The organism is Bradyrhizobium sp. Leo78 (assembly GCF_059512425.1).
In genome coordinates, this window is the sequence record NZ_JCAMOT010000041.1 from 1 (window position 1) to 57,671 (window position 57,671).

General features: G+C 60.1%; 48 protein-coding genes and 3 pseudogenes (1 of these 51 running past the window's edge). 16 read left to right on the top strand and 35 right to left on the bottom strand.

Translation table 11 applies throughout. The annotated features are described in order from the left end of the window. Both AC5ZG1_RS34930 and AC5ZG1_RS34935 read left to right on the top strand, forming a co-directional pair. A pseudogene (locus AC5ZG1_RS34930) lies at positions 1-339 on the top strand (hypothetical protein); the annotation flags it as partial. A 232-nt stretch (positions 340-571) separates the two neighbouring features. Next, complete coding sequence (locus AC5ZG1_RS34935; protein WP_496135561.1) at positions 572-1,588, top strand: AraC family transcriptional regulator; 1,017 nt, start codon at positions 572-574, stop codon at positions 1,586-1,588. A gap of 59 nt (positions 1,589-1,647) precedes the next feature. Here AC5ZG1_RS34935 and AC5ZG1_RS34940 read toward each other — a convergent pair whose 3' ends face one another. The 8 genes from AC5ZG1_RS34940 to AC5ZG1_RS34975 form a co-directional block, all read right to left on the bottom strand. After that, complete coding sequence (locus AC5ZG1_RS34940; protein WP_496135562.1) at positions 1,648-2,883, bottom strand: DUF3095 domain-containing protein; 1,236 nt, start codon at positions 2,881-2,883, stop codon at positions 1,648-1,650. Between the two features lie 171 nt (positions 2,884-3,054). Beyond that, positions 3,055-3,570: a Dps family protein gene (locus AC5ZG1_RS34945; RefSeq protein WP_496135563.1), complete on the bottom strand. Its 516-nt coding sequence runs from the start codon at positions 3,568-3,570 to the stop codon at positions 3,055-3,057. A gap of 13 nt (positions 3,571-3,583) precedes the next feature. Then, complete coding sequence (locus AC5ZG1_RS34950; RefSeq protein ID WP_496135564.1) at positions 3,584-5,221, bottom strand: GMC family oxidoreductase; 1,638 nt, start codon at positions 5,219-5,221, stop codon at positions 3,584-3,586. A gap of 348 nt (positions 5,222-5,569) precedes the next feature. Then, on the bottom strand, positions 5,570-6,559 hold the full coding sequence (locus AC5ZG1_RS34955) for a hypothetical protein (protein WP_496135565.1): 990 nt from the start codon (positions 6,557-6,559) through the stop codon (positions 5,570-5,572). A 204-nt stretch (positions 6,560-6,763) separates the two neighbouring features. Further along, the gene (locus AC5ZG1_RS34960; RefSeq protein ID WP_496135566.1) at positions 6,764-7,165 is read right to left on the bottom strand and encodes an SPW repeat domain-containing protein; all 402 of its coding nucleotides are present in this window, start codon (positions 7,163-7,165) and stop codon (positions 6,764-6,766) included. A gap of 392 nt (positions 7,166-7,557) precedes the next feature. Then, the gene (locus AC5ZG1_RS34965; RefSeq protein ID WP_456646107.1) at positions 7,558-8,448 is read right to left on the bottom strand and encodes a LysR family transcriptional regulator; all 891 of its coding nucleotides are present in this window, start codon (positions 8,446-8,448) and stop codon (positions 7,558-7,560) included. A 13-nt stretch (positions 8,449-8,461) separates the two neighbouring features. Further along, a complete protein-coding gene (locus AC5ZG1_RS34970) occupies positions 8,462-8,824 on the bottom strand; it encodes a winged helix-turn-helix domain-containing protein (protein WP_496135567.1) in 363 nt (120 codons plus the stop codon). Positions 8,825-9,105: 281 nt separating this feature from the next. Continuing rightward, positions 9,106-9,741, bottom strand: a complete 636-nt coding sequence (locus AC5ZG1_RS34975) for a response regulator transcription factor (RefSeq protein WP_496135568.1) — start codon at positions 9,739-9,741, stop codon at positions 9,106-9,108. A 234-nt stretch (positions 9,742-9,975) separates the two neighbouring features. On the opposite strand from AC5ZG1_RS34975, the gene AC5ZG1_RS34980 reads away from it, so the two are divergent. After that, entirely contained in the window at positions 9,976-10,368 is a 393-nt protein-coding gene (locus AC5ZG1_RS34980; protein ID WP_130228103.1) for a response regulator transcription factor, read from the top strand. Here AC5ZG1_RS34980 and AC5ZG1_RS34985 read toward each other — a convergent pair. From AC5ZG1_RS34985 to AC5ZG1_RS34995, 3 genes are all read right to left on the bottom strand, one after another. Next, a complete protein-coding gene (locus AC5ZG1_RS34985; protein WP_496135569.1) occupies positions 10,363-16,248 on the bottom strand; it encodes an AAA family ATPase in 5,886 nt (1,961 codons plus the stop codon). The two genes, AC5ZG1_RS34980 and AC5ZG1_RS34985, sit on opposite strands and share 6 nt — an antisense overlap. Positions 16,249-16,645: 397 nt before the next feature. After that, complete coding sequence (locus AC5ZG1_RS34990) at positions 16,646-19,819, bottom strand: efflux RND transporter permease subunit (RefSeq protein WP_496135570.1); 3,174 nt, start codon at positions 19,817-19,819, stop codon at positions 16,646-16,648. Further along, the gene (locus tag AC5ZG1_RS34995) at positions 19,816-20,991 is read right to left on the bottom strand and encodes an efflux RND transporter periplasmic adaptor subunit (RefSeq protein ID WP_496135614.1); all 1,176 of its coding nucleotides are present in this window, start codon (positions 20,989-20,991) and stop codon (positions 19,816-19,818) included. Before AC5ZG1_RS34995 ends, AC5ZG1_RS34990 begins: the two co-directional genes overlap by 4 nt. Before the next feature lie 977 nt (positions 20,992-21,968). Between AC5ZG1_RS34995 and AC5ZG1_RS35000 the strand changes: the two genes are divergently transcribed. The 4 genes from AC5ZG1_RS35000 to AC5ZG1_RS35015 all read left to right on the top strand — a co-directional run bounded on the left by AC5ZG1_RS35000 (position 21,969) and on the right by AC5ZG1_RS35015 (position 25,330). Then, on the top strand, positions 21,969-22,460 hold the full coding sequence (locus AC5ZG1_RS35000; RefSeq protein ID WP_496135571.1) for an OsmC family protein: 492 nt from the start codon (positions 21,969-21,971) through the stop codon (positions 22,458-22,460). Positions 22,461-23,015: 555 nt separating this feature from the next. Further along, a complete protein-coding gene (locus AC5ZG1_RS35005) occupies positions 23,016-23,933 on the top strand; it encodes an NADP-dependent oxidoreductase (RefSeq protein WP_496135572.1) in 918 nt (305 codons plus the stop codon). 199 nt (positions 23,934-24,132) lie between these two features. Continuing rightward, the gene (locus tag AC5ZG1_RS35010) at positions 24,133-24,750 is read left to right on the top strand and encodes a nitroreductase family protein (protein WP_496135573.1); all 618 of its coding nucleotides are present in this window, start codon (positions 24,133-24,135) and stop codon (positions 24,748-24,750) included. 34 nt (positions 24,751-24,784) lie between these two features. Then, on the top strand, positions 24,785-25,330 hold the full coding sequence (locus tag AC5ZG1_RS35015; protein ID WP_496135574.1) for a carboxymuconolactone decarboxylase family protein: 546 nt from the start codon (positions 24,785-24,787) through the stop codon (positions 25,328-25,330). Positions 25,331-25,858: 528 nt separating this feature from the next. Here the strand turns inward: AC5ZG1_RS35015 and AC5ZG1_RS35020 are convergent. From AC5ZG1_RS35020 to AC5ZG1_RS35035, 4 genes and pseudogenes are all read right to left on the bottom strand, one after another. Beyond that, positions 25,859-26,368: a hypothetical protein gene (locus AC5ZG1_RS35020; protein ID WP_496135617.1), complete on the bottom strand. Its 510-nt coding sequence runs from the start codon at positions 26,366-26,368 to the stop codon at positions 25,859-25,861. 55 nt (positions 26,369-26,423) lie between these two features. Further along, positions 26,424-26,666, bottom strand: a pseudogene (locus AC5ZG1_RS35025) (methyltransferase domain-containing protein); the annotation flags it as partial. 89 nt (positions 26,667-26,755) lie between these two features. Then, entirely contained in the window at positions 26,756-27,673 is a 918-nt protein-coding gene (locus AC5ZG1_RS35030) for an NADP-dependent oxidoreductase (RefSeq protein ID WP_496135575.1), read from the bottom strand. Positions 27,674-27,742: 69 nt separating this feature from the next. Beyond that, positions 27,743-28,408 carry a cytochrome P460 family protein gene (locus AC5ZG1_RS35035; protein WP_496135576.1) on the bottom strand — a complete coding sequence of 222 codons (666 nt, stop codon included), beginning with the start codon at positions 28,406-28,408 and terminating at the stop codon, positions 27,743-27,745. A 330-nt stretch (positions 28,409-28,738) separates the two neighbouring features. On the opposite strand from AC5ZG1_RS35035, the gene AC5ZG1_RS35040 reads away from it, so the two are divergent. The 3 genes from AC5ZG1_RS35040 to AC5ZG1_RS35050 are packed head-to-tail and all read left to right on the top strand — an operon-like array spanning position 28,739 to position 30,931. Further along, positions 28,739-30,244, top strand: coding sequence for an MFS transporter (locus AC5ZG1_RS35040; protein WP_496135577.1), 1,506 nt, complete (start codon positions 28,739-28,741; stop codon positions 30,242-30,244). A 2-nt stretch (positions 30,245-30,246) separates the two neighbouring features. Continuing rightward, a complete protein-coding gene (locus tag AC5ZG1_RS35045; RefSeq protein WP_496135578.1) occupies positions 30,247-30,375 on the top strand; it encodes an alpha/beta fold hydrolase in 129 nt (42 codons plus the stop codon). Beyond that, on the top strand, positions 30,362-30,931 hold the full coding sequence (locus AC5ZG1_RS35050; RefSeq protein WP_496135579.1) for an alpha/beta fold hydrolase: 570 nt from the start codon (positions 30,362-30,364) through the stop codon (positions 30,929-30,931). Before AC5ZG1_RS35045 ends, AC5ZG1_RS35050 begins: the two co-directional genes overlap by 14 nt. Positions 30,932-31,088: 157 nt before the next feature. Here AC5ZG1_RS35050 and AC5ZG1_RS35055 read toward each other — a convergent pair whose 3' ends face one another. The 12 genes from AC5ZG1_RS35055 to AC5ZG1_RS35110 all read right to left on the bottom strand — a co-directional run bounded on the left by AC5ZG1_RS35055 (position 31,089) and on the right by AC5ZG1_RS35110 (position 40,333). Further along, positions 31,089-32,429 (bottom strand): MFS transporter, encoded by a 1,341-nt coding sequence (locus tag AC5ZG1_RS35055; protein WP_496135580.1) that lies wholly within the window; start codon positions 32,427-32,429, stop codon positions 31,089-31,091. 51 nt (positions 32,430-32,480) lie between these two features. Further along, positions 32,481-32,921 carry a sensor histidine kinase gene (locus AC5ZG1_RS35060; RefSeq protein ID WP_496135581.1) on the bottom strand — a complete coding sequence of 147 codons (441 nt, stop codon included), beginning with the start codon at positions 32,919-32,921 and terminating at the stop codon, positions 32,481-32,483. A 434-nt stretch (positions 32,922-33,355) separates the two neighbouring features. Beyond that, positions 33,356-33,889: a DUF1993 domain-containing protein gene (locus AC5ZG1_RS35065; RefSeq protein ID WP_496135582.1), complete on the bottom strand. Its 534-nt coding sequence runs from the start codon at positions 33,887-33,889 to the stop codon at positions 33,356-33,358. A 167-nt stretch (positions 33,890-34,056) separates the two neighbouring features. Further along, positions 34,057-34,617 (bottom strand): cytochrome P460 family protein, encoded by a 561-nt coding sequence (locus AC5ZG1_RS35070; protein ID WP_496135583.1) that lies wholly within the window; start codon positions 34,615-34,617, stop codon positions 34,057-34,059. Positions 34,618-34,894: 277 nt separating this feature from the next. Next, positions 34,895-35,086, bottom strand: coding sequence for an N-acetyltransferase (locus AC5ZG1_RS35075; protein ID WP_496135615.1), 192 nt, complete (start codon positions 35,084-35,086; stop codon positions 34,895-34,897). Positions 35,087-35,131: 45 nt separating this feature from the next. Then, positions 35,132-35,794: a peroxiredoxin-like family protein gene (locus tag AC5ZG1_RS35080; RefSeq protein ID WP_496135584.1), complete on the bottom strand. Its 663-nt coding sequence runs from the start codon at positions 35,792-35,794 to the stop codon at positions 35,132-35,134. A 66-nt stretch (positions 35,795-35,860) separates the two neighbouring features. Next, positions 35,861-36,796 (bottom strand): LysR family transcriptional regulator, encoded by a 936-nt coding sequence (locus AC5ZG1_RS35085; protein WP_496135585.1) that lies wholly within the window; start codon positions 36,794-36,796, stop codon positions 35,861-35,863. 414 nt (positions 36,797-37,210) lie between these two features. After that, a complete protein-coding gene (locus tag AC5ZG1_RS35090; protein ID WP_496135586.1) occupies positions 37,211-37,897 on the bottom strand; it encodes an antibiotic biosynthesis monooxygenase family protein in 687 nt (228 codons plus the stop codon). 15 nt (positions 37,898-37,912) lie between these two features. Next, positions 37,913-38,122, bottom strand: a complete 210-nt coding sequence (locus tag AC5ZG1_RS35095; RefSeq protein ID WP_496135587.1) for a hypothetical protein — start codon at positions 38,120-38,122, stop codon at positions 37,913-37,915. A 28-nt stretch (positions 38,123-38,150) separates the two neighbouring features. Next, on the bottom strand, positions 38,151-38,897 hold the full coding sequence (locus tag AC5ZG1_RS35100; RefSeq protein ID WP_496135588.1) for a ferredoxin reductase: 747 nt from the start codon (positions 38,895-38,897) through the stop codon (positions 38,151-38,153). After that, complete coding sequence (locus AC5ZG1_RS35105) at positions 38,890-39,495, bottom strand: sulfite oxidase-like oxidoreductase (RefSeq protein WP_496135589.1); 606 nt, start codon at positions 39,493-39,495, stop codon at positions 38,890-38,892. The genes AC5ZG1_RS35100 and AC5ZG1_RS35105 overlap by 8 nt, the downstream gene beginning before the upstream one ends. A 424-nt stretch (positions 39,496-39,919) precedes the next feature. Beyond that, positions 39,920-40,333, bottom strand: coding sequence for a cupin domain-containing protein (locus AC5ZG1_RS35110; RefSeq protein WP_496135590.1), 414 nt, complete (start codon positions 40,331-40,333; stop codon positions 39,920-39,922). Positions 40,334-40,809: 476 nt separating this feature from the next. On the opposite strand from AC5ZG1_RS35110, the gene AC5ZG1_RS35115 reads away from it, so the two are divergent. Then, positions 40,810-41,214, top strand: a complete 405-nt coding sequence (locus AC5ZG1_RS35115) for a baeRF12 domain-containing protein (protein WP_496135591.1) — start codon at positions 40,810-40,812, stop codon at positions 41,212-41,214. Positions 41,215-41,728: 514 nt separating this feature from the next. On the opposite strand, the gene AC5ZG1_RS35120 is transcribed toward AC5ZG1_RS35115, so the two are convergent. The 7 genes from AC5ZG1_RS35120 to AC5ZG1_RS35150 form a co-directional block, all read right to left on the bottom strand. Then, positions 41,729-41,962, bottom strand: coding sequence for a hypothetical protein (locus AC5ZG1_RS35120; protein WP_496135592.1), 234 nt, complete (start codon positions 41,960-41,962; stop codon positions 41,729-41,731). 1,213 nt (positions 41,963-43,175) lie between these two features. Beyond that, positions 43,176-45,995: a putative bifunctional diguanylate cyclase/phosphodiesterase gene (locus tag AC5ZG1_RS35125; RefSeq protein WP_496135593.1), complete on the bottom strand. Its 2,820-nt coding sequence runs from the start codon at positions 45,993-45,995 to the stop codon at positions 43,176-43,178. Next, entirely contained in the window at positions 45,995-46,888 is an 894-nt protein-coding gene (locus AC5ZG1_RS35130; protein ID WP_496135594.1) for a transporter substrate-binding domain-containing protein, read from the bottom strand. Before AC5ZG1_RS35130 ends, AC5ZG1_RS35125 begins: the two co-directional genes overlap by 1 nt. 125 nt (positions 46,889-47,013) lie before the next feature. Beyond that, positions 47,014-47,712 carry a VTT domain-containing protein gene (locus AC5ZG1_RS35135; RefSeq protein WP_028165916.1) on the bottom strand — a complete coding sequence of 233 codons (699 nt, stop codon included), beginning with the start codon at positions 47,710-47,712 and terminating at the stop codon, positions 47,014-47,016. Between the two features lie 4 nt (positions 47,713-47,716). Next, complete coding sequence (locus AC5ZG1_RS35140; RefSeq protein ID WP_496135595.1) at positions 47,717-49,060, bottom strand: pyridoxal-phosphate dependent enzyme; 1,344 nt, start codon at positions 49,058-49,060, stop codon at positions 47,717-47,719. Positions 49,061-49,690: 630 nt separating this feature from the next. Continuing rightward, positions 49,691-49,954 (bottom strand): hypothetical protein, encoded by a 264-nt coding sequence (locus AC5ZG1_RS35145; RefSeq protein WP_496135618.1) that lies wholly within the window; start codon positions 49,952-49,954, stop codon positions 49,691-49,693. Between the two features lie 201 nt (positions 49,955-50,155). Continuing rightward, complete coding sequence (locus tag AC5ZG1_RS35150; protein WP_165435107.1) at positions 50,156-50,332, bottom strand: hypothetical protein; 177 nt, start codon at positions 50,330-50,332, stop codon at positions 50,156-50,158. Between the two features lie 867 nt (positions 50,333-51,199). Between AC5ZG1_RS35150 and AC5ZG1_RS35155 the strand changes: the two are divergent. Continuing rightward, positions 51,200-51,281, top strand: a pseudogene (locus AC5ZG1_RS35155) (IS66 family transposase); the annotation flags it as partial. 175 nt (positions 51,282-51,456) lie between these two features. Here the strand turns inward: AC5ZG1_RS35155 and AC5ZG1_RS35160 are convergent. Continuing rightward, the gene (locus AC5ZG1_RS35160; protein ID WP_496135596.1) at positions 51,457-53,040 is read right to left on the bottom strand and encodes a porin; all 1,584 of its coding nucleotides are present in this window, start codon (positions 53,038-53,040) and stop codon (positions 51,457-51,459) included. A gap of 640 nt (positions 53,041-53,680) precedes the next feature. Between AC5ZG1_RS35160 and AC5ZG1_RS35165 the strand changes: the two genes are divergently transcribed. The 4 genes from AC5ZG1_RS35165 to AC5ZG1_RS35180 form a co-directional block, all read left to right on the top strand. Next, positions 53,681-54,640 carry a LysR family transcriptional regulator gene (locus AC5ZG1_RS35165; protein ID WP_496135597.1) on the top strand — a complete coding sequence of 320 codons (960 nt, stop codon included), beginning with the start codon at positions 53,681-53,683 and terminating at the stop codon, positions 54,638-54,640. A gap of 226 nt (positions 54,641-54,866) precedes the next feature. Beyond that, entirely contained in the window at positions 54,867-56,060 is a 1,194-nt protein-coding gene (locus AC5ZG1_RS35170; protein ID WP_496135598.1) for a CaiB/BaiF CoA transferase family protein, read from the top strand. Next, positions 56,057-57,001, top strand: a complete 945-nt coding sequence (locus AC5ZG1_RS35175) for a hydroxymethylglutaryl-CoA lyase (RefSeq protein WP_496135599.1) — start codon at positions 56,057-56,059, stop codon at positions 56,999-57,001. Before AC5ZG1_RS35170 ends, AC5ZG1_RS35175 begins: the two co-directional genes overlap by 4 nt. A gap of 126 nt (positions 57,002-57,127) precedes the next feature. Next, on the top strand, positions 57,128-57,671 hold the start of the coding sequence (locus AC5ZG1_RS35180) for an MFS transporter (protein ID WP_496135600.1). Its footprint extends 719 nt past the window's final position; only the first 544 of its 1,263 coding nucleotides appear in the window; it begins with the start codon at positions 57,128-57,130; its stop codon lies beyond the right edge, outside the window.

Genomic DNA, 57,671 nt, shown 5'->3' on the forward strand with positions numbered 1-57,671 from the left:
ACGGCGTCGCAGAATCGACGACGCCAGCTAACCGCGCCGCCTGATCGGCCCCATCACCCAATTTCGGCCATAGCTCTGACCGCCGCGCTCCATGGGTCAATCACCTTCAAGGATGGAAGGGTCGAGCAGAGCAATTTCGACAGCTATCTGCCAATGCGTATCGACCAGGTACCGGTGGTGGAGACACACTTGATCAAGAACGCTGAGGCTCCGGGTGGCGTTGGTGAAGCTCCGACAGCCATTGTCAGTGCTGCAGTAACCAACGCGATCTTCGCCGCGACCGGCAAGCGTGTGCGTAGCCTGCCGATCGATACAAATTCCCTGAAGTCGTCGCCTTAGTCCATGCCCGTCATCCCGCGCGCGTTGTAGCGTACGGGATGAGAGTCGGGAACTAAGCCCCGGAGCATAAAGACTATTGGAACATTCGCGTTCTCCGCAGGTCCAAATTTCGTCTAATGGCACGAAACGAGGTTCAGTGGTACGAACAGCATGGCAACGCCCCGCTAATCCTTGGAGAACAGGTTTCGGAGCACTATCGGTAGCGGTAGCCGGCAGTAAAGGGCCACCAGTCATGCACACTTCGAAAGCGGTTCCAAAGCAGGCTCTCGTCGGGCAGAACGTTTCGCCGCCCGCAGCCGCCACTATCAAATTGTCTAAAACAGACCTCAACAACTTGATGCAGGCGCTCGACATCGATGTCATCGCGCTGACTGAGATTTTGGTGCCGCGCGGCCATCGAGTTGAATTTGGGACGATTGACGTACCCGGGATCCACTACAACTTAAGTGGCGTGGGCCGCATATCGATCAACCGCGGACCGATGATACCCTTGAGGCCTCATTTGCTCATCATCGTGCCGCCAAACACTCCGTTCATGATCGAGGTTGACGGTGGAAGTGGCCCACCGAAGCTCATTTCGAGAGACTGCTGGACTCGTCAAGACGGCATCCTCCGCGTCGCAGTGCCGAACGAGAAGCCCGAAATAGTCCAGATATGCGGCTTTTTTAACGCATCCTTTGGTCGGTCTGTGAGGCTGTTCGGAGAACTCCGCGAACCGGTCATCGAGCAATTCGAGCCGGCGGACAGGATCGATCTGAAGCTTCGCGAGGCTATGGACGAGTTGCTACAGCAAGAGGTCGGCGTTGGGGCCATGACAGCGTCTCTGCTCAAGCAGATCGTTGTCTCGTTGGTGCGACGGTCCCTCAAGTCATCCCAGCGGTGGACTAAACGATTCTCGATACTTGCCGACAGACAGGTCACTCGTGCTTTTGCGGATATGGTGGCGCGGCCGGGAGCCGCCCATTCAGTTCAAAGCTTGGCACACAGTGCAGGATTGAGTCGTTCGGCGTTCATGGCGCGTTTCTCTGACATCTTTGGACAATCCCCGATGGCCATCTTGCGAGACTTGAGAATGCGCCAGGCTGCGATCGATTTGACGACGACTACGATGTCGATCGACGTCGTTGCTCTTAATGCGGGGTACGAGAGCCGTTCAAGTTTTGTGCGAGCTTTTCGAAAGGCGTACAATCGGGATCCGAGCGACTATCGGCGGATAGCCAAGGAGGGTAAAGCCCAGAAGGATAACTGAGAACGGCGATCCCAAAGCAAGAAGGGGCTGCCGCCCGCGACGTCGCCCTCTGCTTTGCCTCACGCAGAGCGGCGCTCAGAATCAGGTGCTTCTCCGCTCGCAACATTTCGCTTCAAGTTGGCTGCGGCGAAGGCGTACCCCCCGGACGCGCCGTCAACGAAGTGCACGTGATTAGCTCGCATGGGTGATGGCACAAAGCACGTAAGATTTGCGGCCAACTGTCGATGCGTTCCAAAAAAGCATGCACCTCGTCGCTGAGCCTCTTCCAAGCGCGCGTCTACGACGTCAGCGAGTTCAGATGAGCAGTCCACTGTCATACGCAGGCCGTCATCGAATTTTCGGCAATCTGTGTTCTCCACAAGCTCTCGTCGGAACCCGGTTTCATCAAAGTTACCAACAGGAACTCCTAGCGGGGTGCCCACCCACGCAAGAATGGCGTGCAAGCGCTTCGCAGCCCGAGCCGCAAAGGGACTCTTTCGACTGCCTTTCTGGATGGCATGATCAAGATCGTCGCCGGCCCATGCGGGAATCGGGCCTTCGGCAGGCAATGGATGTAGGCCGGAGTCATTCGAACGGAGCGTCCGCAGGAGCTCCTGTATGAACTCTACAAACGAAGTAGGATCATCGCGCGGAACGACGATAAGAGAAAAGATGACGCCGTTCTTGGCGCTGATCGGCGCAAATCGGCACGAAAGACCTGTGCGGTCAGCTGTTACTCCCATGGGCGCGCGCGGAAAGGTGTAGCCGCCTTGCTTGAGTTTACGCTCTGCCCAGGCAAGTCCGCCACCGTCGAACATCGCGTAGGTGACGTTCGAGGATGGCGCGAAGCGAGCTACCAGGACGTCCAAGTGCTGAGCGCGAATGTCCGCGACAGGAATGACCGCAATGCGCAACGTGAGACCCAATGCGTCTTCAGCCCAGGCGGCGGTTTTTGCCAACGTATCCCTGATGATGGACGAATAGGCGCCGGGCGCGGCGAAGCTCGCGCCATCTCCTCCGAACGTGGACGGAAACTGTAGGTCGGGTAGTGCATTGCTGACGGCAGCAAGAACCGCCGCACCGGCCGTATTCACCTCACGGTACCGTCCTTGTTCAATAGCTTCGGTCGAATGGCTGACGTCCGTAACAGCGACGATCCAGTCATCAGGTAGAGGGCGATACCGATCTCGCCGCACGACGTCATCGAAAGAGCCGAAGGGCACAAGCGCCTGATAGAAGCGCTCGTCTTCGGCCTCTCGGTCAACCTTGATCTGGAAAAGACCCGCTTCCAAGGCTGGCTCTGATCTATCCACCATCGTTTGCACTCCCTTCGATCGTCGTCGGGGTTCAGAGTGGGGCCGCATTGAGAGTCAGCGATCGCCAAAATGGCCAAACCACGCGAACGAGCCTAACGTCAAAGCCCACGACGGGATTTTGCGGGAGCGTAGGCAGTCACCCGAGCTTCACGGGTGGCCATGCGCTCGGGGCTAAGCTCTCCTGGTCGCCTCGAACAGGAACCATGAGCGACTTTCCGCCTCGTCGATCCAGTTTTCGATCAGGCTGGCCGTGGAGACATCGCCATGCTCGTCGCAGACGTTGTGGGTCTGCCGCATGCGCCGGCTTAGCGCCAGATTATCTTCCTTCAGCTCGGCCAGCATGTCTTCGGGCGTGACGAAGCCAGCATCATTGTCCTCGATATGCTTCACTCTGGCGATGTGGCCGATCGAACGAATCGTTGTGCCGCCAATCTTGCGAATTCTTTCCGCGATGTCGTCCGTCATCGCAAAAATCTGCGCGGCCTGCACATCAAGGAGTAGGTGATAATCCCGGAAATGCAGGCCTGATATGTGCCAATGGAAGTTCCTGGTCTTGACGTAGAGCGCGAACACGTCTGCCAGAAGCACAGTGAGCGCCGCCGAAATATCCCTGGTGGCATTCGAGCCGAGATGGCTCGGCGTGCCGAGTGGCGCCTCGCGGCGCTTCCTCGCGTCTTCTATATCCATTTTGATCCCTCCTTCAGGGCTCTACCTGGGCCACGTTGGCCCGCGCCGGGGCTCCTGAGCTCCGCTTCAGGTCCGCGATCAGCATCGCCACGGCATGGCGCGCAAGCGCCTGGGTCGGGGCATTGGTGTTGCCGCTGGTGATGTTGGGCATGATCGAGGCATCGATTACCCGGAGGCCGTCGACCCCGTGAACCCTGAGCCTTGCGTCGACCACCGCTCGCGCGTCCTGGCCCATCCGGCAGGTGCCGACCGGGTGCCACATCGTCGTCACGACACGCTTCACCCATTCGCCGATCTCCGCATCCGACTGGATGTGTGGGCCGGGATCCATCTCTTCCTCGATCACCGGCGCCAACGACTCCTGGGCCATGACCTTGCGGATCGCGTGCACTGCCTCCACCGCAGCCCTTAAGTCTTCCTCTTCGCCGATGAAGTTCGGGTTGATGAGGGGCATCGATGTTGGGTCGCTGTCGGCCAACCGCACCCAGCCGCGGCTCTTGGGCTGAAGCACCACGAGTTCGAAGGTGATGCCCGAGCGGTCGCCCGCCGGGCCGAGTTGCTCGGACAAGACGATAGGAGCGTGATAACATTGGATCGTAGGCTCGGCGGTGAAATCGGACGGATTCCAGTGTGTCACCGTCTCGATGCCATTGCCCGACGCCGGGCCATCCTTGGTGACGAGATAACGCAAGCCCGCCTTCACGCTGCCGAGGCCCTGCGCGGCAGCCTGATAGCCGAGATCGCCCTTTACATAGACACGGACCGGTACCATCGGGTGGTCCTGGAGATTTTCGCCCACCTCCGGAGAATCGACGACCACCGCGATACCATGCTGTCGCAGCTGCTCGGCTGGCCCGATGCCAGAGTGCATGAGGATCGTCGGGCTACGGACGGCGCCGGCCGACAGCACAACTTCGCCGGCCGTGATCCTCTTCAGGCTCGTGTCCATGAACTCAACGCCGACAGCCCGATTGTTCTCGATCAGGATTTGAAGAACGGTCTTGCCGGTGAGAAGTGTTACGCGGCCCGAGGTGAGGTGCGGACGCAGATAAGCGTCGACCGCGCTGCATCGGCGCTGATCTCCGACCGTCGACTGCACCGGCGAGACGCCGATCTGGCTCTTACCGTTATAGTCGGGATTATAGGGAACCCCATATTCCTGGAATGCCTTGAGGCAATATTGGTTCAGCTTGTTGATGCCCTTGGGCAACTGGACCGCCAGACCACCATTTATGCCGTGATACTCGTCGTGGAAGGTGTCGTTGTCTTCCTGCGCCATGAAGACGGGAAGCAGATCTTGATACGACCATTTGCCGGTGTCGCCGACCGCGTCCTGCCACGCAGAGAAGTCGCGTATCTGACCACGGACGTAGCACATCGCATTGATCGAGGATCCGCCGCCGAGTACCTTGCCTGAGCGATATGCGCGCTTTCTACCGTGCTGGGGAACCGTCTCGTATTTCCAGACATGCCGGTCGTGGGCCAGCAGTTTGGCGAAGCCGGCCGGAATGTGGATAAACGGATCGCGGTCCATGTCGCCCGCTTCGATCAGCGCGATCGACGCATCGGTGTGTTCGGCGAGATAACTCGCGACAACGCAACCGGCCGCGCCCGCACCAACAATGACGATATCGTAGGCTTCCCGGGACATCAGTGTCGTTTTTCTTTCATAGTTATCCTTCAATCAACGCCCCGTCGCTGACGCAGCGCCATCGCGGCTCCTGACCCTGAGATTGATCGGACCACTCTTTTGGAGAGTGACGTTGCGACGCCGGCGAGGGAAATGACCTCTCGCCATAGAGTCGATAGACGATCGTTATTGTCGTTGCCCGAGGTCACCCTGGCGACCTTCGCCTCGCCGGCATCGGTGATTTAGCAGAGCAGCGTCGCAGCGTTTCGCGAGACGTGCTCTCGCGCTCAACGAAGCGAATAAACGGTGCGCGTGTCACACCGGCTCCTGCCACGTCGGATGACTCGGGACCGACGCTGCCGACGTCGCCTATCCGATCCGAACCCCGCACATACCCGCAATGATCGCGGCCGAGATAGCCGCGCTTATTGCGACGCCGCCGCCCCAAATACGATTTGCGGTGCATCGATTGACGCCATGCGCTATCAGCACCATTCGCAATCCCGACGTAAGATGGCTTAGGACAAAGAAGACGCCGAGCGCGTAATGAGGCAACAGCCGGATATTCCATGCGTCATGAATGAGCCCGGTCGGAGCTCCGATCGCGAAATTCCAGTCCGTCGGTATACCGAGGAAGCTACGAGCGTAGATGAAAACGGAGTTCATATGCCCGAGGATGTAGAGCGAGAGGTAGGCCCCCGAGCCCACCTGAAATGTCCGATGGAAGTCCTGCGGGGCGGCACTCCAACGCCATGCCAGAAACAGGCCGGTGCCGATCTGGAAAACCATGGCCGCGACCAACAGCGGTTCACCCACCTCAGAGCGGTAGAGAACGCGGCCGACCTTCATGAGGTCCGCATGTGCATCGGGGCCGATCAACCCAAACAAGTGATTGGCTAGATGGAACGCCACGTATAGGGACAGGACCGCCGCCGTCGTTCCGTGGACGATGCGCAAGCGCCCGACGGCCGGCGGCGTTGCAGCGACCGGATTGCCGGCGGTCTGTGACCAAATCGCGATTGCGAGCCAAAGCACGCACCACACGAGTTCGTCTGGGATGGGCCTATGAATCAGGGCCTGAACGACGCCAAGAAAGACAAAGAGCGTTGGGGTCGTCACGCCGGCATAGGCCAGCCGCCGCGCTCCTGGATTGGCGCCGGGCCGCCAAGCGAGCGCGAGCGCGAGAAACGGCACAACGAACGCCACGGCCAGGATCAAGGTCGCGGCGACAATTGCGAGAGGCGAAGGCATTGCGGCCTGCGTGCCAACAACGGCATGGAAGGCGCGGAGTAGAAAAGGATAGCAGATGGCCGCCGCCGCCGGAGCCAGCGCCGAATAGTCGAAGCGTGGCCCAATCACGGCGCTTCGGTCCCGCGGCCGCGCAAACGCGTTCATCTTAAACCCTTAAATATCAGCCGCCCGATCCGGCGAGTGCTCGCGCCGTATTAGCCCTCCACCATCGGCGCTATCAAGAATGATCCCGACCCCAGCCCAAGCGCGCCGGTTAGTGACCGACCGCTGCAGACGAACGTTGGCGACGTCACGACGACGCCTTCGCAGCTTTCAGCCAGCTGCGCGCCTGCTCAATTCCGGACGCATCGCAACCGGCTCCTCAGGCGCGTTCAGGACTGACGTCGTGAGCAGGACTGCCGCAGCGAGGACCCAGTAGTACCAGGCGTCGAGCCCAGCGAATTTGAAGGCAAACGGTGCGATGACAAAGACCACCCCGACGGCGCGATCGACCCAAAGGTGCAGCCAGTAGGGAATGATGCGGACAAGCCCGGTGGGATGGTCGGTCAGGGCGGCCAAGAGCAACGCCGCCACACCGACGACAACCGAAAGCTCCACTGCAAGTGGTCCGCTTTGGCCGAGCTTCAGCAGGAACGGAGCTGCGATCAAGACGATCGCGACAGGATAGTCGATCAGGTAGGCGTGGATAGACTTGGTGATGAAGCGAAACGACATCGGAGACTCCTCTGCTTGGTTACTCGAGCGGGTCCTTGCGACGTGGAAAGTGCATGCACCCAAGAGGGCGATTTCGCGTCCTGTGATGGCAGGCACTCCGTCACAGGCCAACCCGGTTAGACGAGCACTAAGGGTACGCCGGCACGCCAACCATTAGAAATGCCCGGTCGTTATCGTTTCCATTCCACTCGCCCGACGCCATGGAAGCGGGTTAGTTTGACGCGTCGACTGCGAGTGTCCGAGGGTGGTGCTTCAGTGTCCGGCTGTCGAGGTCAGGGAAGGCTTGGTAAGACAGCATTGTTCGCTTCATGCGTAGCGCATTTGGGCGGAACCGGCCGCAGTGAACGCGTGCGCCGCATGCTCTGCCCGGACGCTGGACGCATTCCACGATTTCACGCCGTCCGAGCGACGACCGACCAGTCGCGAAGCCGCGTGACCTTGACGAAAGCGTCCAGCGCCGGCGAGTAGCGACGCCCCTGGACAGCCAGGAGCCGCACCTCGCGCGAAAGTGGGTCGCCTTCGAGCGGAATGGTCTTGAGCGTCGGAAGGCGCGGCATGTGCTCGGGCGCGAGTATCACGCCGAAGCCAGCAGCGGCCATGTGCTGCAGGTGCAAGTCGTGACCGCTGCAGTGGCCGAGTTGGGGCGGCTTCTCGGGGAAATACGATTGCTGGATTTTCGGGGCGACGTCGCAGCCGGCGCGTTCCAGCAAGACGGTCTCACGGAGGTCGTCGATGCCGATTGAGGGACGATTTGCGAGCCGGTGTGTCGGCGCGAGAACCGCGACGTAGCGCTCCTCGAACAGCGACCAGTCGTCGATGCGGGCGGGCACGTCCCGCACGTCCCCGACCATTGCGGCGTTGATCTCCCCTTCAAGCAAGAGGTCAACGAGCTTCTCCGCCACGCCCTCGCGCAGCTCGACGTGAAGTCCAGGGACGAACTTTGCGATCTCCGCAATCGGATCGAGCACGAGCGACGCCGAGATGGAAGGGGCGAGGCCAATCTTCAGTGGCGCGACGTCCTTGCGTTGGAACTCCTGGGCTCGGCGACGCACCGCGTCTGCCGAGGCGAGTGTGCGCTCCAGCATCGGAAGGACTTCCTTGCCAAGATCGGTGAGTTGGGTCAGCTGGCGTTCGCGGTAGATCAACTGGCCGCCGAGTTCCTGCTCGAGCTTCTGCACCCCTTTGGTCAGGGCGGGCTGCGTGACATTGCACTGCTCGGCCGCGCGGGTGAAGTTGAGCGCGGATGCGACGGCGAGGAAGTAGCGAACCTGATGAAGCTCCATGGGTTGTTCTCCATCAAGTTGATGCGATCCCGGGGTTGACGATCAACCGATGGCCGGCGCAGTCGTCACGCGGCGCGGACATATGTACGGGCTCAACAAAGGCTTTGGGCCACAATCGAGCCATCAGGTCCTGCTCGCTGAGCAATTCACCGCGACGTTCAAGCAAAGCAAGTAGTATCTCCCAGGCTCGAAATCCGAATGGGAGGGGCTTCTCGCCTTTCAGAAAAAGGAGCTGCATTGGAAGCAGGCGAAACGGTCCGAATGACACTTTAGTTGGTGGAACAAAGAATCCGCGGTCCGTATCCGGAGTTTGAGAGGCGCAATTTGCGTCAAATCCCGGTTCGGGATGCGTCAAGCGACCAATAGCTGCGCGCATTATAATCTCGCATGCCTGGGAACGGCGGGTGGACAGTCTCGTTGGGCGCATTTTGATGGCTTGGAGCGTTGCGGTCGATTGCGCGGGGGTACTGTAAGGTTCGATTGTCGCTGTCTGTGCTAAGCGATCGCTTAGAAGTGAGGGCAGGCACTTCGCGCCTCGAATCCGTCAGCCGGATGGGGGCGCCTAAGGGAGGAACTCAGCGCTGCGACAGAATGCAGTGGACGCAAACTGCGAGTAGATGGCGCCCTCGGGGGAAAGACCCAGGTATGCCTTTAGGCTCAGAAATTCTGGGGCTGCTGTAGTCTTATGTTGAGGCGGTCCGCCATCCGGCTGAGTTCGGGAAGCGAACGTGCCTTCATCTTCCGCATCAGGTTCACGCGATGCACCTTCACCGTGGATTCGGCGATGCCGATATCGTTGGCAATCTGTTTGTTTAGGCGACCGGCCACGACGCCGAGCATAACTTCACGCTCACGGGAGCTGAGCATGTCTAATCGCTCCTTGAGCGCAGCCAATGCGCTATCACTCTCTCGACGGGCACGATCGCGAGCGAGGCCGGCCTCGATGGCGTCAAGCAGATCCTGATCGCGGAATGGCTTTGTAAGGAACTCTATTGCACCGCCCTTCATCGCCTGCACGGTCATCGGCACGTCGGCGTGCGCTGTGATGAAGATGATCGGCACTTGCCTGTTTGCGGCGACTAGGTCGCGCTGGAGCTCCAGACCGCTTCGCCCCGGCATTCTCACATCGAGCACCAGGCAAGTGGGACCGCCCGGCGGATCGGCGTTGAGAAAATCGGGAACAGAGGAAAACTGTCGGGCAGGCAAGCCGACTGTCCGCAACAGCCGCACGACCGAGTCGCGAAACTCGGGATCGTCATCGATAACCAAGACACAGGGATTTGCCTCACCCATTCTCGGTATCCTCCGTGGGGAAGCGCGGATTTTCCTCTATTCCGACGCCACTCTACGCACAATCAGCCGAGATGAACAGATATCTTTTGCCTAAGCGGATAGCCGGAAGCCTAAGCCATCGCTTACGGGCGCGGTCATTGCATTATTGGGGAATGTCCCGGACACTAGAGATTGCATGCAGGCGCAAGGTATGCCGCCAGTGTAGTGGAGCGAGGAAGGCGCCTGGAACCGGCAATGTTGAACCGAACACTGATAGCCATCGTCGACGATGATCAGCTCTATCGTGAGTCAATGCGAAAGCTCATAGTGTTAATGGGCTACACTGTCGAGGCGTTTCCGTCAGCAGCCGATTTCCTGGCCTCACGCTTTTTGCCGGAAACCACCTGCTTGATCGCCGACGTTCACATGCCCGGAATGACCGGAGTCGAACTGCACAGGCATTTGGTCGATGCAGGGTACGCAATCCCGACGATCCTCGTTACCGCCTACCCCGATGAGGTCGTCAGGGACCGGGCTCTAAAGGATGGGATTGTTTGCTACCTCAGCAAGCCAGTGGACGACGACTATCTCGAGCGGTGCCTGCGTTCGGCTCTGCAGCCGGGTACGCCGATTGAGGACAATTCATGAGTCGTTGTCCGCCGGCAGGGTGAACTGAAATACGGCGCCGCGAGGTTCGTTCGCTTCCGCCCACAACTTGCCCCCATGAGCATGGATGATGGAGCGGCATATCGACAACCCCATCCCTGTTCCACTGGACTTCGTGGTGTAAAAGGCGTCGAAGACTCGATCGAGATGCTGCGGATCAATGCCAGGCCCGGAATCGCGTACGGCTACGAGGGCGCCCGCCTGGTCTTGCTCGGTGCTGATCAACAGCTCTCTTGCCCCTTCCTCAACCGAGCCCATCGCTTCAGCCGCGTTCAGAATCAGGTTCAGCAAGACTTGTTGGAGCTGAATGCGATCTCCCAGAACCGGAACCACACCGTCCGCAAGCAGAGTCTGGACCGAGACGCCATTCCTGTGGATCACGCTTTGCGCCAGTACGATCACTTCGTTGGTAGCTGAATTGAGATCAAAACGCTCTTTTCGAAGAGGCGCCTTCTTGATGTGATCGCGCATCCGTCCGACGATATCCTTGGCTCGGTCCGTGTCCCTGACAACGCAAGCGAGCGCTTCCCTGGTCTCATCCAGATTTGGCGGGTTCATTTCCAAAAAACGCATCCCGGCACGGGCGTTGTTACGAGCGGTCGCAATCGGATGCAGAATTTCGTGAGACAGCGAGGCGGCCAATTCTCCCATCATGCTCACGCGGTTCATGTGGGCGAAATCCAGCTCGAGCTGTCGCAGCTTTTCACGTTCGTCCTGTGCGCGCCTTCGTTCCGTCACATCGACGGTTGTGGTGATGACCTCAGCCAGCGCACCTTGGGGGGAAAACACATGATGGCTAGTTCCTTCGATCCATTTGATTGTTCCATCAGGTAGCAGGAGTCTGAACTCGGCCATGAAATCTCTTTTCTGGCGCACAGCCTCCTGAATCGCTACCCACACTCTGTCGCGATCCTCTGGGTGAATGCGTTCCCACATACTTTGTCGGCTTGGAAGGCCCTGCAGCGGCTCAAACCCCCAGATCCTGTAACTCTCGTCCGACCAATAGAGGTAACGCATCGTCGTTGCGTTATAGACCCAATTGCCAGTGCGGCTGAGTCTCTGTGCCTGGCTAAGCGCTTCCTCGACGCGCCTGCGCTCTGTCAAATCAAGCACGAAGGCAAGGCCCTCGTCGCCTCCTTCTTTGAACAACGCGGCGCCAATAAGCACAGGAACGCGACTGCCGTCTTTCCGAACATACTCCTTCTCGAAGGGCTCAACTCTCCCGGTTGAGTTCAGTTCGGCCCGAGTCAGTATGTCGCGCTCACGCCATTCGGGCGGGGACAGCTCGGTCCAGCGCACGCGGCCCGAAACCAAGTCTTCACGGTCATATCCCACGATGCGTAGAAACGCGTCATTAGCTTCGAGGATCCGCCCTTCCCGGTCGGCAATGAGGATCCCAATGATGTTGGCGTCGACCAAACGCCTGATCTTCCCTTCCCGATCCGCGAGCTCGTCATAAAGCCGCGAATTTTCAAGCGACATTGCGGCCTGCGACGCAAGCACCTTCAACACTGTGACGCGGTCGGGTGTGAAAACGTGGGCCGCCAGGCTATTTTCGAGATAGAGTACACCGGCCAATCTGCCCTGTTTGAGCAACGGCAGGCAGAGAATTGAACGGGCGTGATGCCGATGAATGTACTTATCGGCGGAAAACGGGTTCGCGACTGCGGCATCGTGGAGAAGAATGCTCTCTTTCGTTCGGATCACGTAGCGTAGGATGGACTCCGGCAGATCTGCGGCCGTTACACTTGCTCGTCGCTGACCGACAGTCACCGTATTATTGCTGGTCGTGACTTCCGCCTCAATCCGATAGCCATCACCTACCGCAAGGATCAACAGACCTCGCCCAGCCCCCGCGTGCTCAATCGCTGTGCGCATCAGCGTGTCGATCAGTTTTTCTGGAACAATCTCGCCCGACACGGCTTGCGAGACTTTGATAACAGTAGCTAAATCCAGTCGTTCGACGGGTGTCCCGATCGTGCTTGTGGGACCGGCACTTGGCTTTTCGTCCCTAAGGTGCGGATATAGTTCGTCGAGTTGGCGCACCTTGCCGTCGGCTCCCCAACGGATGTATGCGTACCGCGCGTCCTGCAGATAAGCATGCGCGATCTTCTTGAACCCGCGTGCGGCATAAAAGCGGGCGGCAAGTTCGTTGGCGAGCGCCTCGTTGTGGACAAAGCCGTGCGCGTGTGCGGAGTGGATAGCGTGCTCGTAAAGATGTTCGGCATCGAGCGCGCGGCCTTCGATCCGGGCGATCTCCGCCCCGACGAGTGCGACGCGGTTCTCGAAGTTGTCCGGGCAAGCCGTCGCCCAGACCTCGAGCTGTCGGTGGTGCGCGGCCAGCGCCGTGACATGCTCCTGCCATGGGCCGGCCGCTGCAGACTCGCAGGATGCTGCTCTGGAGAGCGCACTGTAAAAGTGATATTCCGCACATTCGAAAAAAGACGCCGATGTCGGCTGCAGCTGATGCGCGCGCAATGAGGCTTCGAGGGCACCTGCATAGTCGCCGGCAAAGAAGCGTGCCTGCAGCTTGCGGGTCCAATACGAGCCCTCGGCCAACTTCAGATCCGGATTCCTGCAGAAACGAGCCTCCAGTAGGCCTTCGTCAAACTGTCCATCGTCAAAGCGACCGAAAATCGGCGTCAAGCCGCGGAGTGTCCGAATCAGCCCAAGCTGGCCGGCGATGGAGTCGCTCGCAAAACCGAACTGTATGTCCCGTGCAAACGCGAGACCATGCTCGACCTCAACTTGCACGTCATCGAGCGGATCGCCCGCCGCGAGAAGATACGTGTTCAGGTGGGTGTGGTAGTACGCCGCAAAAGTGAGGTCACCGATCTGGTTTGCCGTCTCGAACGCACGTCGCAGCAGATCACGACCTTCCCGGGCGTGTCTCGTCCAGAACATGAGTAAATATCCAAAGTTCAAATAGGTCCTGGCCTGGAAGCGCTTTAGCCCGCGCTGTTCGACCAGTTCATAGCCGAGGCGGCCGAATCGAAGTCCCGCCTGGTAGTCGCCGAATTCCGGTCCAGCGAGCCTGGCGAGCACTGCATAGGCGTAGCACGAGCCGTCACAATTGCCGCTTTCGAGGCTGAGATTGACTGCTCGACAGATGACCATCGAACGTAATTTCGCATCCGTGTAGTGGGCAGCCGGCCCGAGCTTCGTCAGAACATCGAGGGTCGCAAGCGATACGGCATTGTCCATCAAAGGCAGATCAATGAGGCTTTCTATCGTGCGGGAGCCGAGTTGGGACCAGATCCGCTCATACTCGCGCCGAGCCTCGTCTTCGGTTGGGTGCGGCGACCAGTCAATGCCCAGGTGGCGGAGATAGTCGAGACCGACTGCGATCGCGCGGCTGCCCTGATCCAGGGTCGTGTAAAGATCCACCTGCAGGCACGTGACGCGGGCTCGTTCGATCGTCGTTGCGGCGCGGGCCGACAGCACCGCCAGGCGCCGCTCGGCTTCCGCCAGTGCACCAGTGAGGAACTCACATTCGGACCGGTGCAGCTCCAGCTCAAAGATCAGGTCGTGCTTGCGTTCCCAAGAGTCCGCTGGCAGCAGTGCCGCGCCGGAGAGCAGATAGTTCAGCGCCGAGGCATAGGCTGTCGAGGTCTTGGCGCGTCTACCTGCGATTAAATTCAACTCTGCGACCCGCTCAAGCTCCTCAATTGACGTGATGAGATGCGAGCTGCGGTTGAGCTGATTGACGATTTCGAAGATCGCCTCTTCCAGCTTCTCTGGAGGGGTCTGCGCTGCGAGCAGCATCCCTATTCGGAGATGGGCTTCGGCACGCAATTCCTCCGGGATCAAGGAGTAGGCGGCTTCCTGGACATGGTCGTGGAGAAACTTGTAGGAATCCTCCGAACGAAAGATCAGCCCTGCTCGCACCGCTTCCCAAAGCTGGCCATGCATCTCCTCCTCGGAGTTCTGGTAAACGATGCACAACATGGTGAACCCTGCGACGTTGCCCAGGCAGGCGAGCTTCTGCAATGCGTGCCGGGTTTCGGCGGACAGGCGGTTCAGCTTCCCCACCATAAGGTCCACCACATTGTCGGTGTAACCTTTGGCGTGAATGCGATTCAGGTCCCAGCACCATCGCGCCTCGCCATAATCGAAAGTGAGCAATGCTTCGTCGGCGAGCGCAGAAATGAACTGAATAGCGAAAAGCGGATTGCCGGTTGTCTTCTCGTGGATCAGCTGTGCCAGCCGAGTGATTCTCTCTGGTTCGCTGTGAACAGAATCCGCGATTAGTTGTCCCAGGTCTTCACAGGTCAGGGGTGCCAATACGATGTCTTGCAATATCGCTCCAGCTTGGCGCATCATTTCGAGCTTGCGCATCAGCGGGTGGACGGGATCGACTTCGTTGTCGCGATAAGCGCCAATCACCAACAGGTTTTGCACATCCGGCCGGGTCAACAGATCCTCGAGCAAATCGAGCGTTGCTGCATCGAGCCATTGGAGATCGTCGAGGAACAGGGCGAGCGGATGTTCAGGCCGCGCGAATACGCCGATAAATCGCCGGAACACCAGCTGAAAACGGCCCTGCGCATCCCGTGCCGGCAGCTCGGGGACCGGCGGCTGTTCGCCGATGATGTGCTTCAATTCCGGGACGAGATCGATAATGAGCCGACCGTTCGGTTCGAGCGCCTCGAGCAGCGCCTTCCGCCATTGCCGCAGCTCCGCTTCGGTCTTGCTCAAAAGCGGGCGGATCAGGCTCTGAAAGGCCTGTGCAAGGGTGGCGTAGGGGATGTCGCGCTTGTACTGGTCAAACTTGCCCGATGCAAAAAGACCGCGGGGCCGAACAAGGGGCTTATGAAGCTCGTTGACGACCGCGGACTTGCCGATGCCGGCGTATCCGGAAACCAGCACCAACTCCGGCCTGCCGCCGGCGACGATACGGTCGAAAGAGGCAAGCAGGGTATCGATCTCGGCTGTCCGACCATACAATTTTTCGGGGATCAGCAGCCGGTCCGGAGTGTCGTGTTCCCCGGGTGGGAATTCGTCGATAGCGCCTCGGGTTTCCCATTCAACAAGGCAACGCCGAAGATCGCTCTCGACACCTGCAGTCGTTTGGTAACGCTCCTCAGCAGGCTTAGCGAGCAGCTTCATAATGATCGCAGAGACGGAGCCTGGGAGGTTTTTTAACCGCTCACCGGGCGGCGCCGGCGGTCTTGCAACATGGCAGTGCACCCATTCCATCGGATCGGCCGCCGTGAAGGGCAGAACGCCCGTGAGCATTTGGTACAGCGTGACGCCGAGGGAGTAGAGATCGCTGCGGGCGTCGACCGAGCGGTTCATCCGCCCGGTTTGTTCGGGTGCCATGTAGGCAAGCGTACCGGCGATGGTCTCGGCCGGCTCGGGCGCCTGCCGCTCGCGGGACAGGCGCGAGGCAATACCAAACCCGGTGAGCCGCACGTGTCCATCCGCGCAGTCCACCACAATGTTCGCTGGCTTGATGTCTTTATGGATGAGCCCGCGCTGATGAAGCTTGCCCAGAGCCGAGGTAACAGCGACGGCAAGGCGCAAGAAGCGCCCGACCTCCATGGGCCCACCGAGCAAACGATCGAGCGGCTCTCCGCCAGGATCATCGAGCACCAGTATGGTCCGACCGGCGTCGCGCGTGAGGGCCAATGGCTGGACCGCCCATGCCCCGTCGAGCTCATCTTTCAGCTCGTATTCGTGGGTCAGGCGATCGAGTCTCGCCCGCGACGGGTGGTCGGCGGCAGGGGCAACAAGCAGCACGGAAACCCGGTTGCCATTGTCGTCCAGTCGCCAACCGCGGCTGAACACGCGCTCGCCGTCCTCCCACAACGCCTGAGAGCTGCCGTCCGAGTACGCGACGTTCAGCGACTGCTGCACCATCTGTCAGACTCCGGCGTCGGGCTTCGGCTTGAAGTCGGCTGATCAAGCTCTTCGCCACACGCGGCCTCACTCGAGCCTAGAGAAATCGTACTCCATCACTCGGGAAATGCCAGCCGCCCTCTGTCTTGCCGGGTACGGCGGACGCGGATCCTCTTTCGCCTAGCAGCAATTTCGAGCGATTTGCCCACCCTGAGGGTGCAGAGGCTCGAGCTGGAACTCAGCCATCGCGAGCGCCAGCTGACCCAGCTCACCGAGCTTGGAACGGAAATACTTCCGATGCTGGCGTGCATGCTGGCCTCGGCAAAGACGGTACGTCGCCGAGCCCAGGCGCGTTCTGCGCTCCTCAGTGTAACGGAGAGAGTGTTCCGGCTGTATGGCGCATCGGCGGCCCCGCAAATCACTCCGCCGCGGCAGCGATCGTTTGAGTCGGCTTGCCCTCATTCTTGCCTTCCGCGAGATTGCGCACCATCATGTAGAAGATCGGCGTGAAGATCAGGCCGAAGAGCGTGACGCCGAGCATGCCGAAGAACACGGCAACGCCGACGGCCTGGCGCATCTCCGAGCCGGAGCCGGTCGATACCACCAGCGGCAGCACGCCGAAGATGAAGGCGAACGACGTCATCAGGATCGGCCGCAGCCGCAACCGGCAGGCCTCGATGACAGCCTCCAGCCGCGACCTGCCCTCTAGTTCAATGTCGCGCGCGAACTCGACAATCAGGATCGCGTTCTTGGCCGCAAGTCCGACCAACACCACGAAGCCGATCTGGGTCAGGATGTTGACGTCCTGGCCCATAATGCGCACGCCGATGGTAGCCGCGAGCAGGCACATCGGCACGATCAGGATCACCGCGAACGGCAGCGTCCAGCTGCCATATTGCGCCGCCAGCACCAGATAGACGAACAGCACACAGATCGGAAACACGTAGAGGCCGGCATTGCCACCCGTCACCTGCTGATAGGACAGATCGGTCCATTCGAAGGAAAAGCCGCTCGGCAATGTTTCGTCGGCCAGTTGCTTGATGGTGTTGAGCGCCGTCGTCGAGCTCACCCCCGGCGCCGGCTCACCCTGCAGCTCGGACGCGGAGTAGAGATTGTAACGCGCGACACGGTCGGGGCCCGAGATGTTCTTGAAGTCCACGACGCTGCCGAGCATCACCATGTCGCCGGCGGCGTTGCGGGTGCGCAGCCGCGCCAGGTCGGAGGTCTCCTTGCGAAATGGGAGATCGGCCTGCGCTGTGACGTGATAGGTGCGGCCGAACAAATTGAAGTCATTGACGTAGGTCGAGCCGAAATAGGTCTGGATGGTGTCATTGATGTTGGCGATCGGCAGCCCGAGCTTCTGCGCCTTGACGCGATCGATGTCGACGAACAGCTGCGGCGTATTCGCCGTAAATGGCGAGAAGACGGAGGTCAGGTTTGGCGACTTCCGCGCGGCGGCGACGAGCTCGTCGGTCGCGGCTGCCAGCAGCTCAGGGCCGCGGCCTTGCCGATCCTGGATACGGATGGTGAAGCCGCCGCCGGTGCCGATGCCTGGTACCGCGGGCGGCGGAATGACGATGATGAAAGCGCCCTGGATCACCGAGAGCCGCTTGCGCAGATCGGCCGTGATCGCGTTGGCCGACAACCCCTTCTTCTGCCGTGCCTCCGCCTCGTCGAACACCGGGAACAACGCCGCGGCGTTGCCGGCCTGCGTGCGCGTCGCGCCAGAGAAGCCGCTGAACGCCCCAACACGGACGATACCTGACGTATCCAGCGCGATGCGCTCGATTTCGCGCACCACCTCAGCGGTCCGCGCCAGCGATGCGGCGCCTGGCAATTGCACCGAGATGATGAGGTAACCGCGATCCTGTGCGGGAATGAAGCCCTGCGAGGTCGTGGCGAGCAGCCAGCCGGCGCTGCCAATCAGCGCGAGATAGATCACAAGCATCACCGCCGCGTGCCGGATCACGAAGTCGGCGGCGGCCGCATAGCCGTATGCCAGGCGATCGAAGACGCGGTTGAACAGCGCGGTGAAACCGTCCCAGCCGCGCGCAATGATGTTCCAATGCGCCGGCGGACGTTTCTCCTCGTGCGGAGTAAGTATCTGCGAGGCCAGTGCTGGCGACAGCGTCAGCGAGCAGAAGCAGGAGATCGCGGTCGCGACCGCGATGGTAACGGCGAATTGCTGGAAGAACCGCCCGGAGATGCCGCCCAGGAAAGCTGTCGGCACGAACACCGCGCAGAGCACCAGCGCGATCGAGACCAGCGCGCCGCCGACTTCCTCCATGGTCTTGAGCGCCGCCTCCCGCCGGCTCATACCGTGCTGGAGATGTCGTTCGACATTTTCGACAACCACGATGGCGTCGTCGACCACGATGCCGACCGCGAGAACCAGACCGAACAGCGTCAAATTATTGATCGAGAATCCGAGCGCGGCCATCACCGCGAAGGTACCGACCAGCGACACCGGGATCGCGATAATCGGGATGATCGCAGGCCGCCACCCCTGCAAGAACACCAGCACTACGATGACAACGAGCGCCATCGCCTCGTAGACCGTCTTAATCAGCTCATGGACCGATTGGGCGATGAATTCGGTCGGGTTGTAGCCGATATTGTAGTCGAGTCCCTTCGGAAAACTCTCCTTCAGCTTCGCCATGGTGGTGGAGATTGCCTTCGCTGTGGCGAGCGCATTCGATCCGGGCCGTTGCGTCACCACCATCGCGACCGCCGATTTGCGCAATATGCGGCTGCTGGTGGCGTAGGACAGCGCGCCGAGTTCGACCCGTGCGACGTCGCGTAGCCGCACGGTACGGCCGTCAGAGCCGGCCTTTACCACGATGTCCTCGAACTGCCCGATGTCCTTGAGGCGGCCAGTAAAGACGAGGTTCGGCTGGAATGCGCGGTCGGCAATCGGCGGCTCCGCGATCTGTCCGCCCGTGATCTGCAGGTTCTGGGCGCGGATTGCCGCCAGCACCTCGCCCGACGTCAGACCGACATCAGCGATCCGGTCGGGATCGAGCCACAGCCGCATCGAGTAGTCGCGCGCGCCGAACATCTGGATGTCACCGACACCGTCGAGCCGCAAAAGCTGATCGCGGACCTGCAGCAGCGTGTAGTTGGAGATGTAGAGCTGATCGAACGAGTCGTCGGGGGACAGCACGAATACCGCCATCAGGATGTCGGGCGAGTTCTTGCGGGTTACGACGCCGTTGCGTTGGACCTCCTCGGGCAGCCGCGGCTGCGCAATCGCGACACGATTCTGAACCAGCACCTGGGCCTTGTCGAGATCGGTGCCGAGCTTGAAGGTAACAGTTATGGTGAGCTGGCCGTTCGAGGTCGCCTGGCTGTAGAGATACAGCATGTCCTCGACGCCGTTGATCTCCTGCTCGATCGGGGCGGCGACGGTGTCGGATACGGTCTGCGCCGAGGCGCCGGGATAGGTCGTAGTGACGGTAACGGTCGGCGGCACCGCCTCCGGATATTCCGAGACCGGCAGCGTCTGGTAGGCGATCGTGCCGACGATCACAAGCACGATCGACAGTACCATCGCCAAGATGGGCTGGTTGACGGAAAGCCTTCCGAGATTCATGGCTTGGCACCTGCCGTAGCCTTGTCGCCCGCCGGCGCCTGCGCCATTTTCGGTGTCACCTTGGCGCCGACGCGGGCACGCTGCAGCCCGTCGACGATGACGTGATCCTCCTCCTTGAGGCCCTCGCGAATCACGCGCAGCCCTTCATCGAGCGGCCCGAGCACCACCGGCCTTGCTTCCACCGTATCGTCTTCTTTGACCACGAACACGATCTTGCGCGACTGGTCGGTGGCTATAGCGGTGTCCGGAATCAGCAGCGCCTCGTAAGGTGACGAGCCGATGATCCTGACGCGGCCAAACTGCCCCGGCAGGATCGAGAGATCCTTGTTCGGGATGATCGCGCGGCTGCGCAGCGTCGCGGTCGAGATGTCCAGTCGATTATCGAGGAAGTCCATCTTCCCCTCATGCGAAGGCTTTGTCTCGCCGGTTAAAGTCACCTGCACCGGATTCGGCGTATCGCGCGAGCTCGGCCGCTTGCCTTCGAACCAGAGCCGGCTGTTGCGTTGATAGGTGGCCTCGTCGACGTCGAAATAGATGTAGATCGGATCGAGCGACACGATCGATGTGAGCAACGTCGCGCCGCTATCGGCGCCCTGCACCAGATTGCCCGGCGTCACCAGATGCCGGCTGACGCGGCCGGTGATCGGCGCCAGCACGTGGGTGAATTCGACATTGAGCTGCGCGGCCTTCAGCGCACCCTCGGCTTGCGTCTCGGCCGCATAAGCCGCCTGCAAGGCCTGTCGGCGCTGATCGACGACCTGTACCGAAACTGCGCTGGTCTGGACCAGGTTCAGCCCACGATCGAGTTCACGCTTGGCAAGCTCTGCCTTGGCCCGCGCGTCGTCGAGTTGGCCCTGGGCTTGCGACGCGACCGCCTCGAACGGGCGCGGATCGATGATGTAGAGCAGATCGCCGGCATGGACAATCGCACCGTCCTTGAACTCGACGCTGTTGACGAAGCCGCCGACGCGGGCGCGGACCTGGACCTCCTCGACCGCCTCGAAGCGGCCGGTGAACTCGTCCCAGTCGGTGACCGTACGTTTGACCGGTTGTGCAACTGTCACCGGCGGAGGCGCCGCCGCCTGCGATTGTGCCTTCTCGTCGCAGCCAGCGAGCGCCAGCGCGAACAGTAAACCAACCGACGCGCCACCACGTCGTCGAAGGCGCCGCAACGAACCGCGATCGCGCCGGGGCACCGGAGCCGGATGCTCGGTTCTGTCAGTCGTACTCACTTCCGTTTCTCCGAAACCTGAAATGTTGCAAACGGCGCGCGCACCTTCAGGCCCGGGACATGCGGTTACCAGGAGGAATAGTCCTGGCTGTGCTGGGCGGCGACGCGGGCGCCGGCGGAACACGATCGAGCAGCCAATCTGGCCACGTTGAATTGGACAGGTCATGGCGCGACAATTTCGATTGCGTCATTGCTTTGCATATCGCCTCCTGCCTTTTCAATTTTCCATCGTGGTCCGCGTGTCGATCGCGGCAAGCGCAAGCTCGGCACGACGGTGCTTTCGAGAATGACCTTGCAACGCCGGCGAAGAAAATCACGTCTCGCCATGGAGTCGATAAACGATCGTTATTGCCGCTCGCCCCGCGGCGTGATGCGGTGGCGAGGAATCCCACGAGCCGCTGGCACTCAAGCCGGCGCTTTATTCTGCGGAGACTTCTAAGCCGCGTTCAGTGGCTAAATCGCACCCAATGCCGTCGCGGCATGCACAACTGGCGCCGCGAGATTCGCGCAGTGAGCTCCGAGAGAAGCTCGTACGCGCCGTACGAGAGACGGAAGAATGCGCGCGGGACACCGTGGGGCGCTCTCGACCATCATGAATGCGTCAAACGCATTTTTATGTCTAACGCCTTTTCGCCGAATTGTTCATTTTGCGCGCCAAACAACTGAAAGATCATTCAGGAGGCGCGTCGACGGATTTCCTCGTCGCGGAGCTTCGACTGACTTCACGGTGCATTCCTGCCAGTTATGGATATGATAGCTTTACGCGGATGGTCGCCGGATTTAGCTGCTGAACACAACGGCCGGAGCGGACGCGGCGCTGAGATCTCGCACGAACTCTAAGACTTGTTCTGCGCTGTTTCTGGCGTACACACTCGTCGATGCTCGTGGATCAATCATTCGAACAATCGGGACCTAATCATGACCAAGACCCGCGAAGTTGTTGTCGCAAGCGATTCCACTAATCATGGCGCGCTGGTAGGCCATGTCGGCGAATCTCAATTTCCTGTCGGCGGCCCGGATGGCGCCGGCCATATTTCTTCCGGTCCCAATCCTTACGACCTTCTTAGCGCATCTCTTGCCGCATGCACGGCTATGAGCGTTCGTTTTCAGGCTCGACGCCAGAAACTTCCGCTGGAGCGGTTGGAAGTTGGCGTCAGCTTCCACCATGGCGCTCAGGGCGAAAGAGATTCGTTCGTACGCACCCTAGTGCTGGGAGGAAAACTCGACGCGCAGCAGCGCGCCTTCCTGTTGGAAGCCGCAAACCTCTGTCCCGTTGGCAAAATGCTCGGCATTGGTGCGGATATTAACACGCGCCTGGACGCTACTACTTCCGGCCACAGCCCAAGCACTCAGGCCAGCTACGATGATGATCTGGCTCAACTCCCGATCCCCAATATCACTCCGGATTGAGCGTCTCTCGCGCAGTCGATCCTGCACCCGAGCATCGCAGCCTATCATACCCGCCGGGCCTCCAGTTCGGTGGACCCGCGATGCGGGATGCCGACGGGCTAAAGCCTACCGGCTCCTGTCGTACAGGCCCTCGCCGAACCCGACCTTGTCGTCTTGGGGAAGACGTGATCCCCAACCTCGGATGGGCAACATTTCGCGCGACGTCCGATCCGGCGCGAATCTCAACCCAACGTTCTCGCATTCTCCGTCGGCCTTCCTTGTTCGAGCAGCATGGCCGCGGCATACAATGGCGCCTCGTTCACGACAATCCGGCCGCCTCCTGATGTTAGCCCCAACAGCAGCGGCATTCTTCCGCGCATTCCGGCTCTTTTGCGTCCTCAGTTGCCCAACGCGGGGCATTCGTTCCACCGCTGCTGACGCGCTTTGATGTTTCGCGTCCTTGGCATCGATTCTATAGCCACAGGTGATTGGACCGTCGAGTTTCGCGATCGTATTTTTGTTCGTCCGCAAGGCAATTCGGAAGATGACGACAGACCACACACGAGGAGGTTGACGATGAGGGCAATCGTCGTAACGGACCAGGCTGCGGGAAATGCCGGCATTAGGCAAGCGGAGCGACCCCAGCCGCAGGCAGCGATCAACGACGTCGTCGTTCAAGTTCATGCCTCAGGATTCGTCGGGACCGAACTGTCGTGGCCCTCGACCTGGACCGATCGCCTCGATCGTGAACGAACGCCGTCGATCCCTGGGCACGAGCTGGCCGGTGTGGTCACTGCTCTCGGATATGGCACGACGGGGCTGTCCGTGGGACAGCGGGTGGTCGGCCTCGCGGACTGGTATCGCGACGGCACGCTGGCCGAGTATGTGGCGATCGAGGCACGCAACCTCGCGCCGTTGCCGGGCGACGTTGAGTTCACAGTGGGCGCGAGCCTGCCGATCTCGGGTCTGACTGCGTGGCAGGGGTTGTTCGTGCACGGCCGCCTTCAGGCGGGACAGAGCGTCCTCGCGCACGGCGCGGCCGGCGCAGTCGGGTCGATGGTGGCGCAGCTCGCACGAGAGGCCGGCGCCTACGTCATCGGCACCGGGCGCGCCGCCGACCGTCAGAAAGCGCTCGACTTCGGCGCGAAGGAGTTCGTCGACCTCGACAACGATGCCCTCGAAGACGTCGGCGGAGTCGATCTGGTGTTCGATGTCATCGGCGGCGACATCGGGAAGCGCTCCGCGCGCCTAGTTCGATCCGGAGGAACGCTGGTGTCTATCGTCGGGCCGGCCGACGCACGGCCCGCCAAGGGCCTCGCGGTCGACTTCGTCGTCGAGTCCGATCGCTTCCAATTGAGTGAGATCGTCCAGCGGGTTCGGGACGGACGACTGCGCACGAACATCGGCAGCGTCACGACACTCGACGATGCCATCGCCGCCTTCAAACCGGCAAAGCGGATCAACGGGAAGACGATCATCCGCGTTCGTCCGTGAGCGACCCGCATTCGACGCACGCGGCCGGCCACGTCCCATCAGACGCGCCGGCGCAACCCAGGAAACTACCATGGCCCCCTGGCATGAGATGTCAGAGGAGCCACATCCCTGCGCCATTTCGAGCAAAGGGAGCGAAAGCATTCGTCATCTCAACCTCATTCCTTAACGAATAGGGATCACCATGACTAACGGAATCATCATGACCAACGCCGTCATCGATTGTATCCTGAGCCGCAGCGCCACCAAGTACTATGACCCTGCCGCCACGTTGAGCGACGAACAAATCCGCGAGCTGGTGCGAATCGGCACCACTGCGCCGACTTCCTTTCACTTACAGAACTGGCGTTTCATCGCGGTGCGCACGCCTGAAGCCAAGGCTCGGCTGGCTCCGATCGCCTGGAATCAGCCCGCGATCACCGAAGCAGCCGTTACTTTCATCGTCTGCGGCCAGTTGGCCGATTCTAGCGTAGTACCTGAGCGCCTGGCGCCGGTGGTGGAAGCGGGCATCATGCCGGCAAAGTTGATACCGGATTGGGAACTCCCCGCACGCGATCTGTACATGCAGTACCCGCAGCGCCAGCGTGACGAGGCAGTACGCACCGGCACCTTCGGTGCGGCGGCGATGATTTATGCGGCCCGCTCGCTCGGCTTGGGTTCGACGCCGATGATCGGTTTTGATTCCGAAGCGGTGCATCGCGAGTTCGGACTGGCCAAGGACGAAGTACCGGTCATGCTGCTGTCCATAGGGGCGGAGCGTCCGGGAAACTGGCCGCAGAAGCCACGCCGTCCAGTGGCCGAAGTGTTGAATCTCGTTTGATTATTAGTGAAGCCGATCGCTTACGGAGATTGTGATGCCACGAATTGCGGCTCTAAAGCCGGAACAGGTGCCGGCCGATTCGAAACCGACCCTCGCTATGTTCACCAAGAACATCGGGTTCACCCCAAATATGATGGCGACCTTCGCGGCAAGCCCGATCGCGTTCAACGCATGGGCCACCCTCCTCGGCTCCATGAGCAAAGTGCTCGACGTGAAGACGCGTGACAGCATCGGCCTCGCTGTCTCCGAAGTGAATGGCTGCAACTACTGCCTGACGGTTCACAGCTTTACGGCCGATCATATGGCCAAGCTGCCGGCCAATGAAATCATTCTCGCTCGGAAGGGCCATGCGAGCGACCCCAAGCGGGACGCCGCCATCCAGTTTGCGCGCAAAATCATCGAGACCCGCGGCAAGGTCAGTGACGCCGATCTGAAAGCCGTCCGCGATGCCGGCTACACGGATGCGAACCTCATTGAGATCGTCGCGCTGGTGGCCATGTACTCCCTGACGAACTTTTTCAATAACGTGTTCGATCCCGAGAAGGACTTTCCCGCCGTTGCGCCGGTTGGCTCGATCTGAACTTCGTCCGGTCGCGTCGACCATCTCTCCTGGAGTGCTCGGGGCTGTTATGTGAAGCGGACGTAGCGCCCAGGCCCCGGATGCGCCTTGGAGCGCGTCCGGGGCCTTTGGTATGTGCCAACAAGGTTTGGTTTTTTACGTCGTCGAGCACGAAATCATTCTGATCGACTGCCCGCTAAAGCCAGTGCTTCTTGCCGTGGGTGCTACATCGATGGCAGCGATTCCATAGCCAAAAGTCATTGGACCATGGAGTTTCTCCGTCCTATTTTGCTTCTCTGCAGGGACGGAAGGTGGAAGTTGTATAACAAGATCTCCGATTAGGTGCCGACCGCACGGGCTTTCTTGTCGGCGCGAAAGGCCTGGAAAGGCCTTGGCAGGATCACGACTTCGCCCAAGCCTTGCAGGAAGCGGCCGACGATCAGCGGCACGAAACCAATCGCGGTCGCGCCCAGGCCGTAGAGAGCGCCCCCGAGAAGGACATACGGACTTCGCCGATCCTCCCCGTTTACCATTCTGAAAAACGCGTCATCAGACTCGCGCCCAGCCGCAGTGCTGATGGGCAAAGCCTATCTGAGCATGGACCGCCGTCACCGCTTGGCGCAGGTGGTCCTCAAGCCTGTCGATATCGATCTCGCCGCGTGCCACAAGGCCGATTTCCTCGGCTCTTGGCAACAGCGTACGCAAGGTTTCCGCGGCCCATGCGTAGAGAGGCGAATCGGGGCCGCCGCCCACCGGAGTCTCCGAAAACAGTCGAGGCAACTCCAGCCCCGCATTGTAGAAATGTTCCACCATCCGCGCACCGGCATCAGGGCACGTGACGACTGAGCGAAACGTCGTATTGATGAGATCGGAGGTATCTTCCCATAGCGGGACCAGGGGAAAGGACCACCATGTTCCGAGGAGGAATACCTCGTGGAAGGCAACTGCGCCGCCTGGCTGGACGTGAGTGGCCGCTGCGCGGATCAGTGCGACAGGGTCGCTCTGGTGGACCAAGACATAGCGGCCGATAGCCAGATCGCAGTTTCCGGAGCCGGTCATTTCGGAGGCATTGCCTTCCACGAATTCGATATTGGCGTGACCAGCAGCGCGCGCGCTCGCGGGCCGTAGCGATCGCGACAGCGCTGCGGTCGATCCCGACGACGGCCCCGGTCGGTCCGACCATTTCCGCCGCGAGCATTGCCACGTCGCCTGCTCCGCAACCGAGATCAACGACGCGCATGCCTCGCGCCAGTCCGATCTCGCGCAGGAGGCGCGTCGTGATCGGGCGGAGGTCTTCCGCCTGCAGCATCAGCCTGCGAAGTTCCCGGTTCGAATGCCCCAAGACATAATTGTGCATCCAACCAGTCTCCTTGTGTTGCTACGCTACGATCCAAAACGCGACGATGATCCACGAGGAGCGCAGAACCGCTCACCGTCCCCAAGTCCTCACGGGCGAACGCGGATGATCGTTTTCCCGCTGGTCCGCTTGCTCGGATTGAAAGCGGCGACAGCATCATCGAGGGTCGCGATGTTGCCGATGTTCGTCCGCAGTCGTCCGTCCCGCACCCGCTGAACGATCTCACCCAGTTGGGCGCGATCGGACACGAGAACAAAGTCGATCGTCCGGCCGTCAGCAGGCCGTGCCTCGGTCGGGCCGGCGACGGTCACCAGCGTTCCTCCGGCTCGAATCAGGCCTGCGGACCGCTTCGCGATGTCGCCGCCGAAGATATCGAAAACCAGATCGACTGTGCCGATGTCTTCTAGGGCGTCGTTGTCGAGAGCGACGAACTCCTGCGCGCCGAAGTCGAGCGCGGTCCGACGGTGGGCGGCGCGTCCAGTGCCGATGACGTAGGCGCCGGCCTCACGTGCGAGCTGGGTGACCATCGAACCGACCGCTCCGGCCACGCCGTGCACGAGGATGCTCTGCCCTGCCTGAAGGCGGCCGTGCACGAACAGTCCCTGCCACGCGGTCAGGCCCGGCATCGCGACGCTCGCGCCCACCGCGAAGTCGACATCGCCCGGCAGCGGCGCGAGGTTCCGTGCCTCGACGGCCACATACTCGGCCAGAGTGCCGCCGCGATACGAGTCCGTGACTCCGAACACCCGCTGCCCGACCGACAGTCCCCTCGTGCCATAGCCAAGGCCGCTGACCACTCCGGCCAGCTCTTGCCCGGGAATTACCGGCGCCCGGTCACGGCCGAAGCGATCGGTCCAGGTCGAGGGCCACGTCAGCTCATCCCAGGTGAATCCCGACGCATGGACCTGAACGACGACGTCGTTGATCGCTGCCTGCGGCTCGGATTGCTCCACCAGCTTCATTCCCGCCGTTCCCGCGGCCCGGTCCGTTACGATGATCGCCTTCATATGAATTGTTTCCTCGGTTAGTTGTCTCTTTGCTGGATATGTTCCAGCGATGAGAGCCCGTTTGACATCTCATGCCAGCGGCACTCTGTTCGTGAACCGGTAGCGCTCGTTGACGATTTCATTTGTCCAGCAGCGATAGAATTGGGTCCAGACCTCGTCTTTCTTAGCGCTTGCCATGTGGCAGAACGCGCATTCGGACTTTGGCTGCAGCTTGGCTGTCGGAGCCGTTGGCTCATGGTGATTGAAGTTATAGTAACCCCAGCCTCCGGTGTCGGCGTAATGGTTGCTATCCTTGACCGTAACGTCTGCGCCGTTCAGCTTTCCGGGGAAGAAGCCTCGCCCGGAGGCCTCGGTGCGCGATCCATCCGGGTTCTCGGCTGGAAGCGTCAGCTGTAGCTCCTTGAAGAAGATCGTTCCCTCCGGAAACTCACCTGTCTTCTTGTAGATCTCGTATGAGCCCGGTTCGACATAAACGTTGTGAAATTCAGGAAAGTTCGCCGTCCCGCCGTTCAGCGCGTTCGGAGTGAGCGGTGAGCCGACGAACACCCACTCGTTGAAGTCCTTCGGCAGGATCAAGTCACCGGACGCGGTATATTCCGGGAGATAGCGCTTCCTCGTCGATGGGTTGGCGTTACTGGATTCGGACTGCCCGAATACAGCCGTTATGACAACTGCGCTGGAAACCGCTCCGGCGATCAGTAGGGTAAGGCGCCAACCTTTTTTCTCCACGACCATACTTTTTTCCCACGCAACTGAGTAATATCCGCCCGAGTTGCCGCAGGCGTTGCTCGATGAAATCTGCGACAGTGCTAACCGTTGATCGCAGCGCGGGACGAAATTTTCCAATAGCCGGCATGTATAGTTTCGATAGCAGCGGAGAATGCTGCTGCGACGGTCCTCTCTTCCATTCGTAAATCAAGGCAAGTTGCGCAGACCGCGGCGGCCTCACGCCGCGGGCGAGGCAATAACGATCGTCTATCGATTCTATGGCGAGAGGCGATTTCCCTCGCCGGGTGGCGAGCGCCACGCTGTCGGAAGCAGCTACAACGCAGAACGAGACTGCGAATGACCACTCCTGCAAACCAGAGTTGGCGAGCTTGTCACCACGAGGCGCAGCCGTTTATAGAGCAGTGCGGCCGCGGCGTTATCGATGCAGAACCCTGCCCGCGAGAACTCGGGCAGGAAACGGCACCTTGGGGCCGGCGCATGGTGCTCACGGCCTGTGTGATCGCGTCCTCGATGGCGTTCATCGATGCGACAGTGCTGCCCGTTGCGTTACCGAGATTGCGCGCTGACCTCGGAGCGGACCTCGCCTCCGTTCAATGGATTCTCAACGGGTATATGCTGGCGCTCGCCTCGCTGACATTGATCGGCGGCGCGCTCGCGGACGTTTATGGCAAGGCGCGCATGCTCGCGTTCGGTTGCGTCCTGTTTGGTCTGGCATCCGCGGCTTGCGCGCTGGCGCCTTCGCCGGCCTGGCTGATCGCTGCCCGCGTGGCCCAGGGAGCGGCCGCGGCGATTGTCACCCCCGCCAGCCTCGCCCTGATCGGCGCCACCTATCCGCGCGCTGAGCGGAACCGGGCGATCGGCGTATGGGCCGCGACATCGGCTCTCACCACCGCCGGAGGTCCTGTCCTGGGCGGCTGGCTGACGGAGGCCTTTGGCTGGCCATCCGTGTTCTGGATCAACCCGCCGCTCGCGCTCGTAGCGGTGGGAGTACTGCTGGTCTTCGCGCCCAAAGATGACCGCATCCAGCGCCAGTTCGACGTGATCGGTGCCGCAATCCTGGCTTCGGCGCTCGGCGCGCTTGCCTGGGCGCTTAGCCAAATCGGACGCAGTGAAGCTTGGGCGGCAGCAGGCGCTTCCGCCCGGACGACCACGGCACTCACGATCGTCGCCGGACTCGGCATTGTCGGGATCGCCGTCTACGCGATCTGGGAGCGCGGAAGCGCACACCCGATGACGCCGCCCCGTCTGGTAGAGAACCGCGCTTTCCTCGGACTGAACGTCGCGACCCTGATGGTTTATACGGGGATTTCGATCATGTTCTTCCTGCTACCTTTTGACCTCGTCGATCGCCGCGCCCTGTCGTCGACCGATGCTGGGCTGGCATTCCTGCCCTTCACGCTCGGCGTAGGGCTCTTGTCGAATGTCTTCGGTGGCTTGGCAGACAAGATTGGCGCGCGGACCATGCTCGTCGCCGGACCGGCAGGTGCCGCACTGGCCTACGTCTGGATGGCGCTTGGTCAGAAAGAATCCTTGATGCTCGGCGTGATCGCACCGATGGCGCTGCTTGGCCTGTCCTTCGCCGTCCTCGTGGCGCCGCTTACCGCATCCGTCATGTCGAGTGTTGACCAGACGGACGAAGGGCTCGCCTCCGGCGTCAACAATGCGGCGAGCCGGATTGCGCAACTTGTCGGCGCGGCCTTGGCCGCCGGTGTCGCGTCTTTCGAGTCCGGTTACAAGGTCGGTCTCGTCGTAGCCGCTGCGACGTCGATCTGCGGCGCCTTTATAGCTGCAACAACCCCGACGCCGGCCGTGGCGATAGCGGGCGGCTCGGGAGAAGCTTAAGAATGACAGATTACGTTCTGATCCACGGCGCGTTCCACGGCAGTTGGTGCTGGACTCGCGTGCGCCGCCTCCTGGCCTCAAAAGGCCACCGGGCGTTCACGCCGACGCTGACCGGTCTTGGAGAGCCCTGAGGTCAGCCTCGGTACCCACATCGCGGATGTCACCAACCTCATGGTTTGGGAAGAACTGCGCAACATCGTCCTGGTCGGACATTCCTATGCTGGATTTGTCGTGCGCCACGTCGCCGACCGGATGTCAGACCGGATTCGCTCGTTGATCTACCTCGATGCCTTTGTGCCAAACAACGGCAAAACTCTTTTCGACTACGTACCCGACATGGGCAAGAGATTCCGAGAACTCGCCGCGGCGAACGGCGATGGCTGGAAGCTCCCGCCGCCTCCGGCATCGTTCTTGGCAGTGAACGCGGCAGACGCCGATTGGGTCGACCGACAGTGCACGGTGCAAGCATTGTCCACTTTTGAAGCGCCGGCGCAGATCAGCGGCGCTTGTGATGCGATTCCGAACATCGGATACATCCGGGCGCGGAGCTATGACAGCCCTTATTTCGACGGCTTTTACGATCTCGCAGGAGAACGCCGCTGGTGGCGAGAGGAGTTTGCGTGCGGGCATGATGTGATGCTCGACATGCCAAACGAGCTGACGGCGCTGTTGCTGCAACGGGGGTAGGAACGGGCCTATTCGGTCCCATTAGCGGAGGCAAACATTCGCCACGCGCCGGGCGTTGGCGATCTCGGCCGCTGTGTGTACCGAAAATCTATGCCCCGGACAGCGCAGACATTGCCACACAACCTTCGACGAGGTGCTGGCGTCCGGCATTTTGACGCTATCTGAACCGACGAGCGTTGCTGGTAGCGGCTCCCATCAGAGCGAAGGCCATTCCGGCGACCAGAGAAAAGACCGCGCCATGATCTCCGCCCAAGCCGAAGATCAGCGAGACCAAGGCGGAACCAAGTGACCATCCGACGTAGCGAGCCGCGGCATTCATCCCACTCGCCGCCCCGCTGCGCCCTATGGGTCCAGCCGTCATCATCGCAGTGTTGTTCGGGGTCTGGAAAAGGCCAAAGCCGATACCGCAAAGGGCGAGGCGCCAAACGACATCCCACTTCGCCGGAGTTGTCGGCAAGAAGACCATTAGAAGCAAACCGGCCGCCAACAACGCCAAACCAATGCTGCAAATCACCGAGGCGGGGTAGCGGATTGTCAAGCGCCCGGCGATTGGAGCCGTGATGGCAGTCATGACCGGCCAGGGCGTCAAGAGAAAGCCTGTTTCCACGGCCGAAAGATGCATCCCCGCCTCAAATAGAAACGGCAAGGAGACGTAAGCCAGGATTTGTGCGGCATAGGAGCAGACAGATGTCCACGCCGATAGTGCAAACAGAGGTATGCGGAAAAGATCGAATGGCAGCATTGGCATAGGGTGCTGAAGCTGTTGTCGAACGAAGAGGCTGAACCAGAAAAGGCCTGCGACGATCCCTCCCATCGCAATGCGCCCATCGCCAATACCCAGCGTGCCGACACCGACGACGAAAAGCCCGAACGCCAGCGCGTTGAGAGCGGCCCCGATCAGATCCAGAGGGCGAGGAACCCGAACGTCTGATGGTGCAGCGGCAATAAATAGCGGTACCGCGAGGCCGAATGGCACATTCACCAGAAACAACCAGGGCCATTTTGCCGCGGCAAGTATTGTCGCCGCGATGGTAGGCCCCAATGCTCCAGGTATCGCCACCGCTAATGCGACCAACGCGAGGCCCTTACTGACCATGCGGTGCGGATAGATCACGCGTACAAATGCAACGCCGGCCACAGCAACCCCGGCCGCTCCGACACCCTGAATCAAGCGCGCACTCACCAGCATCGGCAATGTTGGGGCGAAAGCGCAACCTAACGACGCGAAAACAAAAATAGCTAGACCCGCGGCATAAACGCGCTTCAGACCGAGTGACTCGACCAGACTTGCAACGGGCAACAAGCAGACCGTTGCCGAAAGCTGATAGGCATTCACGACCCAAACGGTTGCCGCGTCACTACTTGCGAATGAACGCGATATATTTGGCAAGGCGATATTCACGATCGCGCTTCCGAGGGAACTTAGGCCAAGTCCAAGCAAGATGCAGAGCATTGCCCAGCGGCGCTGAGATGCCGTTAAACATTCGACGCCGCCCATCAGAATGCAATCTCTGAGGCGGCCTTTGGGCCGCCGACTTTGCGCATACTCTCAGCTTTCGGCGGCAGCCTGTAAGTAGAGCTTTATGCATGTGCCTTGTTGCAGCATGCTGTGAACTTCAATGTGGCCGCGCGCCTGATCAACAAAATGGCGGATCATTGGAAGTCCGAGCCCTGTTCCAGCGCCTTGTGGCTTCGTCGTGAAGAATGGTTCGAACATCTTTTCCAGGACGTCGGAGGTAATGCCACATCCAGAATCAGTGACGCAGAGGGAAACATACTCTTGGCCATCGTCGCCCTTTGGCGAGTGAGACTTGCTGGTCTCGATTGTTATGATACCTCCCATGGGCATAGCGTCTCGGCCGTTCATCACAAGGTTTATGATCGCGCATTCGAGCAGGTGAGAATCACATCGGATCCGAGTTTCTGAATCCGATAAAGCCAAACGTAGCACGATTCCTTCTCCGACGACGCAGCGCAGCAGATCACTCATTGAACGGAGGGCATCGTTAAAGGTGAAACAGATTGTCTGATTGATGAAACGTTTTACGCGCAACAGTCATAAGGCGATGCGCGAGCTCGCTAGCGCTCACGAGTGACGGTTCTGCAACTTCTATGAGAGAACCGAGGTCAGACGTGCACCCGGCGGCAACGCGCGCGCGTATCATGCTGAGGGCGCCGGCCATGCTCTGCAATCTATTATTAAAGTCGTGAGCAACCCCGCTTGCGAGCAGGTCGATCATATGCATGGCTTTGTCTCGCCGAAACGTCTCATGGAAACTCGTGCAATTCGCGCCTCCAGCCTCGAAGTCCGCTTCGCTTTGCAGCGCGCCAATGATCTCTCGCAACTCGCTCACTATCGGCGTCCCCTGAACTTGCTTTGTTGTCTTGAAGGCCTCGGCCCGTGCCGGGCGCCTCACGCGCCTCTCACGAGTAGTCACCACCGCTCTGCTGAGTGAGGTTGCCGAGGTAGTCGCGTTTTCCGATCTTCGCTCCGAGGTGCCGAAGGATCGCGTGCGCAATCGAGATGTGGAAGAAGAAGTCGGGTAGCACCAAGTGCCGGATGTAGTCATCGCCGCCGAACCACCCGCGCACGATGGGCGGCGTCAGCTCGTATGTGTGGGACTGCGCGCCGGCAATATCGTCCGGCTGCACGTTTTGCAGGAAGCCGCGGGTCTCGAGGAGCCGCTCTTTCAATGCCGGGTACATCATCGGGGTGTTGCGGGGTGCCGGCGCATCCCGTTGCATCAGCTTCGCCATGTGCGCCTCGACCTTATTGCAGCTTACGGAAAACTGTTCGCCGAAAGTCAGCATGTCGGATGCAAGCCGCTCGCCAAGGATCGTTCCAGGCTCAATCCCCTTTGTTCGCTCGAGCGCTTGGGCCTGGTCGAGATAGTCGTTCATCACGTTCAGTCCGTGCACCATGACAGGGACTGTGATGTCATAAACCGGGAAAGACAACGTCGAACTCCATGCACTCGTTTGTACTCCGAACGCCAGTTGGACCCGAAAGGTCGAAACCGAAACGAATGGTCACAAGAGGCTCTGCAATCTTCTTTCCGCACCAGCTTGCGGGCATAACCTCCGCGAAACTGCGGCGGGAGGACTGCGCTCACGCATGCGGTCGCCTAGTGACCCAGGACGGGATATCCATTCACATAGATCCAGTCCGTGGCCTGGGCCGGCACGTGGCACCCCTGGCAATCGGAATGGTAGTCCGTCGAGGTGGTCTTGAGCGGCTTGTCCGCATCGAACCACGACCATCCCCACCCGTCGCCCCACAACGGGTTGCCGGGATGCGTTCCCTTGCCGTCTCTCACCATGACGAACCAGCCCTTGAGCTTGTCGGCGTGGCTTACTGTGCCGGTGGTCATCTCGTTCGTCGAAGTCGCGAAGACTTCTTTCACAAGAACGGCGCCGTCCGGGAAGTGCCCCGTCTTCCGGTAGGCGTCGATCGCCCCCGGGGATGCGTACACAGCGTGGATTTCTTTCGAGCCCTGGCCGCTGTCGGCCGCAATCGCCCAGCTCCCGAGCGCTTGGTAGAGGGTTCGGTAGTCCGTCGGCACGCGCAGGTGCCCGGCGGCGTCCGTCACGTTCGCGGTCGTTCCGCTGATCTGCGCGAGCGCTGCCACGATGCCGGCGACCAGCGAGACAGCGACGGCCAGGCCGACGGTTGTCGGTAATTTCATGGAGGGTCTCCTTTGCCGCTCGCGCGCGGCATGGTGGCTCGGCGCAACGGCCTCAATCACTGTTTCAATCGCTGTGGAGCCCACCGCGTCTGCTCGGAGGGCCCAGACAGACAAGATCGGACGCGGCCGACGAAATTAGAAATTCCCTTTGGATATGCATTCGATAGGCGGGAGATATCGTCGTCCAAAAGCGCTGTGCGCGCCGGCGTCCCGTCTGTCGGCGATCAGCCGTCGAGGAGTGCGGCGTACTCCGGGTGCAGGGCGGCGTAGGAGGACATCACTTCGCGATTACTCTTTTCCTATCGCATCGTAACGCTTCGAAAACGCCATGCGCCAGCCGCGATCCGTACCCTGGGCCGGACAGCTCTTGTGGCACCTCCGTGTGGAGCAGGACGACGCGACTGCATTCGACCTTGTAGTACGCTACTGCAAGTGCGCTGTCGCCGAGAGCCATTTCAAACCGGCTCATTGCGGGATTGTCCCGGATGTCCCTATCCACCTTCTGCCTCCCTCACTAGGACTTGGAAGCGGCCTGGCGCAGCGAGGCCAAGATTTGCGCCGGCTCCTCCCGTATCGTGAAGTCTGGCTCGACGAATGCGCTGCGGATCCGGCCTTCCGCGTCGATCACGTAGGTCGCGGGAATAGGCAACATCCACACCGGTGACCCGTGCCGCGCGCCGAAGTCGAACCCTAGCCCGGAATAATGCGTATTGGTCTCGTCGGGCACGCGGAACAGCACGCCATATGACATCGCAACGCCGTAGTCGACGTCGGAGAGCACCTTCAGGTCCAAGCCCAGGCTGCGCTTGAGCCGCCGAGGGAAGTCCCTCGTCTCGGGTGTCACCACTGCGAGAGACGCGCCGACGCTCTCGAACTCATCCTTCGCGGCCTGGAGGGCGCAGAGCTCAGCGGCGCAGAACGGACACCAGCCGCCTCGGAAGAAACTCAGGACGAGGGGTCCGTTGCGGCGCAGCTGTTCGGAGGAGTGGAGACGGCCGTCAGCGTCCGGCAGGAGGAAGTCCGGCGCGTCGTCTCCGACCTTCAAGGCGTGCGATGCCACGTCTGTATCCCGGAGCCAGCCCACGAGGTGGTTGTATGACTCCCAGTCCGCGGCGCTGAACGTCGTCAACAGTTCGGTGCGAATCCGGGCGAGTGTCTTGTCGGTATGATTTGGCATCGGTGGAAGTCATCAGGCTGAGGAGCGATTGGCTGAAAGCTGTTGGCCGCCGGCGTACGTGTCGTGTCATGCAGGCGCCGTCGCCACCCCGGGGATCTCTGCGTGCGGCACGCCCTGGTCGGGGACTTTGAACGACCAGTCTCGAAGCCGCGTGACCTTGACGAAAGCGTCCAGCGCCGGGGAGTAGCGGCGCCCCTGCACGGCCAGGAGCCGCACCTCCCGCGAAACCGGGTCACCTTCGAGCGGAATGGTCTTGAGCGTCGGAAGGCGCGGCATGTGCTCGGGCGCGAGTATCACGCCGAAACCAGCGGCGGCCATGTGCTGCAGGTGCAAGTCGTGACCGCTGCAGTGGCCGAGTTGGGGCGGTTTCTCGTGGAAATACGATTGCTGGATCTTCGGGGCGACGTCGCAGTCGGCGCGTTCCAGCAAGATGGTCTCACGGAGGTCATCGATGCCGATCGAGGGACGATTTGCGAGCCGGTGTGTCGGCGCGAGAACAGCGACGTAGCGCTCCTCGAAGAGCGACCAGTCGTCGATGCGGGCGGGCACGTCCTGCACGTCGCCGACCATTGCGGCGTTGATCTCGCCCTCAAGCAAGAGCTCGACGAGCTTCTTCGCTGCGCCCTCGCGCAGCTCGACGTGAAGTCCCGGGACGAACTTTGCGATCTCCGCGATCGGATCGAGGACGAGCGACGCCGAGATGGATGGGGCGAGGCCGATTTTGAGTGGCGCGACGTCCTTGCGTTGGAACTCCTGGGCTCGGCGACGCACCGCCTCTGCCGAGGCCAGTGTGCGCTCCAGCATCGGAAGGACTTCCTTTCCAAGATCGGTGAGCTGCGTCAGCTGGCGTTCGCGGTAGATCAACTGGCCGCCGAGTTCCCGCTCGAGCTTCTGCACCCCTTTGGTCAGGGCGGGCTGCGTGACGTTGCATTGCTCGGCCGCGCGGGTGAAGTTGAGCGTGAACGCCACGGCGAGAAAGTAGCGAACTTGATGAAGCTCCATGGATTGTTCTCCGTCAAGGTGCGGCTGTCGATACTGACGAGCCTTGCACTCGACGACGTGAGGGGCACGTCGCAACCATGGGGCGTAGATGCAACTTGCGTCCGCACGTTGGAACGGCAAGGCCTATTGATTTGGACTCACGGACACGCTTTCAGGAATCTCAGAGAGCCGGGTCCGTGCGCTGCGAAGCGGGCGAGAACCAGACGGGCGGCCGCGCCGTGTGTACGCGATCCCAAGGCATGATCGTCACCGCTGGGATCAATTGTTCGACAACGAGCGAAGCGAGCCTCAACGACAATTCGTCAACCGCCAATACCTCTGTTTCTCACGAAGCCTGGCCAAATGCGGGACTGGGTGGCAGGGCGAACGCAGAGTCCGGCTCTGCGGCAGGCTGGCCCTTCCGACGGAGAGATGTCAGGCGTGGAGGGTCTCGCCGCCCTTGGCATCCGCGTAGTATTGAGGCGCCTCGCGACGGTCGTACTTTCCGTAGTCGCGCACGATCCGCACTCTCCGGACCCTCGCCGTGTCATTGGGCGCGGAAGCGTCCTCGTAGGCCTGCGCTGCAGCAGCGTCCTTCCAGGATATGAGCAAAATCAGGTCGCCAGGCGTGAGCACGGCGTCGAAGATGTCCCAGGACGTGCAGTTGGCGGCCCAAGGGTTCAGTCCGAGCCACTCCGCGCAGTGGTACGGGTTGTTGGTCTGCTTCCATTCCGCAGGGCGCGTCGCGTTGATCAGCGTGACCGCAGTTCCCTCCCCGACCTCGGTCTCGTCGAGCCGCTGCTCAGTGAGGGTGTACCCCGCGGGCATCTTATTGTCGGCGGTGATCTGGCCGACACGGAGATGGTAGTCTGCAAGAATTTCGTTGCGGCCCTTCTGCTGAACCTGGTGATGGCGCATGCGGGTGCGCCAGCGAACGAGCGACTTCTCGTCCCGCCAGTTCGAAAGCGAAAGGATCCAGCCTTCGCGGGTCAGGCTCTTGTAGCGGATGTTGTCGACGAAGCCTTCGACCTGCTCCAGTTCGGGGCGCAAAATCTTGGCGTTGTCGAGGTAGTCATCCCAGTTCTCTTTATTGGGGAGGACTTCGAAAATCACTGAGAACATGATCGTATCCCGCTTCTAGAGTGCTGCGACGAAGTCGATCTCGATCTCGATGCCGGAGTGCACCGCCATGCGCGCCGCTTTCGCGGCAGAAGACCTTCGAGCCGGCGATCGATCGTCTTTGACAGCGTCGGCGTGGCTCCCGTTTCGTTCACAGTTGCGTATCCTTGCATTCAGCGCGCCCTGATCGCCGCAGGCCGCAGGGATAATCTGGCCTTCGAAAATCATCCTCCCGCGGAGCGAGAGAGATCGTCTCTCAAGCGCCGTAGCGTTCGGTCTTGATCGTCCCGGCTTCCAGTCCCAAAGCGAGCGCAGCGTCCGCCGCGATGTCGACGAAGGCGTTCGCCCCGCACACGAAGGCGCAGCCGGGGGACACAGGCAGCCGTCCCGCGACGTCAGCGACCATCCTGCCGTCGATCCGCCTGCTGAAGTCGGTCGGGCGCATCGCCGGCTCGCGTGTCAGAGCCAGGGCGAGGACGAGATCGGGAAGCGAGGTCTCGAGCTCGAGGAGCTCGTCCCTGAACAGCACGTCACCCCAGGTCCTGGAGGAGAGCAACAGCGCGACAGGCACTGGCTCTCCGCTGGCCTCCCGATACCGGATCATCGCCATGAGCGGCACGACGCCGGAGCCGGCGCCGATCAAGAGCACCGGTTTGTTGGAAGGTCCCGGCCAGAGAAAGTGTCCGCCAAGCGGCCCGCGAAGCTCGATCGTGTCGCCTACTTGAGCGACGTCATGGAAGAACGGGGAGACCTCACCGTCCGGGAGGCGCTCGATCGCCAGCTCGATCACCTTGGAATCGCTCGGGGCCGAGGCGATCGAGTAGCTGCGCATGGCAGTGTAGCCGTTGGGCGCAGTCAACCGCACGTCGACGTGCTGTCCGGCCGTATAGTCGAACGTTTCGGAGAGGCGGAGAAAGAAGCTCTTGATAGCAGGCGTTCTCGTCGCGATCTCGATAATCGCACAGCTCTGCCATCGCGCGTGTGCGACAATCGCTTCAGTCATTCGTGTACCGCTGCTCACGCCACGGATCGCCGTACATGTGGTACCCGCGCAGCTCCCAGAAGCCGGCCTCGTCGCGCTCCGTGAACTGAAGCCCGTTCACCCACTTCGCCGACTTCCAGAAGTAGAGATGCGGCACGAGCAGGCGCGCCGGCCCCCCGTGGTCGCGCGGCAGCGGCTGGCCTTCGTACTTGAGCGCGATCATCGCCTTCCCCACTGCGAGGTCGGCGAGCGGCACGTTGGTGGAGTATCCGTCATAGCAATGTACGAGTGCGAACGGAGTGGGCGCGCTAAGGCCGGCGTCGGCGAGGATGTCGTCGACGGCCACGCCCTCCCAGGCGGTGTTGAGCTTCGACCACGAGGTCACGCAGTGAATGTCTCGTGTCATCTTGGTTCGTGGGAGCGCGTTGAACTCCGACCAGCTCCACGCTTTGAGCGGACGAGGTCCGACCTCGAGCGTGAAAGTCCAGTCCGCGGGCTCGATTCGCGGTGTGGGGCCGGCCGTAAGCACCGGGAAATTGTCGACGAGGTGCTGTCCCGGGGGAATCCGGTCCGATGGTTCTGATCCGGATTGGCGGCCTGTGAAACCACGAGTGACCATAGCGGATTTCCTCCGTCGGCGGGTGAAAGGAGCTTAGTCCCGCACACGCTAAGCTGCTGTGCGCCGGATCAGCAAGTTACAGGCGAAGCATGGAATTCAGCGCAGCGAATGGGAAATGACGTGAGGCCATGAAGTCGATAGCCGCGCGTTATGACGCCCGTAGGCACGTGAACACCGCTTCGCGGTCGCCGATGGGAAGCGCCGCACTCCCACCGCAGCCAAGCGTCTTTCTGCCATCCCGATACGGTCGGCTATCGACTTCAAGGCGAGAGATGATTTTCCGTCATAGACCCAATCTTCGAGCCATCGTCGCTCGCCTAGGCCGGCGCGTGGAATCAATCATTTGGCGCGGTCGCGCGCGGCCGGCACCCGGGCCCGAGCGGGCACACACGGTCGCGAACGCCGCGCGCCGTGGTCCCCGCCCCTAGGGGAACGTCAGGCCGAAAGCGGCCGGATCGGGCTTCTCGCCTTTCCGAGGGACCAAGAAGCGCTCCAGCCCACCCGGTACGAAGCTGAGCAGCAGGGTCGCCTGGTCGCCGACCACCTCGATTGTATGCGGCACACCGCTGGGAAGAGCCGCGTAGGCGCCCGGCCCGACCTCGACGCGCGCATCGCCGACCCGCGCGATTAGCTGCCCCTGCACCACGTAGACCAGTTCGTCCTCGCGCGAGTGGGTGTGCAGCGGCGGCTCCTCCCCGGCCCGCACCGTCCACAGGACGACGCCATATTCGCCTCCGGTCTGGCTGCTCTCCACTTTCATCTCGACGCTCGAGCCCCCGTTCGAGGTCACCGTCTCGCCGCCGTGGGGCGGCGTGAGAATCGGTTGCTTCACTGACATTTGTAGCCTCCTGATTGTAGACCCTTGTTCGGGTGTCGGAGTGGCGGCGAAAGGTTGCCGTTCACGCTCATCAGCATGAGATTGCGCACGGCGAATGGGAAATGACGTCACGCCATGAAGTCGATAGCCGCGCGTTATGATGGCCGTAGGCACGTGAACATCTCTTCGCGGTCGGCCAGAGTTCCGCTCGGGCGAGTGCTCGCAGAAGGAAGCGCCGCACTCCCTCCGCAGCGGTGCCAAGCGTCTTTCAGTCATTCCGATAACGGTCGGCTATCTAATCCATAGCGACAGGTGATTTTCCTTTCGACCGCCATGGACTCAATCTTCTATCTGTCGTCGATTCCTTTCGGCGGTCGTTGGGACTGCCCTGCTCTGGAGAGTTTCGTGCCGGGAGCTTAAGCGGCGCAGCAGAACGCCGGCATACGAGTATCATAGCCCGCCGTGTTAATGCGAGATCGTGAACGGGAGGTCTTTGGATGATTCTACCTACCGGTACGACCGTAGCCGTTGCTGACGGCGAGACGATCCGGCTGTTCCACAATACAGGCGTGAAACCTGGGGTGCACTTGGTCGAGATCACCGCGGCTCCGCCTACGTCCGCCCACTCAGGCCCGGGTGCGCGGCATCGCACCGGTTCTGCTAACCCCGATGGAAGGCGGCTCGTCGAGGACGACTTCGCGGCAGCGACGGCCGCGTTCCTGAACAAGCTTAGCCTGGACGGGACCATAGAACACCTGGTCGTCGTCTCCGACCCCAGGACCCTCGGCGAGATGCGCAAGCATTTCAACCGCGACCTGAGAGGCAAGATCTTGGGCGAGCTCCCAAAGGACTTCAGCCATCGTCCGCTCGAAGACATCGCCTCACTCATCGCCGACGCCTGACGCGCCACATCGTTACGCCAGCAGATTGGCACCAACCGGCGTGATCTTCACGTAGGTGCCGCTCTCGTCCATCCAGAGCCATCCGCGATGGAGCGCGAACTTGATGGCGGCGCCGTACTCGGCCGGCTTGGCTTTGTCCTGAGAAACAAACCGGGCAGTTTTAGGCGCTGGAAAAGCGACTGTCCGTAGCTTTCCGGATCCCAGCCCCGTGATAGCTCGCCGGAACGCGCGACGATCCGGACGCCGCGAGGGTGGGCGATCTCCGTGCTTCAGGAGGCCGACGCCATCCGCGAATGCGAAGGACACGGGTGGATGCAGGAGCGCACCGACCCGCATCCCCGCGAGCGCGCCTTTGACATCGCCTGCCAGGATCCGCCGGCCAACATTTCCGCAGATAAAGCCGTCGCAGAAATTCCCGGTGTGCTGGGCTCGATCGGGAACAGCTCCCGGAGTGCCAGGCTGTGGCCTGACGCTCTCCGCCGAGAACCTCAGCGCTTCGCCAACGTCGCCGTTCTCACTTATGCCCGGAACCCGCCTGCTGCTGAGCGTTCGCATTGTTCGGGTTTTTCTTGCTTGCCTCGTGATGGCCGACGACACACCCTGCCACGGCGCCCAGCTTGCCGTGCCCCGCCATATGACCGGCCACGCCGCCGACGATCGCACCCTTGATGCAGCCCTTAGCGTCCGCCGCGGGAGCGAAAGCAATCGAAATCGCCACGGCGCAAACCGCCACCATAATCCGCCTCATGTGTGTTCCTCCGGTCATGAAGATCGAGGTCAACGTTATCCAGTCACACTCAGTTCCGGAGAAGCGGATGGCTGTTGCCGGCTAATCGCGCGCGCGCCGCAGGGCGGCTTGCAGCCGTTCTCTTTCCTTTTCCCACCGCTCGTTCTCGGCCCGTGGTCGGTTCTCGAGTGCGCCGACCTGGCCCGACCCAAACCCCAAGCAGTAAAGCGATAAAGAGAGACTGCAACGGTGCCTTCACGGTGATTTCGCGCAGGCGAGTGGCCCAGCGCTTTTTGCGTGATCAACGGCGTTTTGCTCGGCGAGTGAAAGGCCAACCAGGTCTGCATCCTGGATCGGCGCCGTCCGTCATGTCCGGCAGTGTGCAGGCCATGTTCCGTCGAATCCGGTGCGTGGCCTACATGTAGGTCAACGACGTCTGTAGCTTTGGAAGCTCCCATCTCCTTCTTGAAATGAAACGAATCTCCAAACGCCGGCGCAGCCGCCGTTTCTGCCTGACCATCGTCATCGGTAGGTTCGTCCTTGCCTCCGTCGTTCGGGCTGGACCCTGAGTGTAGGTTGCTAGCAGCGTTTACAGACACCGCGTGGAAGTCACGCCGCGATTGGCCTCATTCTCCGGTGTCGCGTCATGCTTGGCAAGCTGCTCGGCAGCTGCGGAGCCGTCTCCAGAAGCGTGTAAATCGCGCTGCCATTGCCCGTGATCGGAGTCGTGTCCCGGTCGATCGTGCCTAGCATACTGCTTGGCGGCTGCGGAGCCGTCTTCAGCAGCGTGCAAATCACGTTGCGATTGCCCACGATTGGAATCGTTCCCCGCGCTCGCCTGTATCGTGCCATGCTCGCCAAGCGTGGACGCGTCGGTTGCGGTTGCCGCTCTGAAACCGCTATGATCGATTAGAGCGTTGATGGACCCTGATCCTCCGCGAGGATAGTTATCGTGATCGTTGCCGTTGACGCTAACTTGCCCCGCGTCTGCATCGGAAAATCTGAAATTCATCGCCGCGTCTGTCGACGGTATCGGCCTGGGGTAGTCCCGAAGGCAAATGGCCGATCGTACATTCCGGGATCTAGCAGGGCCAAGTTGTCGGAACCACCCAGGTTCGCATCGGCGCTGCTAGGGATATTGAGGGTTGCTAGTTCCTCGGTGCCGATTGCGGTAGCTGATGCGAAGACATCAGGTAAGCTATCACGAAGATCGAACGCTTGCGCAGGTGATAGGCTATGCGTACGTTCGATTGGCAGAAGCGGGTTTCTGATTCGGAGCTTGACGCGGCGAGAAAGCTCGCGCGAGCGTTTCGAAATCCTCCGGCGGAAGAGGGCGGCCAAACAAATAGCCTTGGTAATTGAGCCGCCCATACCGCGCTAAGAAGGTATATTGCTCTTCCGTTTCCACGCCCTCGGCGATGACGGAAAGACCAAGACTTCTGCTAAGTGCGATGATCATCTTGGCTATCGCGGCACTATTAGGATCGACTACGACATCCTTGACAAAGCTGCGATCAATCTTGAGCTGATCGATAGGAAGACGCTTTAGGTATGAGAGGGAGGAATAGCCAGTTCCGAAATCATCGAGGCTAAAGCTGATACCGATTGCTTTCAACTTATCCATCTTGGCTATTACGTCGTCGACATTGCTGACTAGTGTGCTTTCGGTAAGTTCAATTTTTAGGCGACGAGGATTGGCGCCGGTTTGCTCGATGATCGTACGAACTTGTTCGACGAAGTTCTTCTGGCGCAGCTGCAGTGCGCTGACATTTATCGCAACACTTAAATGCTCGGTTGCGGGATCTGACGACCAACTAGCTAGCTGCCGGCAAGCGATTTTGAGCATCAAAGCGCCGAGCGGCAGGATAAGACCTGCGCTCTCCGCCGCCGGAATGAATTCGCTTGGAGAAACCATGCCTTTCTGCGTATGTGGCCAGCGTGCCAGCGCCTCCGCGCCCAATAGCCTTCCTCCATGATCGACCTGCGGCTGATAATGCAGCAGAAACGCTTCCCTTTTGAGATCTTCTCGCAGATCTGTCTCAAGGGCAGCTCGCGCCGAAATCATGGTCTGCATAACGGGGTCAAAGAACCGGAGACCATTCCGGCCAGCGGTTTTTGCGTCATACATCGCTAAATCTGCCCTTTTTAGCAGTTCGTCGACATTGTTATCCTTGGGAGAAAATAGAGTCACACCGATGCTGGGCGTGCATGGATATTCATATGCGTGAAGGCGAAAGGCATCAGTGAAGGCGGCAACAATCTTTTCTCCGATTGCCTCTGCTTGCAAAGCAGCGGTTTTTGCCTTTTGGGTACCGAGATTGGCAAGAAGAACCACAAATTCATCGCCGCCGAAGCGGGCAACTGTATCTTCTGCCCTTACACATCGAGCGATGCGCTGAGCCGCCTCTTTCAGCAGGAGATCGCCCATGTCATGGCCGAGCGAGTCGTTCAGAGTCTTAAAATTATCGAGGTCAATGAAGAGCACAGCGCCGTAGGATTTATGACGCGTATTGGCATTGAGCGCCTGACGCACCCGGTCGATCAATAAGACACGGTTCGGCAAGCCTGTAAGTTGATCGAAAAAAGCTAATTCCCGGATCTTTTCCTCAGCGTGCTTGAGTTTGGAAATGTCATAGTAAGAGCCGATGTAATTGGTAACTTCCCCGGCCTCGTTTTTCACGGCGGATATCGTCAGCCAGCGCGCGCAATGTTCTCCGCTCTTCGTCCTGATGCTCATATCGCCCTGCCAGCCACCGGTACTCTGAAGGGAGTTCCACAAGCTCTGGTAAAACCCAGGCGCGCGACGATGCGACCGGAATAGGCGCGCCGTTTGTCCAACCAACTCTTCCATCGCATAACCAGTCAAGGCGACGAAAGCGCGGTTGGCACTCAAGATCGCGCCTTTGGTATCGGTGACGATCATTCCCTCTTGAGCATTGAAGGCGGCAGCGGCGATGCGCAATTCAGCATTTGACTTGTCAAGCGCATCGCTCTGCTGTTGCAGGTCGATCTCAATCGCTTCGCGACGCTTAATCTCTTGCGAAAGTGCAAGGTTATGTTCGGCCAACTCGGCTCTGTGACGATCGGATTCGACGAACTTGATTTGCAGCCGCACTGAATTCTGACGCATTCGTTCGAAGCCGATGGCCAACACGAACAGCGCGATAGCGAGGAGACCCAGACAAAACACAGAGGTCGGCGAAAGCGTAGTGCCGTAAAGTTCTTCCTCGCTCGCCAGACGCAGGACGGAAAGCCGTGTGCCCGGAACCGGCGAGCGTAGCGCAAGATATCCCTTCAGCTCGGGAGCCGGGACAACTGATAGGGCCTGAATGCGGCCAGCCGGCAGAGCGGCAAGCGCGGGGCCGCTGGCAGCAACAGGCGAGTGTCCCCGCTCGATCGGGAACAACACCTCGCCGTCATCGGCCAACAGGAATTCATGGGGCTGTCCGAGGTCGTTGCTGGGTACCAATGATGCAAGCAGATTGAGATCGCTTATACTCTGCACCGTTCCCCGTACCCCGCCCTTCTGCAACACCGGCGCGCTGGCTACGAGCAGGCGGCGCTTCTCGTCGATCTGAATGTTCGGCTCGACTAGGTGCCCAATTGGCGAGAGCGTTGCCACGCCGGATGCGCCGACATCAGCTTGCGGCACGCCGTCGTTGTCGAAGAAAGTCAGGCGCAAGTAGCAGGGCTGGCCCCGATATTTATCTTCATCCAAGGTGACCTGCAAACGACCTTCGATTGCAGCCAAATTAGCAAAGAGTCCATACTTGACGGACATTCCGAGATCGAGGTTGCTGAAATAGTTGGAGATGTCCTCACTGGCGGCGAGCCGCGCGACGGCCTGCCGGCGCTCGATCAAAAACTCGCCAATCTCGCTGGTGCGCGCTTCACCGATTGATAGAAAACGCGCATCGGCGTTTTGACGCAATTCCACTTGCGATGTGTAGAGATTGACAATCAGAAATAGCATGGGCAGCAGAAAGGCTGCGGCTGCTATCAATGGCCACCGCGGAGCCAGGTATCGATTAAAATTGGCCAGCCAAGGCTGCATCAATTCGTCTTTGCATAGAATTCCGGAAAGAAGCGGCGGATGCCAGGATAGTATTTGTTCACGAGCCGGTCATAGGCGCCGGAAACTTTGAGGTCTCTCAAATAGGCATTGAATTCGTCGCGCAAAGCCGGCGCATCTTTTGGAAAGGCAGTTGCCAACAGCTGCGGGCCGGAGATCGGCCCTAGAATCTTGATCCTGCCAGCCCATTTTCGCAAATCGAGAATGGCGTCTGGCACGTCAAGCAGCGTCAGCTCAGCTTCCCTGTTGAGCATAGCCGGCACCATCTCGTTGAGGTTCGAACTCTTATTGTAGGCCTTCAGGTCGATACCGACATTGACCAGGTCGTAATTGGCTGGGTCTAAGCAGGTGCGCTCCATGACGAGCACGCTCCTGGAGCCGATGGCTTTCCGCGTCTCGGCGATATCTGCCTCGAGATCGGCGCTACCCTCGATTGGCTTTAGATCAGACTCGGCTGGCGCCACTAACAAAACCTGGGAGGGAAGGGTCGGATCGGAATATAGGAGAACGGCCTCTCGCCACGGCAGTATGGTGAAACCGCTCGAAATCACGTCCCCCTTGATGGGATAGTCGCCTGTCAGCGCCACCTCGCCATTTTTGCGCACGGCATCTTTGCCGAGCAGATCGCGGATCACCGAATAAAAATCTGAGTAGACAAGCTTGTAAGATACGCCGATCCGTTTAGCGAAGCCCTGCATCAATTCCACGTCGAAACCGTCACCAGCGCCGGTAACGAAATTAGCGTAGCGGATACCGATATGGCGAATTTCGCCGCGCTTCTTGATCTCCGCGAGATCAGCTGCCCAGCTAGAGGCCACAAACAAACAAGCCATTGCGCCGCTGAGCGACCCAAGCACGAAACGCTTCGAGAACATGAAGGTGCACTTTGCTTTTACAGCGATAAAAATGCACCTTAAAAGTCCGGCATTAAGAAAAGATAGCGAAAAACAGTTAAGTGCAATCCAATTTGGCCACCAAAAGCTGGCTTGGCGGCGATGGATTACGGGCTCGTCGCTGGCTGTAGTGGAAGCGAATCCCTCAGGTTCTTGAGTTCGTTCAGCACCGACCTCCAAGGACCGATCGCGCTCAACAACGTACTTAAGGTTAATATGACGACGTATCCTGAAAATTCGTGCCAATGAGGAGTTACGCGAGACAAGTATTGGTGCCCTTGCTGTCCTATCTGCGCATAAAGCAGCACGAGCGGCGCACTGCCTAACACACTCGTTGTCAGGTATTGGAGGGGTGAGACACGAAAGACTGCAGCAAAGAAGTTCGCCAATGGCGCTGGCACGAGTGGCGAGAGGCGTAGTCCGAGCAAAGTCAGCCAAATCTTGACAGCGGAGTAGTGATCTAAGCGAGCGCTGAGACGTTGCTGAATCTGCTTCCGGTAAAACAAAAACGCGCTCAAACCGCCAAAGGTACTGCCGAGCAACACCGTTGCACCTCCGGCGAATCCATCCATGTAAAAGCCTGCCGCCAGGTAAACCATGGGCATGGAAGGAAACGCCAGAAAGGCAAGCGCGGCTGATGCAAGCAGAAACGTCAAAGCTGTTACGAGCGGATTCGCTTCCGCCATTGTCCACAAGCCCGGGAACAGCTGCGAGGCTCCTTCGCTCGACATGGGCGACGCAAAATACGCCAACGACAGAAGGAGAACAGCCGACAAATAGAAGATTACCGCTTTGTGACTACGCATCACACTAGCCTAAACCGGATAAGAGAGGCGGCGTATATTCAAAGCTGTTGTAGGTGTTCCAAAACAAGACCTTCTTGTTATTCAGTGTCCCAGTTCGAGACAAGGCGAGCAGCGACCGCCAAGCCTTCAACGTAAATACCGGATCAAGATTGAGCCCTGCCTCCTTCAATTCCTCCGCCCACGCGGTATCGACGCTTTCGACCAAACCGTAGCCAGGACCCCAGCTGTTAGAATCCGGGACAAAAATTTCCTCCCGCACACGACGAAGAGTGTTGGGCGAAATGCCTGGAAAGCCGATCTTTTGCAGCCAAGCCGCCGTGCTCCGGGCGAGCTGGGTGACGTTTCCCTCCACAAAGGGCAGAGAGGGCTGCCGATTGACCAACCATCGCGTCAAATAAGGTTTGTCCTGATCGGCCACCCCTACCACCTTGGTTTGCCATCCCATCAGGTGGACGCCGAAGAGCAGGCCGAGCACAGTCGAACCGCTGCCCATGGGAACAAAGATCACATCGGGCGGCGTTTCCCATGCCTGAGCGGCGTCGAGCCACTGCGCCAGCTCGGCGACCGCATTCATATGTCCCAACACGCTTAATTCGTTCGAACCGCCTGGCGGAACAACCGAATCCGTGTCCGGATGCAGCCAGTGCCTTGCAAATTCGTAAGCCGCCTCGCCTACCAATTCGACGTCGTTCTTGGTTATGGCAACGCGCTGAACAAGACTCTGCAAAATGGCCAGCCTCGCCATGTCCGTGGCGGCTCCCGGTACCTCAAAAAGCACCAGATCAAGGGCGCAGTTCAGCGGCTCTCCGTCGCCGGTCAAATCAGCCATGCGGTTGGCGAGAGCAAATTGCAACGCGTGATTGCTGGAAACCGCACCGATGGTCCCAAGGTGCTGAGAGCCGGACCACTTCAAGTTTGGCAACAGAAATTCGTACTTGCGGGCCTTGTTACCAAAAACGGGATAGTGCGCACTGCTCTCATTCACCACCAAGAGTTCAGCGCAATCGATTTGTCGCGTCACCGACGGTGGCAACTGTAAGAGGTGGTTTTCTCGCGCAAATATGGGGGTCCAGGGAATGATAGCGCGGGCCTCGGCATCCTTCAGGAAAATGGAATTGCCGGGATCGCCTAGGCGCTTGTATCCGGCGAAAGAGTCTTTGCGGACGCGCGTGTTGATGATGAGAGGCCCCTCTTCGGCGTCGGGATCTACCAAGGAGGGAAACAGCTTGGCCAAAGCCAAAAATTGCGAGTTCAATACCGCAGGCGACGGCGCCAAACCTGAAACATCGGCCATATGGGGAAGCGGCAACAACGGACGCCCGCTTTGAGCCGCGCCGACCGCGCCCAACGCCGCTCCGCCCAAAATGATTCCTTGCACAAAGTTTCGGCGAGAGAGGTACATCGCGAACTGTCACATGGCACCCAGGAGTTGTAGATTAACCTTTTTTTAACGATATTCCAGTCGGGTGCTGGCTTCGGCGAGGAATAATTTAAGTTTTGCTTAACCAAGACTCGTCTAAAAGCACGCCAGGATTCCGATCGGGCCTGACCTTGCCTTTGCCAATAAGCTTCGAGAGAATTGCGATCGGAGCGGCGTCGGATAGCCAAGGTTGAGGTTTAGCGCGGGCCGACCATCTGGCCGAGACGAGCCGCACATTTCGCTCCAAACAAGGCGCGGCTGCTACGCTCCAGCCTATACGAATCGAGCAACGGCATGGCGGGCGAAAGGCGAAACCGGTCAAGCAGATGCAGACCAGGCCGAAGCGTCCCGACTGGCCACTGAAAATAAACATGATGCTGTCGGACAGCTCCGGCATTTGGTACGCCGGAAAGCAGAATGTCCGCGTCGGGCTTAGAAGCAGTGCGGTGAGTCAATCTGGAGATGCTTTCCCTCCAGCCACAGAAGCAGCAGGTAGAAATCTCAACTCCGAAAATAAATGTTATGGCAGAAGTCGACCAGTGACGAAGCAAAATGTGCTCAGGCAAACACGTCGATCACGCGAGCAGCGTTGCTCTCGTCAATGAAATCATCGAGGCATGCGGGCAATAACGTCCATTGCCCACGATCCGCCTCTTCGAAGGGCCCCATCAATTCCCCACCCAAATCACGGGAGAAGCATAACAGCCGCACAGCGTTTTCACATAGCCAGGGCCAGGCCAGACTCGGAATTGGTGGCTGCAAAGGTTTTGTCCGGTTGTCCTCCAGAGGCCGAAATACTGTCCGGATGAGTTTGGCGCTCATCGCCGCATCGTTTGTCTGGGGCGTGATTATGCAAAGGTCTGCCAACCCTGGCTGGGTGGTCCTTGCGCTTGACCATGTACTTGGCAACGCTTGATTGCGTGACCTCGAACCCAAGCTTGAGCAGTTCGCCATGAACATGCGGTGCTTCCCACAGCGGATTCCCTCCCGTGAAACTACGGAGTCGCGCAAGCTCTCTCGACGTTAACCGAGCCGCCCAACGTTAATTCGCGACTTTGCTTGTCCAAGAACACTAAACCAGCGAAAGCTGCGGCGCTGTTCTGTTGTGGCCCGAGCGATGAAGCGGATGAAGTCGGAATTACCCGAAGAGAAATGACTGGCCTGCAATGGGACCGGACTTGAACCGGTCAGCATTGTCATCTGCTCGCCCTCCTGGCGGCCGAGGGTACGGCAGGCAAGGTCAAATTTTTTCCGTACTAGTCCGGGCTGCCCGCTTTGCCCCCAACCGCCACCTATTGGTCGGGATGGGTGACTGGCGGCGGTGCTTTTGTGCGGAGGGCCCGAGACGCATCGCTCGTAGCAATCTCGTAGAATTCCCTTGCGCTACATCAAGAACATATTTGCCCATCGCGCTAGAAAGGCGCTGTAGCCGAACAACCCTGCCTATCTCCAAGGCTGTTGAGATTATGAGGCCCGGTCTCCTAGCCACACCGGGCCTCGCTTCGTCCGAGCAGGAGGCTCGCATGCCTACAAGCAGCTACGCAGACGATTCAGGATCAGCCGTGCACTACGCGTTGGAAACGACCCATGCCATAGCCGTATGCCCTTTTCCAGTTGGACCTGACGATCCGCGTTGGTGATGATGCCGCCGAAACCCATGCCTTTGCGTGTGCAAGAAAGCTTGTCAAGAGCGACGGCACCAAGTGGGACAGAGAGGTTCTGCGGAAGGAATTCGGACGAAACTGCGGAGGGCGGCTGACCGTTACTGTCCTCACTACGCGCCTTTGGGCGACCCGGAGCTATAAGACCGTGATGTTCGGCTCCGGTCAGCTCCACACGACGGCAGCAGCCGGAGGCGAATGGCCCCCTGCAGGCCGTGTCCAATTGGCATCGGCTGCAAAAGCTCTTGGCGCTTCGCGCTTTCACCGCTCAATCTCCTCGTGCGGGTAGAATGCGCGCATAACCGCATCATCCCGCGTGCCTCTACCGAGACACGCTCAGCCCCGATAGGGCGGCTCGCCTCGGATAGGCTTACCGCCACAGGAAGAGGTAAGGCCAATTAACTGCCTCAACCGCAGGGATGCATTTACCTGCTTTCTCGACGACGGGCGCGTCCGCATGTCGAACAACGCCGCCGAACGCAAACTATGGGCCGTCGTCGTAGGAAGGAGAAACTTCGACTGTCGCCGGACTCATGAGCGCGGTGAGCGTGGGCTGCGATCTACTCCCCTTATTATCAGCGCCAAGCTCAGCGATATCGATTCACGAAGCAACTTAGCAACACGCCGGATTGCTTCCTCGTCGTTTCCTCGCAAAGAAGGCGATCAGAAGTTTCGCTGCGCGCGGAGCTCGAGCAGGAACGTATCCTGGTCCTTGAACTCGTAGCGCGCCAACGGCTTCGGCGCGGACGCGCCAAGCACGGCCGATCCCTTGAAGTTCTGGTCGAGGTGGAACCACTGGAATTCGGCCGTGAAGGTCAGGTTCTTGACCGGGGTCCAGCGGGTGTTCACGCCGAGCTGCGAGATGTCGAAGTCGGGGTTGCAGACGTAGTCCGCGCTGACCGCCTTGGCCGGCGTGGTGTAGTTCGCGCACATGAAGGCCTTCGCGGCACCGTCATAGCGGACCGCCACATACGAGCCGAACAGGCTCGACGACCAATACGGGTCCCAGTTATGATTGAACGCCCCGCGAACGCCAAAGGTCTCCGTCAGATGCAGCGAGCCGTCGCCGCCGGCCGCAACCGGCAGATAGACGGCATCGGTCGTCGCACCGAACCCGATGCTCTGATAGGCGCCGGGCGCGCTGGTGCTGCCGAACATGGCAAAGCTTGGCGAGGTTGAAGACGACGAGACGACGTACTTCGTCGCGCCCTTGGCATAGCTCGCGTCCAGCTTGAGGTCGTCACCAGCGCCGCTCGGGATGTTCTTGATCTGCAACGCCGCCTGTACGGCGCCGCCCCACGAGGTGTCGGGATGTCCGGAAAGCTCGGATGCCGCGGTCGGCGCCGCGCCCGGCAGAACGACGGCGCCCGCCGGCGCACCGAACGCGTTGAGGGTATTGTAGGAGCCGCTGACTTCATGCGCCGCGGCCGAAATCTGGAACAGGCCCCAAGCTTGGTCGATGCGGATATTGCCGACCACGTCGGGCGCATGGACGCCGGCATAGGCGTTGCCCGAGTTAAACGTGGCGTTCAGCGGCAGCGCCAGATTGTAGACCGCGGTGCGATCCCAGACCGTCGGATCATCCAGGCCGATGCTGGCCGACACGCCATTGCCGAACTGCGCGGTGTACTGGATGTTGTTAACGCCAGTGTCTGTGTCCTGGCCACCGAGCAGGAAATCCGAGATGTTGCCGGGGAAGCCTTGCCAAGGCGACGCGTAGGCAGATGCCGACTGACCAAAGGTGAAGCCTGCGAACTGAATGAAAAGGTACTGGATGGTAGTGTAACCGCCGCCGGGAGTGTCGAGCAGCTGCGCGCCGCCTACCGGAAGCGAGCCGTTGATGGAGTTCGGGTTGAAGGTGTTGTTGCCGAGCGTAGAGAACTGAAACCGGCCCATCCCGAAGGTGCGGACCGTGCCATATTCGGTCTGCGTGCGGGTATCGATTGACAAAGCCATACGTGAGCGCGCTGCGAAGTAGTCACGATAGCGGTTACCCTGGCCGATATCGCCATTCCAGGCGGGCGAGCCCTGCACGCCGCCGTTGAAGGTGGCGTCGACCCGCAGATAGCCGCCGATCTTCATGCAGGTGTCGGTGCCCGGGATGTACCAGAAGCCGGCGCCGTACAGCGAGCAGACCTTCACATACTCGACGGCCTTCGCCTTGACTGGAAGATCGGCTGCTTGCGCGCCCCCGACGGCCATCAGGCCGGCGGTTGTGCCGAGAATAAGTGTTCGCGCCCGTATCATGTTTAAAGTCTCCTAATCCCCAACACGCACACGCATGCTGACGCGGTAACTAATGCAAAAACTTCCGTGAAGAATAACAACCCGGTGAAGTCGATGCCGCCGACCGTGATCTGTGACGTTTTCGCCACGCGACAGTTCGAAGATCATCGAACAACTCTATTCGGTCTTTGCAGATCAGATCTGTCAGCAGAAAGTGGTGATCGGTCGCTTGCGCATCTTGCGGCGTAGAAGGCATATTCTGCGCGCGTAAGTATCCGTGCATTTCCCGTGCTCTCCATGAGGATTCAAACCTGTCGCTCCAGCTCACGCCCACCGCCGCGAGCGAGGTCAATGTCACGGCCGTTGCGGCGCTCGCGGGCTCCTCCCACCGCTACGACGACCATTGCCGCGGGCATGTACATACCGGGCATCCCTTTTCACATTGCTGAGCACTGATCGGAATGGCCAGTCCGGCACTTTCGATTCGCCGTCGTTCGAGGGCTCATCTAACCCGAAGAATTGGCTCATAGCCTGGAGTTGGAAGATTCTCGGCTCGAATCGGCGCCAGTTAGTATGAGATTCTGATTTTTTCCGATTCTTCTGCGACATTTGAGAAATCAGTGGATGTTTGTTGCGATAACTTCTGTCTGGGACGTTGGTCATGGAAAAGACGCGGTCGATTCGGTCAAAGCCGCCCTACAAGATTGATCTCATTCGGCGTATTGACCTCACAACCTTGCAGTTATTCATCGCAATTTGCGACGAAGGTAATTTGACGCGTGCGTCGCAGAGAGAGGCAATAGCGCCTTCCGCAGTCAGTAAGCGCATGCACGATCTCGAGGAGACGCTTCAGGTCGCTCTGTTTGAAAGACACTCGAATGGAATGACACTGACGCCGGCAGGCGAATCTCTGTTGCATCATGCGCGCGTCACGCTGCTCAACATCGCGAAGATCGCGGTGGACATGGCGGAGCACGCGCGGGGTGTGCGTGGACATGTGCGAATGTTGGCAAACCTGTCGTCAATCGTCGAATTTCTGCCGGACGATCTGCCCGGATTCTTTCGCTCTCACGAGTTGGTGCGGCTCGATCTTCAGGAGCGCTCCAGCGCCGAGGTCGTTCGCGGCCTCGAGGAAGGTGTCGCGGATATCGGCATCTGCTCCGCAGACGTCGCCACGCGCGGGCTGGTGCGTTATTCGTATGGAAGGGATCGCCTCGTTATCGTGGTAAGGTCCGATCACCCGCTGTCGGGCACGACGAAAGTCTCATTTGCCGATACACTGGACTACGATCATGTGGGCCTGTTCGCTACAAGCTCGATCTATCTTCGCTCGCAATACACGGCGCAAGAGCTCGGCAAGTCGATCAAACTAAGGGTCCACGTCCCTGGTTTCGACGCCGTCTGCCGGATGGTGCAGGCCGGAATGGGCATCGGCTTGATCCCGAACCGGGCATTTGCCGTCTTGAGCCACGGCATGAACTTGTCCGCTGTCGAGCTGAGCGATGAATGGGCGGATCGTGAGCTGGTGCTGGTTGCCAGAGATCCCGTAGGGCTGTCGGCGACGAGTCGCTTGATGCTAGATCACCTCAGACATTCCCGCAGCACGCACTATAAAATATGATGACTTTTCTTCGAATCGTCGTCCCGCTTCTTAGCACTTTGTTTGAGCATGATCGTTTCACGCTATTGCTTCGCGTTTGTCATGAGGGAAAACCTGGCCATGCTCTAGTATCGCTCTCTTCGCGTGCGTTCGTCATCTGCGAACGCTCGTTCATCAACGGATATTGGACTCAACCCGCGTTGCTCGGCAACACCTCGACAAAACAGCGTGTCGAGGAGCGCCAGAGATGGTCGGGCCGTTATCCGGTATTCGCGTTGTCGAACTAGGAACACTCATCGCTGCGCCATTTGCGGCGCGGCTGTTTGCCGAATTCGGCGCAGATGTCATCAAGATCGAGCAGCCCGGCGTTGGAGATCCGCTGCGCAAGTGGCGAAAGCTCCATCAAGGGACATCGCTGTGGTGGTATCTGCAATCCCGCAACAAGAAGTCGATCGCAGTTGATCTGAAGTCGGCGGAAGGGCGTGCGGTTGTTCGTCGCCTGGCTATCCAAGCCGACGTTGTGATCGAGAATTTCAAGCCGGGCAACCTTGAGAAGCTCGGCCTCGGCTGGGACGTGCTCTCCGCGCTCAATCCGAACCTGACCCTGGTCCGTATCTCCGGCTACGGGCAGACAGGTCCTTATCGCGATCGATCGGGATTCGGCGCGATCGGTGAAGCCATGGGTGGATTGCGATTCACCACTGGCGATCCTGAAAGCCCGCCGGCACGCGTCGGTATCAGCATCGGCGATAGCCTGGCTTCGCTGCACGGCGTGATTGGAGCGCTGATGTCGCTGCTTCGGGTCAAGACAGGCCAGGGCAAGGGGCAGATCGTCGACGTCTCGCTTTACGAGAGCGTGTTCAATCTCATGGAAAGTCTGGTTCCCGAGTATGATCTCTTGGGCTATGTCAGGACCCGGACCGGCGCAGCACTGCCGGGCATAAGTCCCTCCAATACCTATCCAAGCTCCGATGGGCTCTACGTTGTCATCGCCGGCAACAGCGACGCGATATTCAAGCGTCTGATGCGTGTGATCGGCCGCCATGATCTCGGTGAAGATCCGACGCTCGCCAACAACGACGGACGCGTCCGGAGGAATGCGGTGCTCGACGCCGCCGTCAGCGAGTGGACCTCGCAACGAACCATGGAGGAGATCCTCTCCTGTCTTGATGCGGCTGACGTTCCTGCGGGTCGAATCTATTCGGTCGCCGATATCGTGGAAGACCCCCACTACGCTGCCAGAGACATGATCCTGCCGACCGAACTCCCCGGCGGCATCACCGTGAAGATGCCTGGTATCGCGCCAAAGCTATCGGAAACGCCGGGTGGCGTAAGGTGGCCTGGTCCGACACTCGGGCAACACACCGACGAGGTCTTGACATCGCTCGGCCTCAACGAGGAGGACATTCTGCAACTGCGCCGCAGTGGAGCGGTGCAATGACCGCCGATGTGCCGGACATTTTGATCCAGGAAGTCGCACCACGCGACGGGTTGCAGATCGAGCCGCAATGGATCGAAACGACCGAAAAGATACTGCTGATCGATTGCCTGTCTGCTATTGGCTTCCGACGCATCGAAGTTTCATCATTTGTTTCGCCAAAGGCCGTTCCTGCGCTGCGGGATGCAAGAGATGTATTTGCCAGCATCAGACGGCGACCTGGAACGGTCTACACAGCGCTGATTCCAAATCGGAAGGGCGCCGAGCTCGCCTTGGCGGCACGGGCCGATGAGCTAAACTTCGTGATGTCGGCGAGTGAGACACACAATCGCGCGAACATGAACATGACGCATGATGGCTCGCTCGCATCCCTTGGTGAAATCATCGAACTGGCCCCCGCGGCTGACGCATTGGTCAATGCCACGATCGCGACGGCGTTCGGCTGCCCATTCGAGGGAGCACAGCCGTCCGGAAAGGTCCTGGACATCGTCAAACGGTACCTCGACCTCGGTGCCGATAGCGTAACGCTCGCAGATACCACGGGCATGGCCAACCCCAATCAGGTCTCGCGATTGGTGGCAGAGGCCTTGACGCTTCTACCCTCGGACAGGCTAACGCTTCATTTCCACAACACGCGAGGCCTCGGGCTGGTCAATGTGCTCGCGGCCCATAACAGCGGCGCGCGCCGCTTCGATGCAGCGCTGGGCGGATTGGGTGGTTGCCCATTTGCGCCGGGCGCGACCGGCAACGTTTGCACCGAAGACCTGGTCAATCTCTGCCATGAGATCGGCCTGAGGACCGGCCTCGACCTCGATCACTTGATCGACCTTTCGAGGCGATTGCCCGCATTGGTCGGACACGACGTGCCGGGCCAAGTCGCAAAGACCGGGCGTCCGCTGGACCTGCACCCCGTTCCAGAACGATCGCGGCAATCCCCCGCCTGAACAACCTGCAATCACATTTCAAAAAACATATCGGAGGAAATCATGACGATTACTACAGCGCCTGCTGTCGGTCTCGATGCGACGATCAGCGAGCAGCAAGTCATCAGCAAGATCGCCTGGCGCCTGATGCCGTTGATCATCGTCTGCTATTTCTTTGCATTCTTCGATCGCGTGAACATCAGCTTTGCCAAAGCATCGCTCCAGGCGGATCTCGGTCTCAGCAACACAGCCTATGGCTTCGGCGCGAGCCTGTTTGTCGTCGGCTACGTCCTATTTGAGGTGCCGAGTAACATGCTGTTGTATCGCTTCGGCGCCCGGCGCTGGATCGCCCGCATCATGATCTCATGGGGGCTCGGGACGGCGGCCATGGTGTTTGTCCAGAGCGAATGGCAGTTCTACACGCTGCGCTTCGTGATTGGCGCCATGGAAGCCGGATTTGCTCCCGGTATTCTTTATTATCTGACCCTTTGGTTCCCAAAATCCCATCGCGGGCGCATGACTTCGGTGTTTTTTCTCGCGACCGCATTTTCGGGCATCATTGGAGCGCCGATATCGGGCCTCATTCTCAACTATATGAACGGGCTGCACGGTTTGGACGGCTGGAAATGGCTGTTCCTCGCCGGCGGTCTGCCATGCGTTGCCCTCGGAGTGGTCGTCCTGCTTCGATTTG

Excerpts from the sequence above, each read along its gene's own strand:
- AC5ZG1_RS34935 (WP_496135561.1), top strand. The coding sequence starts at position 572 with ATGCACACTTCGAAAGCGGTTCCAAAGCAGGCTCTCGTCGGGCAGAAC.
- AC5ZG1_RS34940 (WP_496135562.1), bottom strand. The coding sequence starts at position 2,883 with ATGGTGGATAGATCAGAGCCAGCCTTGGAAGCGGGTCTTTTCCAGATC.
- AC5ZG1_RS34945 (WP_496135563.1), bottom strand. The coding sequence starts at position 3,570 with ATGGATATAGAAGACGCGAGGAAGCGCCGCGAGGCGCCACTCGGCACG.
- AC5ZG1_RS34950 (WP_496135564.1), bottom strand. The coding sequence starts at position 5,221 with ATGTCCCGGGAAGCCTACGATATCGTCATTGTTGGTGCGGGCGCGGCC.
- AC5ZG1_RS34960 (WP_496135566.1), bottom strand. The coding sequence starts at position 7,165 with ATGTCGTTTCGCTTCATCACCAAGTCTATCCACGCCTACCTGATCGAC.
- AC5ZG1_RS34965 (WP_456646107.1), bottom strand. The coding sequence starts at position 8,448 with ATGGAGCTTCATCAGGTTCGCTACTTCCTCGCCGTCGCATCCGCGCTC.
- AC5ZG1_RS34970 (WP_496135567.1), bottom strand. The coding sequence starts at position 8,824 with ATGCGCGCAGCTATTGGTCGCTTGACGCATCCCGAACCGGGATTTGAC.
- AC5ZG1_RS34975 (WP_496135568.1), bottom strand. The coding sequence starts at position 9,741 with ATGGGTGAGGCAAATCCCTGTGTCTTGGTTATCGATGACGATCCCGAG.
- AC5ZG1_RS34980 (WP_130228103.1), top strand. The coding sequence starts at position 9,976 with ATGTTGAACCGAACACTGATAGCCATCGTCGACGATGATCAGCTCTAT.
- AC5ZG1_RS34985 (WP_496135569.1), bottom strand. The coding sequence starts at position 16,248 with ATGGTGCAGCAGTCGCTGAACGTCGCGTACTCGGACGGCAGCTCTCAG.
- AC5ZG1_RS34990 (WP_496135570.1), bottom strand. The coding sequence starts at position 19,819 with ATGAATCTCGGAAGGCTTTCCGTCAACCAGCCCATCTTGGCGATGGTA.
- AC5ZG1_RS35000 (WP_496135571.1), top strand. The coding sequence starts at position 21,969 with ATGACCAAGACCCGCGAAGTTGTTGTCGCAAGCGATTCCACTAATCAT.
- AC5ZG1_RS35005 (WP_496135572.1), top strand. The coding sequence starts at position 23,016 with ATGAGGGCAATCGTCGTAACGGACCAGGCTGCGGGAAATGCCGGCATT.
- AC5ZG1_RS35010 (WP_496135573.1), top strand. The coding sequence starts at position 24,133 with ATGACCAACGCCGTCATCGATTGTATCCTGAGCCGCAGCGCCACCAAG.
- AC5ZG1_RS35015 (WP_496135574.1), top strand. The coding sequence starts at position 24,785 with ATGCCACGAATTGCGGCTCTAAAGCCGGAACAGGTGCCGGCCGATTCG.
- AC5ZG1_RS35020 (WP_496135617.1), bottom strand. The coding sequence starts at position 26,368 with ATGACCGGCTCCGGAAACTGCGATCTGGCTATCGGCCGCTATGTCTTG.
- AC5ZG1_RS35030 (WP_496135575.1), bottom strand. The coding sequence starts at position 27,673 with ATGAAGGCGATCATCGTAACGGACCGGGCCGCGGGAACGGCGGGAATG.
- AC5ZG1_RS35035 (WP_496135576.1), bottom strand. The coding sequence starts at position 28,408 with ATGGTCGTGGAGAAAAAAGGTTGGCGCCTTACCCTACTGATCGCCGGA.
- AC5ZG1_RS35040 (WP_496135577.1), top strand. The coding sequence starts at position 28,739 with ATGACCACTCCTGCAAACCAGAGTTGGCGAGCTTGTCACCACGAGGCG.
- AC5ZG1_RS35045 (WP_496135578.1), top strand. The coding sequence starts at position 30,247 with ATGACAGATTACGTTCTGATCCACGGCGCGTTCCACGGCAGTTGGTGC.
- AC5ZG1_RS35055 (WP_496135580.1), bottom strand. The coding sequence starts at position 32,429 with ATGGGCGGCGTCGAATGTTTAACGGCATCTCAGCGCCGCTGGGCAATG.
- AC5ZG1_RS35060 (WP_496135581.1), bottom strand. The coding sequence starts at position 32,921 with ATGAGTGATCTGCTGCGCTGCGTCGTCGGAGAAGGAATCGTGCTACGT.
- AC5ZG1_RS35070 (WP_496135583.1), bottom strand. The coding sequence starts at position 34,617 with ATGAAATTACCGACAACCGTCGGCCTGGCCGTCGCTGTCTCGCTGGTC.
- AC5ZG1_RS35075 (WP_496135615.1), bottom strand. The coding sequence starts at position 35,086 with ATGAGCCGGTTTGAAATGGCTCTCGGCGACAGCGCACTTGCAGTAGCG.
- AC5ZG1_RS35080 (WP_496135584.1), bottom strand. The coding sequence starts at position 35,794 with ATGCCAAATCATACCGACAAGACACTCGCCCGGATTCGCACCGAACTG.
- AC5ZG1_RS35085 (WP_496135585.1), bottom strand. The coding sequence starts at position 36,796 with ATGGAGCTTCATCAAGTTCGCTACTTTCTCGCCGTGGCGTTCACGCTC.
- AC5ZG1_RS35090 (WP_496135586.1), bottom strand. The coding sequence starts at position 37,897 with ATGTTCTCAGTGATTTTCGAAGTCCTCCCCAATAAAGAGAACTGGGAT.
- AC5ZG1_RS35095 (WP_496135587.1), bottom strand. The coding sequence starts at position 38,122 with ATGATTTTCGAAGGCCAGATTATCCCTGCGGCCTGCGGCGATCAGGGC.
- AC5ZG1_RS35100 (WP_496135588.1), bottom strand. The coding sequence starts at position 38,897 with ATGACTGAAGCGATTGTCGCACACGCGCGATGGCAGAGCTGTGCGATT.
- AC5ZG1_RS35105 (WP_496135589.1), bottom strand. The coding sequence starts at position 39,495 with ATGGTCACTCGTGGTTTCACAGGCCGCCAATCCGGATCAGAACCATCG.
- AC5ZG1_RS35110 (WP_496135590.1), bottom strand. The coding sequence starts at position 40,333 with ATGTCAGTGAAGCAACCGATTCTCACGCCGCCCCACGGCGGCGAGACG.
- AC5ZG1_RS35115 (WP_496135591.1), top strand. The coding sequence starts at position 40,810 with ATGATTCTACCTACCGGTACGACCGTAGCCGTTGCTGACGGCGAGACG.
- AC5ZG1_RS35120 (WP_496135592.1), bottom strand. The coding sequence starts at position 41,962 with ATGAGGCGGATTATGGTGGCGGTTTGCGCCGTGGCGATTTCGATTGCT.
- AC5ZG1_RS35125 (WP_496135593.1), bottom strand. The coding sequence starts at position 45,995 with ATGCAGCCTTGGCTGGCCAATTTTAATCGATACCTGGCTCCGCGGTGG.
- AC5ZG1_RS35130 (WP_496135594.1), bottom strand. The coding sequence starts at position 46,888 with ATGTTCTCGAAGCGTTTCGTGCTTGGGTCGCTCAGCGGCGCAATGGCT.
- AC5ZG1_RS35135 (WP_028165916.1), bottom strand. The coding sequence starts at position 47,712 with ATGCGTAGTCACAAAGCGGTAATCTTCTATTTGTCGGCTGTTCTCCTT.
- AC5ZG1_RS35145 (WP_496135618.1), bottom strand. The coding sequence starts at position 49,954 with ATGAGCGCCAAACTCATCCGGACAGTATTTCGGCCTCTGGAGGACAAC.
- AC5ZG1_RS35150 (WP_165435107.1), bottom strand. The coding sequence starts at position 50,332 with ATGACAATGCTGACCGGTTCAAGTCCGGTCCCATTGCAGGCCAGTCAT.
- AC5ZG1_RS35160 (WP_496135596.1), bottom strand. The coding sequence starts at position 53,040 with ATGATACGGGCGCGAACACTTATTCTCGGCACAACCGCCGGCCTGATG.
- AC5ZG1_RS35165 (WP_496135597.1), top strand. The coding sequence starts at position 53,681 with ATGGAAAAGACGCGGTCGATTCGGTCAAAGCCGCCCTACAAGATTGAT.
- AC5ZG1_RS35170 (WP_496135598.1), top strand. The coding sequence starts at position 54,867 with ATGGTCGGGCCGTTATCCGGTATTCGCGTTGTCGAACTAGGAACACTC.
- AC5ZG1_RS35175 (WP_496135599.1), top strand. The coding sequence starts at position 56,057 with ATGACCGCCGATGTGCCGGACATTTTGATCCAGGAAGTCGCACCACGC.